This is a genomic window from Alloalcanivorax balearicus MACL04 (assembly GCF_025532145.1).
In the GTDB taxonomy this organism is placed as follows: Bacteria; Pseudomonadota; Gammaproteobacteria; order Pseudomonadales; family Alcanivoracaceae; genus Alloalcanivorax; species Alloalcanivorax balearicus.
On the sequence record NZ_ARXS01000022.1, the window covers coordinates 1 to 57,671 of the forward strand.

At 61.8% G+C, this 57,671-nt stretch carries 48 protein-coding genes (1 of these 48 running past the window's edge); 25 read left to right on the forward strand and 23 right to left on the reverse strand.

Annotated features, from left to right (window positions below; all coding sequences use genetic code 11):
• Positions 1-125 precede the first annotated feature (125 nt).
• The gene (locus MA04_RS16320; protein ID WP_262461602.1) at positions 126-872 is read right to left on the reverse strand and encodes a spermine/spermidine synthase domain-containing protein; all 747 of its coding nucleotides are present in this window, start codon (positions 870-872) and stop codon (positions 126-128) included.
• Complete coding sequence (locus MA04_RS16325; RefSeq protein ID WP_262461603.1) at positions 873-3,854, reverse strand: DUF748 domain-containing protein; 2,982 nt, start codon at positions 3,852-3,854, stop codon at positions 873-875.
• Between the two features lie 187 nt (positions 3,855-4,041).
• Here MA04_RS16325 and MA04_RS16330 point away from each other — a divergent pair, with 187 nt between their 5' ends.
• Positions 4,042-4,518: a hotdog fold domain-containing protein gene (locus MA04_RS16330; protein ID WP_022996466.1), complete on the forward strand. Its 477-nt coding sequence runs from the start codon at positions 4,042-4,044 to the stop codon at positions 4,516-4,518.
• A 5-nt stretch (positions 4,519-4,523) separates the two neighbouring features.
• Here the strand turns inward: MA04_RS16330 and MA04_RS16335 are convergent, their stop codons facing one another.
• The 5 genes from MA04_RS16335 to MA04_RS16355 all read right to left on the reverse strand — a co-directional run bounded on the left by MA04_RS16335 (position 4,524) and on the right by MA04_RS16355 (position 8,999).
• Entirely contained in the window at positions 4,524-5,165 is a 642-nt protein-coding gene (locus MA04_RS16335; protein ID WP_262461605.1) for an alpha/beta family hydrolase, read from the reverse strand.
• A gap of 18 nt (positions 5,166-5,183) precedes the next feature.
• Positions 5,184-5,945: an SDR family NAD(P)-dependent oxidoreductase gene (locus tag MA04_RS16340; RefSeq protein ID WP_163125957.1), complete on the reverse strand. Its 762-nt coding sequence runs from the start codon at positions 5,943-5,945 to the stop codon at positions 5,184-5,186.
• 117 nt (positions 5,946-6,062) lie between these two features.
• Complete coding sequence (locus MA04_RS16345; RefSeq protein WP_163125959.1) at positions 6,063-7,109, reverse strand: PA0069 family radical SAM protein; 1,047 nt, start codon at positions 7,107-7,109, stop codon at positions 6,063-6,065.
• A gap of 101 nt (positions 7,110-7,210) precedes the next feature.
• Complete coding sequence (locus tag MA04_RS16350; RefSeq protein ID WP_163125961.1) at positions 7,211-7,522, reverse strand: DUF2288 domain-containing protein; 312 nt, start codon at positions 7,520-7,522, stop codon at positions 7,211-7,213.
• Positions 7,523-7,586: 64 nt separating this feature from the next.
• Positions 7,587-8,999 (reverse strand): alkaline phosphatase D family protein, encoded by a 1,413-nt coding sequence (locus MA04_RS16355; protein ID WP_262461608.1) that lies wholly within the window; start codon positions 8,997-8,999, stop codon positions 7,587-7,589.
• Between the two features lie 144 nt (positions 9,000-9,143).
• On the opposite strand from MA04_RS16355, the gene MA04_RS16360 reads away from it, so the two are divergent.
• The gene (locus tag MA04_RS16360) at positions 9,144-11,897 is read left to right on the forward strand and encodes a hybrid sensor histidine kinase/response regulator (RefSeq protein WP_262461611.1); all 2,754 of its coding nucleotides are present in this window, start codon (positions 9,144-9,146) and stop codon (positions 11,895-11,897) included.
• A 121-nt stretch (positions 11,898-12,018) separates the two neighbouring features.
• Positions 12,019-14,052 (forward strand): methionine--tRNA ligase, encoded by a 2,034-nt coding sequence (metG, locus tag MA04_RS16365; RefSeq protein ID WP_262461613.1) that lies wholly within the window; start codon positions 12,019-12,021, stop codon positions 14,050-14,052.
• Positions 14,053-14,416: 364 nt separating this feature from the next.
• Here the strand turns inward: metG and MA04_RS16370 are convergent, their stop codons facing one another.
• The gene (locus MA04_RS16370) at positions 14,417-14,875 is read right to left on the reverse strand and encodes a Spy/CpxP family protein refolding chaperone (protein ID WP_163125965.1); all 459 of its coding nucleotides are present in this window, start codon (positions 14,873-14,875) and stop codon (positions 14,417-14,419) included.
• A gap of 190 nt (positions 14,876-15,065) precedes the next feature.
• On the opposite strand from MA04_RS16370, the gene MA04_RS16375 reads away from it, so the two are divergent.
• The 8 genes from MA04_RS16375 to MA04_RS16410 all read left to right on the forward strand — a co-directional run bounded on the left by MA04_RS16375 (position 15,066) and on the right by MA04_RS16410 (position 24,150).
• Positions 15,066-16,973 (forward strand): alkaline phosphatase D family protein, encoded by a 1,908-nt coding sequence (locus tag MA04_RS16375; RefSeq protein ID WP_262461615.1) that lies wholly within the window; start codon positions 15,066-15,068, stop codon positions 16,971-16,973.
• Between the two features lie 210 nt (positions 16,974-17,183).
• A complete protein-coding gene (rsxA, locus tag MA04_RS16380) occupies positions 17,184-17,768 on the forward strand; it encodes an electron transport complex subunit RsxA (RefSeq protein ID WP_022996454.1) in 585 nt (194 codons plus the stop codon).
• A 43-nt stretch (positions 17,769-17,811) separates the two neighbouring features.
• Entirely contained in the window at positions 17,812-18,396 is a 585-nt protein-coding gene (rsxB, locus tag MA04_RS16385; protein ID WP_014995295.1) for an electron transport complex subunit RsxB, read from the forward strand.
• Positions 18,396-21,038, forward strand: coding sequence for an electron transport complex subunit RsxC (rsxC, locus tag MA04_RS16390; RefSeq protein WP_262461617.1), 2,643 nt, complete (start codon positions 18,396-18,398; stop codon positions 21,036-21,038). Before rsxB ends, rsxC begins: the two co-directional genes overlap by 1 nt.
• 31 nt (positions 21,039-21,069) lie before the next feature.
• Positions 21,070-22,095 carry an electron transport complex subunit RsxD gene (rsxD, locus tag MA04_RS16395; RefSeq protein ID WP_262461618.1) on the forward strand — a complete coding sequence of 342 codons (1,026 nt, stop codon included), beginning with the start codon at positions 21,070-21,072 and terminating at the stop codon, positions 22,093-22,095.
• Positions 22,092-22,739 (forward strand): electron transport complex subunit RsxG, encoded by a 648-nt coding sequence (rsxG, locus tag MA04_RS16400; protein ID WP_163125973.1) that lies wholly within the window; start codon positions 22,092-22,094, stop codon positions 22,737-22,739. Before rsxD ends, rsxG begins: the two co-directional genes overlap by 4 nt.
• Positions 22,732-23,445, forward strand: coding sequence for an electron transport complex subunit E (locus tag MA04_RS16405; protein WP_163125975.1), 714 nt, complete (start codon positions 22,732-22,734; stop codon positions 23,443-23,445). The genes rsxG and MA04_RS16405 overlap by 8 nt, the downstream gene beginning before the upstream one ends.
• 174 nt (positions 23,446-23,619) lie before the next feature.
• Positions 23,620-24,150, forward strand: coding sequence for a glycine zipper 2TM domain-containing protein (locus MA04_RS16410; protein ID WP_262461619.1), 531 nt, complete (start codon positions 23,620-23,622; stop codon positions 24,148-24,150).
• A gap of 244 nt (positions 24,151-24,394) precedes the next feature.
• Here the strand turns inward: MA04_RS16410 and gltS are convergent, their stop codons facing one another.
• The gene (gene gltS / locus MA04_RS16415; RefSeq protein WP_262461620.1) at positions 24,395-25,570 is read right to left on the reverse strand and encodes a sodium/glutamate symporter; all 1,176 of its coding nucleotides are present in this window, start codon (positions 25,568-25,570) and stop codon (positions 24,395-24,397) included.
• A 135-nt stretch (positions 25,571-25,705) separates the two neighbouring features.
• Here gltS and nth point away from each other — a divergent pair, with 135 nt between their 5' ends.
• The gene (gene nth / locus MA04_RS16420) at positions 25,706-26,344 is read left to right on the forward strand and encodes an endonuclease III (RefSeq protein ID WP_163125981.1); all 639 of its coding nucleotides are present in this window, start codon (positions 25,706-25,708) and stop codon (positions 26,342-26,344) included.
• 185 nt (positions 26,345-26,529) lie between these two features.
• Here nth and MA04_RS16425 read toward each other — a convergent pair whose 3' ends face one another.
• From MA04_RS16425 to gyrA, 12 genes are all read right to left on the reverse strand, one after another.
• Positions 26,530-26,844 (reverse strand): ComEA family DNA-binding protein, encoded by a 315-nt coding sequence (locus tag MA04_RS16425; protein ID WP_014995303.1) that lies wholly within the window; start codon positions 26,842-26,844, stop codon positions 26,530-26,532.
• Between the two features lie 94 nt (positions 26,845-26,938).
• Complete coding sequence (gene pyrF / locus MA04_RS16430) at positions 26,939-27,634, reverse strand: orotidine-5'-phosphate decarboxylase (RefSeq protein ID WP_163125983.1); 696 nt, start codon at positions 27,632-27,634, stop codon at positions 26,939-26,941.
• Positions 27,631-28,809: a lipopolysaccharide assembly protein LapB gene (gene lapB / locus MA04_RS16435; protein WP_163125985.1), complete on the reverse strand. Its 1,179-nt coding sequence runs from the start codon at positions 28,807-28,809 to the stop codon at positions 27,631-27,633. The genes pyrF and lapB overlap by 4 nt, the downstream gene beginning before the upstream one ends.
• Positions 28,806-29,045 (reverse strand): lipopolysaccharide assembly protein LapA domain-containing protein, encoded by a 240-nt coding sequence (locus MA04_RS16440; protein WP_022996443.1) that lies wholly within the window; start codon positions 29,043-29,045, stop codon positions 28,806-28,808. The genes lapB and MA04_RS16440 overlap by 4 nt, the downstream gene beginning before the upstream one ends.
• Positions 29,046-29,071: 26 nt before the next feature.
• A complete protein-coding gene (gene ihfB / locus MA04_RS16445) occupies positions 29,072-29,458 on the reverse strand; it encodes an integration host factor subunit beta (RefSeq protein WP_163125987.1) in 387 nt (128 codons plus the stop codon).
• A 68-nt stretch (positions 29,459-29,526) separates the two neighbouring features.
• Complete coding sequence (gene rpsA, locus MA04_RS16450; RefSeq protein ID WP_163125989.1) at positions 29,527-31,206, reverse strand: 30S ribosomal protein S1; 1,680 nt, start codon at positions 31,204-31,206, stop codon at positions 29,527-29,529.
• A gap of 198 nt (positions 31,207-31,404) precedes the next feature.
• Entirely contained in the window at positions 31,405-32,076 is a 672-nt protein-coding gene (gene cmk, locus MA04_RS16455) for a (d)CMP kinase (protein WP_163125991.1), read from the reverse strand.
• On the reverse strand, positions 32,073-34,316 hold the full coding sequence (locus MA04_RS16460; RefSeq protein WP_262461625.1) for a bifunctional prephenate dehydrogenase/3-phosphoshikimate 1-carboxyvinyltransferase: 2,244 nt from the start codon (positions 34,314-34,316) through the stop codon (positions 32,073-32,075). Before MA04_RS16460 ends, cmk begins: the two co-directional genes overlap by 4 nt.
• Positions 34,316-35,428, reverse strand: a complete 1,113-nt coding sequence (gene hisC / locus MA04_RS16465) for a histidinol-phosphate transaminase (protein WP_262461627.1) — start codon at positions 35,426-35,428, stop codon at positions 34,316-34,318. Before hisC ends, MA04_RS16460 begins: the two co-directional genes overlap by 1 nt.
• A 39-nt stretch (positions 35,429-35,467) precedes the next feature.
• Positions 35,468-36,550, reverse strand: coding sequence for a prephenate dehydratase (pheA, locus tag MA04_RS16470; RefSeq protein WP_262461628.1), 1,083 nt, complete (start codon positions 36,548-36,550; stop codon positions 35,468-35,470).
• Between the two features lie 184 nt (positions 36,551-36,734).
• On the reverse strand, positions 36,735-37,814 hold the full coding sequence (gene serC, locus MA04_RS16475; protein WP_262461629.1) for a 3-phosphoserine/phosphohydroxythreonine transaminase: 1,080 nt from the start codon (positions 37,812-37,814) through the stop codon (positions 36,735-36,737).
• 76 nt (positions 37,815-37,890) lie between these two features.
• Complete coding sequence (gyrA, locus tag MA04_RS16480; protein WP_262461630.1) at positions 37,891-40,590, reverse strand: DNA gyrase subunit A; 2,700 nt, start codon at positions 40,588-40,590, stop codon at positions 37,891-37,893.
• 235 nt (positions 40,591-40,825) lie between these two features.
• On the opposite strand from gyrA, the gene MA04_RS16485 reads away from it, so the two are divergent.
• The 6 genes from MA04_RS16485 (at position 40,826) to MA04_RS16510 (ending at position 46,779) form a co-directional block, all read left to right on the forward strand.
• Positions 40,826-42,154 carry a TRZ/ATZ family hydrolase gene (locus MA04_RS16485; RefSeq protein ID WP_262461631.1) on the forward strand — a complete coding sequence of 443 codons (1,329 nt, stop codon included), beginning with the start codon at positions 40,826-40,828 and terminating at the stop codon, positions 42,152-42,154.
• Positions 42,151-42,864 (forward strand): bifunctional 2-polyprenyl-6-hydroxyphenol methylase/3-demethylubiquinol 3-O-methyltransferase UbiG, encoded by a 714-nt coding sequence (gene ubiG, locus MA04_RS16490; RefSeq protein WP_262461633.1) that lies wholly within the window; start codon positions 42,151-42,153, stop codon positions 42,862-42,864. Before MA04_RS16485 ends, ubiG begins: the two co-directional genes overlap by 4 nt.
• A gap of 29 nt (positions 42,865-42,893) precedes the next feature.
• Positions 42,894-43,574, forward strand: a complete 681-nt coding sequence (locus MA04_RS16495; RefSeq protein WP_163126007.1) for an HAD-IA family hydrolase — start codon at positions 42,894-42,896, stop codon at positions 43,572-43,574.
• A complete protein-coding gene (locus MA04_RS16500; protein ID WP_163126009.1) occupies positions 43,571-44,347 on the forward strand; it encodes a YciK family oxidoreductase in 777 nt (258 codons plus the stop codon). The genes MA04_RS16495 and MA04_RS16500 overlap by 4 nt, the downstream gene beginning before the upstream one ends.
• A gap of 181 nt (positions 44,348-44,528) precedes the next feature.
• On the forward strand, positions 44,529-45,710 hold the full coding sequence (locus tag MA04_RS16505; RefSeq protein WP_163126011.1) for a putative solute-binding protein: 1,182 nt from the start codon (positions 44,529-44,531) through the stop codon (positions 45,708-45,710).
• Between the two features lie 22 nt (positions 45,711-45,732).
• On the forward strand, positions 45,733-46,779 hold the full coding sequence (locus tag MA04_RS16510) for a putative solute-binding protein (RefSeq protein ID WP_262461636.1): 1,047 nt from the start codon (positions 45,733-45,735) through the stop codon (positions 46,777-46,779).
• Positions 46,780-46,786: 7 nt separating this feature from the next.
• On the opposite strand, the gene MA04_RS16515 is transcribed toward MA04_RS16510, so the two are convergent.
• On the reverse strand, positions 46,787-48,145 hold the full coding sequence (locus MA04_RS16515; RefSeq protein ID WP_205475416.1) for an ABC1 kinase family protein: 1,359 nt from the start codon (positions 48,143-48,145) through the stop codon (positions 46,787-46,789).
• Between the two features lie 426 nt (positions 48,146-48,571).
• Between MA04_RS16515 and MA04_RS16520 the strand changes: the two genes are divergently transcribed.
• The 7 genes from MA04_RS16520 to MA04_RS16550 all read left to right on the forward strand — a co-directional run bounded on the left by MA04_RS16520 (position 48,572) and on the right by MA04_RS16550 (position 57,032).
• Positions 48,572-49,597: a hypothetical protein gene (locus tag MA04_RS16520; protein WP_163126015.1), complete on the forward strand. Its 1,026-nt coding sequence runs from the start codon at positions 48,572-48,574 to the stop codon at positions 49,595-49,597.
• Between the two features lie 72 nt (positions 49,598-49,669).
• Positions 49,670-50,683 (forward strand): putative solute-binding protein, encoded by a 1,014-nt coding sequence (locus MA04_RS16525; RefSeq protein ID WP_163126017.1) that lies wholly within the window; start codon positions 49,670-49,672, stop codon positions 50,681-50,683.
• 164 nt (positions 50,684-50,847) lie between these two features.
• On the forward strand, positions 50,848-53,193 hold the full coding sequence (locus tag MA04_RS16530) for a TRAP transporter large permease subunit (protein WP_163126019.1): 2,346 nt from the start codon (positions 50,848-50,850) through the stop codon (positions 53,191-53,193).
• Between the two features lie 136 nt (positions 53,194-53,329).
• Entirely contained in the window at positions 53,330-55,702 is a 2,373-nt protein-coding gene (locus tag MA04_RS16535) for a TRAP transporter large permease subunit (protein ID WP_163126022.1), read from the forward strand.
• Between the two features lie 85 nt (positions 55,703-55,787).
• Positions 55,788-55,946 carry a hypothetical protein gene (locus tag MA04_RS16540; RefSeq protein ID WP_014995326.1) on the forward strand — a complete coding sequence of 53 codons (159 nt, stop codon included), beginning with the start codon at positions 55,788-55,790 and terminating at the stop codon, positions 55,944-55,946.
• Between the two features lie 5 nt (positions 55,947-55,951).
• The gene (locus MA04_RS16545) at positions 55,952-56,296 is read left to right on the forward strand and encodes a PilZ domain-containing protein (RefSeq protein WP_163126024.1); all 345 of its coding nucleotides are present in this window, start codon (positions 55,952-55,954) and stop codon (positions 56,294-56,296) included.
• Positions 56,289-57,032: a class I SAM-dependent methyltransferase gene (locus tag MA04_RS16550; RefSeq protein WP_163126026.1), complete on the forward strand. Its 744-nt coding sequence runs from the start codon at positions 56,289-56,291 to the stop codon at positions 57,030-57,032. Before MA04_RS16545 ends, MA04_RS16550 begins: the two co-directional genes overlap by 8 nt.
• 266 nt (positions 57,033-57,298) lie before the next feature.
• Here the strand turns inward: MA04_RS16550 and MA04_RS16555 are convergent, their stop codons facing one another.
• Positions 57,299-57,671, reverse strand: the 3' portion of a protein-coding gene (locus tag MA04_RS16555) for an HIT family protein (RefSeq protein WP_022996422.1). Its footprint extends 98 nt past the window's final position; the window shows 373 of its 471 coding nt (coding positions 99-471); the start codon falls outside the window, past its right edge; the stop codon is at positions 57,299-57,301.

The following is a 57,671-nucleotide window of genomic DNA, read 5'->3' on the forward strand; positions in this document are numbered from 1 at the left end:
CAGAGGGCGAGTCCATACATAGGAGCTTGCCTGCAAGCGAATTGTGTTTTCGATCCCCAAGAGATTCGCTTGCAGGCAAGCTCCTACAGCGGCTTCGTAGTCTGCTCCGTGGGGAGCTGCACAGGCTAGTTCAGCTGGCGGATATGGTAGTTAAGGCGTCCGTCGCGCACGAATGAAGCCAACGCCGGATGCTCCTGCACCCGGCGCCGCAAGTGAACGCTGCGCGCCGGCAATCGGGAAAACGCCACGACCGCGTTGTGGCAATCACCGCAAGACAGGCGAAAACGGCTGGCCCAACCGGCCATGGCGGTGGAACCGGCCGCGTGGCTGTCGCGAAATTCGCGATAATCACCGAAGTTCATCACCAATACGCCATGCTCGGAGACATGCCGGCTCAAGCTGTCGCACCAGTCGCGATCCGCCGCCACCGCCCGCGTTACCGATTCATCCCTGGGCGCGAACAGGTCCTCGATGATCAAATCGAACGGCGGCCCCTTATAATCACGCAGCCACTGCACCGCATCACCTTCCACGGTTTCCATATCATCATCGATCACCTGAAACACTTCCCGCGCCACGGTCAGATGCAATGGGTCCATTTCCACCGCCACCAGACACTCCGGCTTCAGTAACCGGCGCAGCGGCGGAATCAGCGTGCCGCCTCCCAATCCCAATACCAGCACCCGGCGCAATCGCTCCGGTTCCCCTAATAAAGCCGGCAGCCACAACAGATCCCAGACGCTGCCGGTGACCAGGCGACGGGGGTGGAATTCGGAGTGCTGCACCCCATTGGCGTACAGCTCCAAAGTCGTTCGCCGGCGACGCACCTGATAACACACCCCGTCGTGCTGCTGCTCCCAGATCAGACTCATTTAATCGTTGCCCAGGCCAAGTTGAATGCCAGCCAGTTTACCGTCCATGGCCGGTTCGCCGAGACGGACACGGCCCGCATCCAGCCCATGCTGCTCCACCAGTTCGTTGCGCGCGTTCTCCGCCCGCTGGGTCGCCAATGTCCGCAGCGTCTGTGCGCTGACGTCCTTGGCGGCGGCTTCCACCAGCCGGTCCCAGGCCAGCTGGGCGCGGCGGGCATCGGCCTGGTCGTCGCGGCCTTCCACGCCCAACTCAGCGCTGTCGGTATTGAATCGTTTTTCGAATTCCTTGACGATGCGCTTGCCCCAGCGATTATCGGCCAGCGCCGCCTGCTCCCCCGGCCAGTCGCCACGGAACATGCCTTCACTCAACTGCTCACCCAGGGCCTGGCGAGCAAAGGCGGCCCGGTCCTCGTCATTGGTTTGTCCGCTGAGGGCCACCGACAGGCCCGGCCTTTTGCTGAGCACCTCATTCAAGGTGGCCAGATTCTGCCGGGTCTCCGCACCGGGCATGGCTTCACCGGCGGGAAACGCGATCTGCTCCAGATCCTTGCCGCCGGCCAGACTGGACAACAGCGAGAATGGCGCGGTGGCGGCTTTCACCAAGACGTTCTTGATCACCGTGAATACCAGTCCGGCAACACTGAAACTGGGATCATTCATATCTCCGGACACATTCAACGGGAGATTGATCATGCCCGAAGAATCACGCAACACCGACAAACCCAGCCGAACCGGCGCATTCACCGCGTCGTCGCTCTGCACCCGGTCACCCAGGAAAAAGCGGTCGGCGGCCACCGTGGAGCGGCTTTCCAACTGATTGTTTTCGATCTTCACCGTGGAGTTCACGCTCAGCAGGCCACGGCGCACCGCGTAGCCGAGAAAGCGCCCGGTATAAGGTGTCAGCCCTTCCATGCCATAGCTTTGGAAATCCATTTTCAGGTCCAGGAACAACGGATCCGGTGACACCGTGCCTTCCGCTTTCAAAGGCGCGTTGCCGTTCACCTTGCCATTCAAGGTGATCGCGGCACGGCCCCCGCCGGTGTCGAAATTGCGCACCGTGCTGTTCCATTGTTCCAAGGAAATGGCGAACGGTTTCGACAGCGACGCATCGTTGTGCGCCAGCTTCGAATTCTTCACACGGACCTGTTTAAGACCAACCCGCCAGGCTGGCCCGCCGGTGTCACCGCCACCACCGCCAGTATCGAGCCGCGACACCAGGTCCCGGCCCTGGGCGTCCACGCGATTGACCAGATCCAAACCGCTGATATCGATATTGGCCACCGTGGCGCGATGCTCGGCGGTGTTGACCGACACACCGCTGGCCTGCATCGCCGCCAGTTTGGCGAAGCTCTGGCCATTGCCTTCGAGCAGATCAAGGTTGTTCAATCCAGCGCCGCCGGACACGGTCACCACCGGTTCTTCGCCGGACACATCCACTTGCACGTCCGCACTGGCCTGGCCGCTGCGTATGGTGATCGGCACGGCCTGTTTCACCCAGGGCGCGAACGCCGGAAGCGGGATAGCGTCCGCTTTGATCGCCACGGAGACGTTCAGCGGCGACAGACTGCCTTCACCGCTGTGATTGAGCTGGCCACTCTCCGCCAGCAGCGCGTCGCCCTGCCAATGCCAGCTGATCTGGTCGCCCACGGTCACATCGGTGACGGTCAGATTGGTGTTGGTGAGCGCCACTGGCGTGGCTGGATTCACGGTTTTGTCCAGCAATGTCAGTTGCGCTTGTTCCAACGCCACCGTTTGCAAGGTTACCCGCCAGGGTGCACCGGCATTGTCTTCGGTGATTTCATCGTCCTCTTCGGACGCGTTACGCGGCAGGAACAGGGTGGCCAGATCAAGCCCCTCCTGATCCAGCTCCGCTTTCACCACCGCGTCACTGATGCGCACTTCCGGCACCATCACCTCACGAGCCACCGTATCCAGGCTTACACCGTTGACGGCGATGCGTGGCAGGGTCAGATTGGCCTCTTCCTGGCCGGCACGGCGGATCACCAGGTTATCCAGTTCCAAAGAACCGTTGCTCACCGTCAGTCCCTGCCCCTGTTCCGCCGAGAACCGGTAATCCGCGCTCAACGCCAGATGGCCGGACGGAATGCGGAAATCGAACTGGGAGCGCAACAACTGAGCAAAGGACACCAGATCCACCTGGGTCATACTCAGTTGCCCATCGGTGCTCAACGGCAGGAGATTAAAGCGACCGCTCCATTCCAGCGTGCCACCATCCGGCCCCTCGATATTCAGGGCATAGCGATTGTCTTCCTGCTCCGGCGTCCGGGTAGTGAGATCCTCGACCTTGAATTCCACCGGCAGCGTCAGCGTCACCGGTTCCTCGCCGGTGGCGTCGATGAAGCGCACCTGGCCGGCGGTCAATTGCAGCACATCCACTGTCAGCGCCGGCACCGGGGATTCCTGTTGTTGCGCCCCGTCAGCCTCGCCGGCCGGTGTTTCTTCCGCTACCGGCTGTTCCTGTGGCTCTTGAGGTTCCTGTTGCTCCTGCTCTGGCGCGACGTCTTGCTGCTCCGGTTCGCTGTCGCTGTCCGCATCGGCGGCCGGTTGTGAAAGTCTGGCGAGAATATCGTCGATACTCAGCTCGCCGCCCTTGCCCCGCCACAGCCCCGCGTCCAGCCCATCCAGGCTGATTTCCCTGACCCACGGGCGCCAATGGAACAGCGAAGACCAGAACTGGGCATTGACGAACAAACGCTGAAACCCCAGCAGAGTGTCGGTGCGGTCGTCGGCGATATCGAACCCTTCCACGGTTGCCGATAAGACAAAGGGATTGAGACTGACCTTTTCCACCGTTACCGTCCGACCCAGCAACGAGGACAATTCCTCCTCCGCTTTGCCGCGCAGCCAGCCGGGCAGAATCAGTCCCACCACCACCAGATACAACACGTAGAGGAAAAGGCAGATCACCACCGTACGCCGGCCCCAGCCCTGGCGGCGCCACCACTGTAATGGGGTGTCCATGTCAGTCTCCTGTTCCTTGCGTCCGTGAGAGCACTATTACTGTCCCGAGATAGCCTTTGTCGATACCGCCTGCCAAACCCAGGCCCGGCTCAATTATCGACGACGAGACCGCCGCCGAGGTTTCCACGGCCATTGTGCCGGGAATCAGCGCCGGCACAATCGGGGCCTTCCTTTCTGGAGAGCCCCCATGAGCGACAATTATCTGCTTAGTCTGTACCGCAAAACCCGCCGGATTCCCAAGGGGCGGGAATTGTTTTCCCTGATTTTCAGCCGCAAGGCGCCTTATTTCGGCACCGTCCGGCCCCTGATCGCCGAATTGCGTCCCAACTACTGCGAAGTTCACATCAAAAAACGCAAGGCAGTGGAGAATCACATCGGCACGGTTCATGTCATCGCCATTTGTAATGCCCTGGAAGCCGCCATGGGCGCCATGGCCGAGGCGTCCATTCCCAAACACCTGCGCTGGATTCCCAAGGGCATGGACGTGCGCTACACCGCCAAGGCCAGCAGCGACATCGTCGCCACCGCCGAAGTGGACGCCGATGCCTGGGAAAACGGCCCGGACCTGCCGGTCACTGTCACCGCCCGGCGCGACGATGGCACCGTGGTGGTGGCCGGTACCATTCACCTCTGGGTTACCGAAAAACCGGCCCGGGACGCCTGACTTCACTAGTGCGCATCGATGAACTCAACGATACGGTCCGCCGCCTCACGCAGGTTGTCCTGATGGCTTACCGGCGCCGATTTGCGCGGCTTCAGGTCATGGTCCCCATCGGGCAGCCAGGTCACCGTCACCCGGCTGCCCAGAGCATAACCGGCCACTTCCGGCGGCTTGCCGAACGGATCCCGCTCTCCCTGACAGATCAGCGTCGGCCGCGACAACGACGGCAGGTGTTCGGTGCGGGTACGTTCCGGTTTCCCCGGCGGATGGAACGGGTAGCCCAGGGCCACCACGCCGGCCCAGGGCTGCTTGTCCGCTCCGGAGTCCGCCGCCACCAGCGTCGCCATGCGGCCACCCATGGATTTGCCGCCAATCCATAGTGGCAATCCGGTGCTGCTTTCCTTGAGCACCTGGCCGACAACAGCGTCAAACCGGGCCAGCAGCCTCGCGGCCCGGTCCGGCGGTGCCTTGATGCCTTCGCGGCGCCTCCGGTCCATATAATCGAATTCAAAGCGGGCCACCTCAATACCCCGCTCCGCCAGCAGTTCCGCCATGCCCGTCATGAACGGACTGTCCATCGGCGCCCCGGCGCCATGGGCCAGCACCAGGGTAGCTTTTGGCCGCTCCGGCCGATTCCACAACAACGACAATGATCGGTCTCCTCACCATCAGGCCTGTAACCAGGCGGCAATACGGCGGTTCACCAGGCGTGGGGAGAATTTGCCAAGCCAGACCAGCAACCGGTTACGCCAGCCGGTCACCACGATGGCTCGCCGCCGGTGTTCCAGAGCCTGACGCACCACATCGCGGGGCTGCATGGTACCGGCCCTGAACAGCCTGGTCCCGCTCATGTTGGCCTGCTCGGCGAATTCGGTACGGGTGGCACCGGGACAAAGCGCACTGACCTCGATGCCCTGCCCTCGCAATTCCTCATGCAGGGCTTCACTGAAGGACAGCACGAACGCCTTGGTGGCGTAGTAGACGGCCATGTTCGGCCCGGCCTGAAAGGCCGCGGTGGAGGCCACGTTGATGATGAACGCATCGCGGGCGGTGCTCAGTTGCGGTAACACCTGCCAGGTCAGCGCCACCAGAGCGTTGACGTTCACCTGGATCATGCTCATCTGCCGTGGCAACGGCAGATCCTTGAACGGCCCCCGGTCACCAAAACCGGCGTTATTGATCAGCCCCACCAGACGAATCGCGCGGGTATCCAGGTCGTGTATCAGGCGCGCCACCGCATCGGGGCTGGCCAGATCGCATTCCAGCGCCACCACCTCAATATTGAACGAAGCCGCCAATTCCTCGCCCAACCGTTGCAGGGCCGGCAAACGCCGCGCCGCCAGTACCAGGTTGTACCCTTCCGCCGCCAATTGCCGGGCGAAAGCATCGCCAATACCGGCACTGGCGCCGGTGATCAGTACTGCTTCCATACCCCGCTCCGTCGATGGTTCAGATGCTCTCAGTTAACGCTTTTTTCACTGCATATTTAAGTGTCGATTCGTAAAAGCCTGTTCAAAATGGCGAAGACAGCGGACATCGGAGAAATCCTAATCCCCCCACAGGCTCATCTGGCCTTCCAAACCCGGTGGTCGAAAACCGGAGACATCCAGCTCGAAACCTTCCCGGGGCGCCAGGCCGTGGCGCTGGCAGGCGTTGCGGAACCGCTGGGACAACAACGATGCCCAGGGCCCCTTGCCCTGATGGCGATGGAACCAACGGCTATCATAGGCGGCGCCGCCATGCAGCTCCCGCAGCGTCGCCATCACCCGTCCGGCGCGATCCGGATAATGCTCCTGCAACCATTGCTCCCACAGAGCGCCCAGCTCATGGGGCAGACGCAACACCACATAACCGGCGCTGCGGGCACCGGCGGCAGCCACCTGCTCGACGATATCTTCCAGCTCGTGATCATTGATGAACGGAATCAACGGCGCCACCAGTACCGTCACCGGCACACCGGCCCGGGCCAGTTCCCGCACCACCCGTACCCGCTCGCGGCCGGCGGTGGCACGTGGCTCCAGCTGATTCTTCAGCACATTGTCCAGGGTGGTCACCGATACCGCCACGCTGGCTCGCCCGTTCCGCGCCATCGGCGCGATCAGGTCCAGGTCCCGCAGCACCAGAGCGCTTTTGGTGATCAGACTGAACGGGTGGGCGCAATCGGACAACACTTGCAGGATCTCACGGGTAATGCGCCGCTCCCGTTCCACCGGCTGATAGGGATCGGTGGCGGTGCCGATCACCAGCGGACGGCAACGGTAGCCCGGCTTGCGCAGCGCATCACGCAACACCTCGGCGGCGTTGTCCTTACAGAAAATCTCGCTTTCAAAATCCTGCCCCGGCGACAGATCCACATAGGCGTGATTGGGGCGGGCGAAACAGTAAATGCAGCCATGCTCGCAGCCCCGATAGGGATTGATACTGCTGTCAAAGTGCAGATCCGGGCTGCGATTATGGGTAATAACGGAACGGGCGATTTCCCGGTGGTAGCGAGTGGGCCGCGCCGCCGGAGGCTCGTCCCGTTCTATCCGGGTTACCGCGAAGCGGCCCGGGCATTCGCTCAGGGTACCCCTATTACCGGCTTGGTTGGCCATGATCCACCCTCAAAACACTGTTCTTTTGAACAGTATTATCAGGACAGATCAGAGCCGACGCAAGCGCTTTGGACGGCGGCGTAGAGATCGTGAACAGGCTCTTAGTGCAGTGGTATCGGCTGGACCAGCACCCAGGGCTTCACCACCAGGGTCCATAGCTCCTGATCGGTCTCGAACCAGTCCTTCGCCTGCTCATCCTGGACCAGATCCACTTCGCCGCTATGTCGCCAGGCGGCGATTTGTGCCACCCGATCCTCGGCGAACGCCGCCGCCACATCGATCAGGTCCAGATTGCCGGCCACCGCCACCACCAGGCCCCGGGCGAAGAACGGTTGCAGTTCGGACCAGCGTATCGGAGCGGTTTCCTGATTCAGTTTTTCTCGCAATACCTGGCCGGGGGAAGGCTCGGTCATGACGGCTCCGGTCGAAAAAAGGGGCGCCATTATGGCCCAGGTGACGAGCGGGGAAAAACCGCCGTCACCATTGGATTTCGCGGCCCACCTGCGGCAGCGGCTCGCCATGCCGGTCGTAGGCGGTCAGCGAAGCCCCATTGTCATCAAGCACAATCCGCGAGAACGCGTCACGGCTATGCACTTCGCCGGGCACCGACACCTTGCCCATCGATAACCGGCTCAAACCGCGCAGGCTGTGCTGATCACGGATCATCGGCCGGTACCAGCGAAACGCCATCAGCGCGGTGGGCCAGAACAGCCCGGAGCAGATCCAGGCGTGCACCGGCGCGCGACCACGGGCATCCAGGCGTGCGTAAAGCGAGGCATGCACATCGCCGCTGAGCACCAGTACACGCCGACAGCCGGCATCACGGATACCCTCCAGCAGCCGCTGACGCTGGGCCCGGAACCCTTCCCAGGCGTCGTTGCCGCGAAACGGCCAGCGCTGTTCCGGGAACAGCGGCACCGAGGACACCAGGCATTTGATTCGGTCAGGTTCGGTATTGAGCCACTCCAGCACCGCTTGTTCCTGCGCCTTGGAGGTAATCCGCTTCTGCCATGGCCAGCGGCTCAGCACTCGCTCGGTGCGCAGGTCCATCATGAAGAAGTCCGCGCAGCCCCAGCGGAAGCGGTACCAGAGCGCATCCGGATCCCGGTCCAGCCGGGTGCCGGCGTCGTTCAGCGGCACCGCCGGCGAATGCGAGGCCTGATAGATCTGATAGGCCTTGATCGCCGCCGGATACTTACTGGTCCAGAGATCGGCGTCCGCCCGCGCCGGCCAGTTATTCTCGATCTCATGGTCATCAAGAATCATGTGCTGGTTGTAGCGGGCCATCAGCCGCTTGATATTGGGCTGACCAAAACTCTGCCGGTACAGGTCGAAGTAATGCTGTTGGGTGGACGCCGCCGCCAACCGCCAGGTGGCATCGGCATAGACCTGATCGCCGCCAAACATGACGAAATCAGTGGGCTCGTGCTCGGCGACACCGGCCATGGTGGCGAATACCCGATCGGCCCGGGCATCTTCCACCTCACGGTCGGGCCCGACGAAGCGGTAGCAACAGGAGCCGAACAGGAACCGCGCCGGTGCTTTTTCATCCAGCGGCGAGGTACGGAAGGTCCCGTCATCGGCCCCATCCCATTGCAATGCCGTATCGGCCACGGCACTGTCACTGACCCAGCCGGCCTGGAACTGGTAACGGCATCCCGGCTCCAGTTCCGAGAGCACCACCACGCCGCTGCTGTCGAAATTGCCGTTGATGCGAAAATGCTTCGGTCCGCGCCAGTGGTGTTCCCCTTCGCGACGCCAGCGAATTCGCCCTAATGCCCTTTTTTCCCCGGCCACCAGCGACGCGGTCGGCATCACCCCCAAAATACGCACCCGCCGTGGCGCTACCGCTCCCACCACGGGTCCCACCGAAAACGAGTGGACTTTCACATTCCCCCCTACTTTGGCTTTCTATTTCACGGTGGCAAGGCCGCCATACTTAATTAATACTATCCGCATGGATCGCCTCATCGGGTTACAACGATTTTGATCAAGGACGCACCGAACCGTTCAATCTGGCTCGCACTTTCGGGCTTGCTCATCTTACTGCTGTCGGTAAGCGCGCACGCCGTGGAAGCGGTGGTCATCAACCACGGCGACGATGACCTCTCGCCCTATTCCCACCTCGGCTATTTCTGCGCCCCGGCCAATCAAGTACCCGACCGCAACACCCTGACCCGTGATCTGCAACGCTGGCCGTGGCAACCGGCCGGTGAGCACGCCCCCAATCTCGGCTTCACCCGGGACCATTGCTGGTTCCGGCTGGCGGTGGAGAACCGCGATCCGGCGCGCACCGACTGGCGCGTGGAAATCCCCTACGGCCTGCTGGGGCGGATACAAGTGTACGTGCTGGACGGGCAAAATGCGCAACTCTCGGAGTATCGGGCCGGGATCGATCTGCCCTTCAAGGCGCGCCCGGACCACCACGCCCTGCCGGCATTCCCGTTAACCCTGCCCGCCGGCGAGCCGCGCACCGTACTGATGCTGGTGGATTCCGCCCACAGCATTCAACTGCCCATGCAGTTGCTCAGTTCCGAACGTTTTCATCAGCAGTTGCAGCACAGGACGCTGCTGCAAGGCCTGTTCTTCGGCGGCATGCTGGTGATGATTCTCTACAATCTGGTGCTGTTCTTCACCATCCGCGAGCGGGTTTATCTGCTGTACGTTTGCTGGTCCCTGGTGGTGACCCTGTTCATGGCCACGTTACACGGATTCAGCCAGCAATATCTGTGGCCGGGTTCCGCTTTGATCAGTCAGTACTCGGTGCATTACCTGCTGCCGCTGATCGTCATCATGCCGTCGTTGTTCAGCCTTAATTTCCTCAGTCTGGCGGAGCGGGCACCGCCGCTGGCCCAGTTGCTCAGGGGGCTGGTGACGATGGGAGTGGTTCTGCTGCTAGCGGCCCCCTTCATCAGCCGCGATACGCTCATCCCGATCTGCGTGCTGGCGATCCTGGTCATGGATGTCAGCATCATGGCGGTGGCGGTGGCCCGGGCTCTGGCCGGGGATCCCGACGCTCGTATTTTCACTCTGGCCTGGACCTGCTTCATGATCGGCGCCGCCACCATGGCGTTGAACAAGTACGGCGTACTGCCACGAACCACACTCACCGAGAATCTGGCGCAAATCGGCGTGTTCCTGGACGTGGTGCTGTTGTCCCTGGCGCTGGCCCGGCGTATCACCCGGCTCAAGGAGGCCCACGCCCATTCCGTACGCGACAAGGCGGTGGCCGAGATGGAAGCGTTCAAGGCCGGCGCCCGCAACCAGGCCAAGAGCGAGTTCCTGGCCACCATGAGCCACGAAATCCGCACCCCCATGAACGGCATCATCGGCATGACCGACTTGCTGCGGCGTACTGATCTGACTCACCAGCAGGGTCAGTATGTGGACACCATTTACCAGTCCACCCAATCACTGGTGACGGTCATCAATGACATTCTCGATTACTCCCGTATCGAGTCCGGCAAGCTGGAACTGGAGCTTCAGGAAGTGGACCTGGAGGCCCTGGTGGACGATTGCGTGCGACTGTTTACCGCCCGCGCCAACGAAAAACGGCTGCCCTTGTACACCTACATCGACTCGCGGGTACCGCAGTACATCCAGGCCGACCCGATCCGCCTCAAACAGATTCTCACCAATCTGCTCAGTAACGCCTTCAAATTCACCGATCGCGGCCAGGTGGCACTGCACCTGACCGTGCGTCAGTCACCCGACGACCAGGGCTATTGCGTGCTGATGATGGAGGTGGTGGACACCGGCATCGGCCTGGACGAGGCGCAACAGCGTAATCTGTTCCAAGTGTTCAACCAGAGCCCCCACGGCGCCCGCCACAAGGCCCAGGGGGCCGGACTCGGGCTGACCATCTGCAAACGGCTGGTGCAGTTGATGGGCGGCGAGATCGGCGTATCCAGCTCGCTGGGGCGCGGTGCCACCTTCTGGTTGACCCTGCCCACCCGGGTTCAGCGCGGTCCACGGCAGGACCGGCCTCTGGCCGGCCGCAAGGTCATGCTGCTCAATCAGGACGCGGCCCTGTCGTTGAGCCTGTCCCAGTTGCTCACCCGCTGGGGCCTGCAAGTGTATGAGAACAGCGATGCCCGCGAAGCCCTGAACACCCGCCCGGCGGACCTTGAGGTGGATCTTCTGATCGCGGCGGAGGACAACCTGCAGCTGTGCGACGACCTGCTGGCCGTGCGACGCGCCTTCGGCAATCCGCCCCTGATGATCCTGCAGACTATTGGCGCCCAGTTGGAAGGCGAACTGCCGGAAGACATGTTGCTGCTGGAAACACCGGTATCGTCCCGGGGCCTGAAAAACACCCTGGGCCAGTTGCTGCGGCAGCAGCAACCGCCTCCTCCCGAGGCAGGCCCGCGCCCCACTGTCAGCGGCTCACCGCTGGCCCGGCTGAATGTCATGGTGGTGGAAGACAACGCGGTGAACCAGTTGGTGATCGATTCCATCCTGCGGTCACTGGGCATTCACGCCACCCTCCTCGACCACGGCGGTCAGGCGCTGGAACACGCGATGCGGACGCCGGGGGGCTGGGACGTGATCTTCATGGACTGCGAAATGCCGGTCATGGACGGCTATCAGGCCACCCGCGAAATCCGCCAATTCGAGGCGGACCGGGAAGTGGACCCGAGCTGGATCATCGCGCTGTCCGCCCACGCCACCAACGACTACGTGCAGAAAGCACGGGAAGCCGGCGTGGACGACTACCTCAGCAAACCCGTCTCCCGCGACCAGGTGATGGAGGCGCTGCAACGCAACCGGGCCATCGCCAATCTGTGAGCCCAGCAATCGCGGCTCGTGAGTCGCGATTGGCCGGCTGCCCCGGTTCGAATCAGGCGTGAAAATAACCGCCATGGCCAGTATCATAGCCGGTCCGATTCCGTCCACGATGTAGTCTTTCATGAGCGACCAAACCCGTAAGATCCTGGTTACCAGCGCCCTGCCCTACGCCAATGGCCCGATTCACCTGGGCCATCTGCTGGAATACATTCAGACCGACATCTGGGTGCGCTTCCAGAAACTGCGTGGCGTCAATTGCCTTTATGTCTGCGCCGACGACGCTCACGGCACCGCCATCATGCTCAAGGCGCAGGAAAACGGCATCACGCCGGAGCAGCAGATCGCCCAGGTGAAAGCCGATCACGAACGGGATTTCGCCGACTTTCTGATCCGCTTCGATAACTACTACAGCACCCACAGCCCGGAGAACAAAGCGCTCTCCGAAATGGTGTTCCAGCGCAACAAAGACGCCGGCTACATCGTCGAGAAGACCATCACCCAGCTTTACGACCCGGAAAAGGGCATGTTCCTGGCGGACCGCTTCGTCCGCGGCACCTGCCCGAAATGCAAATCCCCGGATCAGTACGGCGACAACTGCGAGGTGTGCGGCGCCACCTACTCGCCAGCGGAGCTGATCAATCCCTATTCCGCCATCAGCGGCGCCACTCCGGTGGAAAAAGACGTCACTCAGTTATTCTTCGACCTGCCTCAGTTCGAACCGTTGCTGCGCGAATGGACCCGCTCCGGCTCCCTCCAGGAAGGCGTGGCCAACAAGCTTCAGGAATGGATGGAAGACCTGCAGCCCTGGGACATCTCCCGGGAGGCTCCCTATTTCGGCTTCGAAATTCCCGGCTATCCGGGCAAGTTCTTCTATGTCTGGCTGGACGCACCGATCGGTTACATGGCCAGCTTCCAGAACCTTTGCCAGCGCGAGGGGCTGGATTTCGATGAATACTGGCAGCCGGACTCCAAGACCGAGCTGTATCATTTCATCGGCAAGGACATCATCAACTTCCATGGCCTGTTCTGGCCGGCGATGCTGGATGGCGCCGGGCTACGCAAACCCACCGCCATCTTCAGCCATGGCTTTGTCACCGTGAACGGCGCCAAGATGTCCAAATCCCGCGGCACCTTCATCAAGGCACGCACCTATCTGGAGCATCTGAACCCGGAGTACCTGCGCTATTATTTCGCCGCCAAACTCAACAACCGGGTGGACGACTTCGATCTCAACCTGACCGACTTCGCCCAGCGCGTGAACACCGACCTGGTCGGCAAGGTGGTGAACATCGCCAGCCGCACCGGTAACTTCGTCAAGAAATTCGGCGGTACTCTGAGTGCCCAGATGGATAATCCATTACTGGTGCGAGAAGCCCAGGAAGCGGCCCCTCGCATCGCCGAATTCTATGAACAACGGGAGTTCGGCAAGGCCATGCGCGAGATCATGGCGCTGGCCGATCACGCCAACGGCTACATCGCCGACAAGGCCCCCTGGACCCTGGCCAAGGAAGAGGGTCGGGAACAGGAAGTCCTGGCTGTGTGTACCACTGCCCTGAACGTGTTCCGCCTGCTGACGCTGTATCTGAAACCGGTATTGCCGGGTCTGGCGGAGCGGGCTGAGCAATTCCTGGCGGTCGAGCCGATGACCTGGGCGGATGCCGACAAGCTGCTGCTGGAGCACCCGATCAACAAGTTCACCCCGTTGATGGCGCGAGTGGATATGGCCCATATCGAAGCCATGCTGGAAGCGTCCAAGGATTCCACGCCGGCGGCGGCAACGAAAAAGGAAGACGACAAAGCGGCCAGGGCGGCGGAGCAAAGTGATGGTCACATTGATATCAGTGATTTCAGCAAAGTGCAGCTGCGCGTCGCCAGGGTGATCGAAGCGTCCCACGTGGAAGGTGCCGATAAACTGTTGTGTCTGCGGCTGGACGTCGGCGCACTCGGCGAGCGCACCGTATTTTCCGGTATCAAAGCCAAATACAGCCCGGAACAATTGGACGGCCGGTTGCTGGTACTGGTAGCCAATCTGGCGCCACGCAAGATGAAATTCGGTGTTTCCGAAGGCATGATTCTGGCCGCCGGCCCCGGTGGCGAGGATATCTTCCTGCTGTCCCCGGACAGCGGCGCCGAACCCGGCATGGAAGTGGGCTGAACAAAACGGTCATGGACGGTGGCTAAAAAAGGTTCATCGCGAAATAACGGGAATGTGGGCCTCCATCGGGGAGGCGGGCTCCACAACGGCGGCCGCCGGCACAGAAGGGGCTACGAAGCCGCTGTGGGAGCTTTAGCGGCCGCCGAATTTGTGTCTCCAAGGCCAGAAGAGCACCATGCTTTCCGGTCACCTCGAAGCGGAGCCGCGTTACGCCTTTGCGGGACCCTGCTTCACGGCGTTCCCGCAAAGACGTGACGCGGCTCCGCTGTCCATGACGGAGGGCAATTCCAGTTCCCGACAAACCGCGATGAACCAAAAAAAAGCGGGCCTAAAGGCCCGCTTTTTTCGCCAGACAACCTCGCGTTTAGCGTTGTTGCTGCTGTTGTTGTTGCTGCATCTGCTGCATACGCTGTTGCATCTGACGCTGCTGTTCCTCCATTTTCTTCTGCAGCTCGGCGCGTTGCTCTTCGGTCATCACCGATTCCACCTGAGCTTGCAGCAGTACTGTTTTACCGGTGATCTCGCCCATCACTTCGCCCAGTTTCTTCGCCGTGCGAGTAATATTGCGCTCGCTGTAACCGGGCTTCACTTCGCCTTGCAGCTTTTCCTGAAGGCTGCGAGCTTCCGTCTGGAGCTTGCGGACCTCAGCATCGGTGGACTGAATCAGACCACGGATTTCCTTCTGCTGATCGTCGGTCAGATTGACCAGACTGGCCAGCTGAGCCACTTCATCCGGCTGCCCAGCCTGCTGCGCCTGAGCGGCCAGCGGCAAGCTCAGAGTCAAAGCGGTCAGGGCCACGCCGAGCAATCGAAAAAGTTTCATAACATCTCCATTGAAATTCATCTTCAGGTCCGATACGCCGTGTACCCTATCTCATTCCCCCGGGAAAAACGCGATGCGGTATGGAAAACACGACACTTTTTACGCTTGTTCAACATCAGCTGCCCGCCGCCGGGACGGGCGCTATCCGTGATTCTCGCGCCTTCGCTACCCTGCATGAGAAGGAGGGTTGATGTCCAGTACCCCGGATCTCCCGCCGGTCCTGGCCGGACCGATTCTGAGACGATTGGAAGAACGACGCCTGGTACTGTGGCTGGTCGCTTCCCACGATCTGGATTTGCATCTGCACCTGTTCGAAGCGGATCCGCAGGGCGCACAACCGGACCGGCAATGGCCTCTGAACGCCGACAACTGCCGCAGGCTGCCGGTCGGCGCCGCGGCGGTATTGCACCTGATCGATCTGCCACTGACCTCTTCATTGCCCGAGGGGCAAGAAGTCGGCTACGACCTGATCATCAACGGCCAAGGGGCGGTAGCGGACTGGGCGCCCCATTTGCTGCACGCCGGCCAGCGCCGCCCCAGCCTGGTATGGCGGCGGCGTCTTACCAATCTGTTGCACGGCTCCTGCCGCAAGCCCCACCAGCCCGGGCCGGACGGGCTGGCGCGGGCGGATCAGGTGGTGGCGGACTCGCTCGGTGATGCCGAAGCGCGCCCTAACCTGCTGCTGCTCACCGGCGACCAGATCTATGCCGATGACGTGGCCATGCCGATGCTGGCCACCGTCCATGCCCTGATTGCCCGGCTCGGGCTGGTCGATGAAACCCTGGAAGGTGCCCGCGTTGGAGACAGCCAGGCGCTTTACCAACACCAGGACGGCTTCCACCGGCAACGCCTGCTGCCGGCGGTGGAAAGTGGCCGCGCCCTGCGCAAACGCTTTTTCGGTGGCGTGCGCAAGCCGATCTTCACCACCGCCAGCGCCGATCGCCACCTGGTCACGTTCGCCGAAGTGATCGCCATGTATCTGCTGGCCTGGTCACCGATCCCCTGGAATCTGGCCGAGCCGCGCCCTCCTCTCCTGGACGCCACCGACCAGGAACAGTATCAGCGCGAAGCGCGGGCCTTGGCCGCGTTCCGGGAGCAGATGCCAGCGGTGGCCAGGGCCCTGGCGCATCTACCGACGTTGATGATCTTCGACGATCACGATGTCACCGACGATTGGAATCTGACCGCCGACTGGGAGTTGACCGCCTACGGCCAGCCCTTTTCACGCCGCATCATCGGCAACGCCCTGATCGCCTACCTGCTCTGTCAGGGCTGGGGTAACGCGCCGGACCGGGTGGCGCCTCTGATCGATGACGCCGCCGCGTTGCTCAGCGACGGCACCGGTGCTCTGGTTATGGCGTCCCAGGACGCACTGATCACCCGCCTGCTGCGTTTTGAAGGCTGGCATTATCAATGGCCGGGCACGCCCAAACTGATCGTGCTGGACACCCGCACCCGCCGCTGGCGCAGCGAGCGCCGCCCTACCCGCCCTTCCGGGCTGTTGGATTGGGAGGCGCTCTCCGAACTGCAACAAGCCTTGCTCGGCGAGGAAGCGGTGGTGGTGGTTTCACCGGCCCCAATGTTCGGCGTGAAATTGATCGAGACCGTGCAGCGGCTGTTCACTCTGATCGGCAAGCCGTTGATGGTGGACGCCGAAAACTGGATGGCGCACCCGGGGGCCGCCCGGGTTCTGCTGAATATCTTCCGGCACTCCCGCACCCCGGCCAACTACGTGATCCTGTCCGGGGATGTGCACTATTCCTTCGTCTACCGGATCCGCATCCGTCACCGCGACGGCGGCCCGCGCATCTGGCAGATCACCGACAGCGGCCTGCGCAACCGTTTCCCGGAGCGGCTGCTGGAATGGTTCGACCGGCTCAACCGCTGGCTTTATGCCCCCTGGTCGCCACTCAACGCTTTCACCAAACGCCGCCGGCTGGCGGTGACGCCCTACCGGCCCGATCCCCATGAAGCCGGCCGGCGCCTGCTGAACCGTGCGGGCATTGGCCGGGTCTGGCTGGATGCCGACGGCGCTCCGGCGCGAATCCGGCATCTGGGCGCCGATGGCCGCGATGCCGAATTCGAGCCGGATGACTGAGTGCCGCTTGATCCACAACAAACCCGGAGGCAGGTCATCACCGCATAATCCAGCCTGAGAGGCGGTTTCTTATAACGAAACCGACGGGTAGGGTAAACAAAACCGTCTTGTTCGGCATATTTCCCTGTCCCATACTATGCCGCCTTCATAAACTGGTGAGAAAACAGGCCCGCGGCGCCTTGGCGTCGAGCGGCCGGACGGGCCCCTGTAATGACCGACTACCTGCTCATTCTTGTCAGCGCGGTGCTGGTGAATAACTTCGTGCTGGTCCAGTTCCTGGGCCTGTGCCCGTTCATGGGTGTCTCCAATAAAGTGGAGACCGCCATCGGCATGTCCCTGGCCACCACTTTCGTGTTGACGCTGTCGTCGGTGCTCGCCTATCTCACCTGGGCTTATATCCTCCAGCCGCTGTCGCTGGAATACCTCCGTACCATCAGCTTCATCCTGGTGATCGCGGTGGCGGTGCAATTCACCGAAATGTTCGTCAAGAAAGCCAGCCCGCTGCTGTATCGGGTGCTGGGGGTGTTCCTGCCGCTGATCACTTCCAACTGCGCGGTGCTTGGCGTGGCGCTGCTGAACGTGCGCCAGGAAGACGCCACCTTCATGACCTCGCTGACCTATGGGTTCGGCGCCGCCCTCGGTTTTTCCCTGGTGCTGATACTGTTCGCCGCCATGCGTGAGCGGATCGCCGCCGCCGACGTGCCGGAAGCGTTTCGCGGACCCAGTATCGGCCTGATCACCGCCGGTCTGATGTCACTGGCGTTCATGGGGTTTTCCGGGCTGGTGAAGATATGAAGACGCCAGACGCCAAGTGCGCGGCTCATTCGGAGGCGCGATCATGACCACGATCCTGATTGCCATCGCCGCGCTGCTGGCTCTGGCCGCCGTGTTCGGCGCCGCGCTGGGCTTCGCCTCGGAGAAATTCAAGGTCGAGGGTGATCCCATCGTCGATCAGATCGACGCCCTGTTGCCGCAAACCCAATGCGGCCAATGCGGCCATCCCGGCTGCCGTCCCTATGCCGAAGCCATCGCCAACGGCGAGGAACACAACCGCTGCCCGCCCGGCGGCGAGGTAACGGTGGAAGCGCTGGCCGAACTGCTTGGCCGCGAAGTGCTGCCGCTGGACGACGATGGCAGCGAGGATGCCACGGTGAAGAAAGTGGCCTATATCCGCGAGGACGAGTGCATCGGCTGCACCAAGTGCATCCAGGCCTGTCCGGTGGACGCCATCGTTGGCGCCGCCAAACTGATGCACACGGTGATCGTCGATGAGTGCACCGGCTGCGATCTGTGCGTGGAACCCTGCCCGGTGGACTGCATCGACATGGTGCCGGTGGCCCCAACCCTCGGAACCTGGACCTGGCAGCGGCCGGCCGGCGCTGGCCAAAGCCCCGAACAACGCATCGACGTGGTGAATCTGTGATGTTGGCGAGACTGTTCCGGGGCGGCACCCGCGAAATTTTCGACTTCCCCGGCGGCATTCATCCGCCGGAGCACAAAAGCGAATCCAACACCACGCCGATCCTCCCCGGCCCGCTTCCTTCGCAACTGATATTGCCGTTGAACATGCATATCGGCGCCCCCGCCCGGCCCTTGGTCCAGGTTGGTGACAAGGTGCTCAAGGGACAGCATCTGGCCGAAGGCAACGGCGCCGTCAGCGCCCCGGTCCATGCGCCGACTTCCGGCACCGTCGTTGCCATCGGACCGCGTCCGATCCAGCACCCCTCCGGCATGGACGCCCCATGTCTGGTATTGGAACCGGACGGCGAGGACCGCTGGGGAGACCGGGCGCCGCTGGATGACCCTTTCGCGCTGAGCCCCGGTGAATTGCTGGAGCGCATCGCCGAGGCCGGCATCGTCGGCCTTGGCGGCGCCGGTTTCCCCACCTCGGTGAAGGTGTCACTGGGCGATCATCAGCGCGTGCGTGAACTGATCATCAACGGGGTCGAGTGCGAACCCTTCATTACCGCCGACGACCGTCTGATGCGCGAAAGAGCGGCGGACATCGTCCAGGGTATCCAGGTACTGCAGTATTTGCTGAATCCGGAACGGACCCTGCTCGGCATCGAGGACAATAAACCGGAAGCCGCCGCCGCTTTGCGCGCTGCCGCCGTCGGCGCCGATATCGACGTCCGCGTGGTGCCCACCAAGTACCCCTCCGGCGGCGAAAAACAGCTGATACAGCTGCTCACCGGCAAGGAAGTCGGCAGCGGCGGCCTGCCGATCCAGGTCGGCGTGGTGTGCCAGAACGTGGGCACCGCCTACGCTCTGAAGCGGGCCTTGTTCGACGGCGAACCGCTGATCAGCCGCATCACCACGGTGACCGGGGACGCGGTGGCACGGCCCGGCAACTATGAGATTCTGCTCGGCACCCCGGTGGCGGAATTACTGCAGCACGCCGGTGTCGACCAGACCCGGCTGCAACGGCTGGTGCTGGGTGGCCCGATGATGGGCTTCACTCTGCATAATCCGGCGATCCCGCTGGTGAAAACCAGCAACTGCCTGATCGCCGCATCCACCGATCTGTTACCGGAGCCGGAGCCGGAGCAGGCCTGTATCCGCTGCGGCGCCTGCGCCGATGCCTGCCCCGCCAGCCTGTTACCCCAACAGCTGTACTGGTACGCCAAGAACGACGACCTGGAGCGGGCTCAACAGCAGAACCTGATGGACTGTATCGAGTGCGGCGCCTGCGCCTATGTCTGCCCCAGCCATATTCCGCTGGTGCAGTATTACCGCTACGCCAAAGGCGAGATCCGTATCCAGGCGGCGGAACGGGCCAAGGCGGACCGGGCCCGTGAGCGGTTCGAGGCCCGGCAGGCACGGGTGGAAAAGGAGCAGGCCGAGAAAGAGGCACGCCGCCGCGCGCGCCAGCAGGCCAACCGCGCCCCCGCACCCGCCGGTGACAACGCCACCGCCCTCAAGCAAACCTCTCTGGACGCCTCCAAGGCCTATAAAGCGGCGGTCAAGGCCGCCAAGGAAGCGGAAACCCGGGATGATCCGGATCTGGCCCGCTATCAGGCCGAAGTGGAGAAACGGAAAACCGCCGCGGATAGGGCCAAAGCGGCGGTGCGTGATGCCGGCAAGGCCGCGCCGCCGTCCACCGACGCCCACCCCAAGGCCGAGGCGGACCTCAAGAAGCAGGTCGCTGACGCCTCCGCCGCTTACAAGAGCGCTCTGCGCGAAGCCAAGGCCGCGCTGGCGGAAGAGCGGGAGGATGCCGCCACGCTGCAAAGCCGGGCGGAAACCCTGAAAGCAGAGGCGGACCGGCTCAAGGCCACCCTGCGTGATGCCCGTGCCGGTCAGCCCGCCAGCGCCCCCACGGCCGCCCCGGATCCGGTGGAGGAACTGAAGAAGGCAGTGGCCGAAGCCTCGTCCGCCTACAAGGCCGCGGTGAAAGCAACCAAGGAAGCAGAACAAAACGAAGCCGATGACGTGGCCCGGTTGCGTGCCGAAGCCGACCGCCTGAAAGCCAAGGCGGACGAACTCAAGCAACAACTGCGGGACGCCAAGGCCGCGGCGCCCGCCACGCCGAAAACAGCGCCGCCGCCCCCAGCCGCCGCTGCTTCGCCAACACCAACCGAACCAGCCAGCGGCGGCGGTCAGGAATCCGAAAGTGACGAAGAAGCGGCGAAACGGCAAAAACGCCTGAATGCCTTGAAAACCGCCTACAAGATGGCGCACAAGCAATACAAGGAAGCCCATTCCGCCCTTGACCGGGCCCGCCGAGACGGCGCCGTGGACCTGGCCGCGATGGAAGCCCGGGTGGAGAAGCTCAAGGCCAAAGCCGATCATACCCGCGATGCTTTGGACGCCCTGATGGACGAAACCAAGGCGTCACTGCTTGCCCATACCGGCAAGGATCTGAAAACCCTCAAGCTGGACGCCGCCCGCGCGGAAACAGCGCTGCGGGACAAGAGCGACGAGTTGAAACGCCTGCGCGATACCGCCGACGAAGACACTCTGAAACGGCTGACCTCGGAACTGGGCACCCTGGAACACGACGCTCATCTGGCGCGGCGGGCCCTGAAACAGGCCCTGGAAGAACACGGACTGGCGGAAGAATGAACCCTATCGGAACACCAGGAGCGCAACGCACATGGCGCTGATCAACGCCTCCTCGCCCCACGCGCGCGGCCCCGTCGACACCGGCATGGTGATGCGCCAGGTGATCTACGCCACCCTGCCCGGCCTGGCGATCCTGACGCTTTTGTTCGGCATCGGCACTTTGCTGAACGTGATCTGGGCGATACTGGTGGCGCTACTCTGTGAAGCGGCCATGCTGCGTGCTCGCGGCCGTCCCGTTGCTTTGTACTTGCGTGATGGCAGTGCCGTGGTCACCGCCGTGCTGCTGGCTCTGGCATTGCCCCCCACCGCGCCCTGGTGGCTAACGTTTATCGGCGTGGCGTTCGCCATTATCGTCGCCAAGCAGTTGTACGGTGGCCTGGGTATGAACCCGTTCAACCCGGCCATGGTCGGCTACGTGCTGTTGCTGATCTCCTTCCCGGTGGCGATGACCAACTGGGTCGGCGGCGCTCCCTACCGCACCCCCTATGTTCTGGAAAGCGTGCTCCAGTTCCTCGGGCATGGCCCGCTTGACGGTCTTTCCGGGGCAACCCCTCTGGACACCTTTCGAACCTTCGCCGGCAACGCCGATGCGCTGGATCGTATGATTGTTCTGCATGGTCGCTGGGCCGGGCTCGGCTGGGAATGGGTCAATCTGGCGTTTCTGCTCGGCGGGGTATACCTGCTGTTCCGCCGCGTGATCGGCTGGCACATTCCACTGGCTTTTCTCGCCGGCCTCGCCGTGCCGGCACTGATCGCCTGGCAAATCGACCCGTTGCGCTATGCCGATCCGCTGTTTCATCTGTTTTCCGGTGGCACCATGCTTGGCGCCTTTTTTATCGCCACCGATCCGGTCAGTGCCGCCACCAGTTCACGCGGGCGTCTGATTTACGGCGTGCTGATCGGAATACTGATCTGGGTGATCCGCACCTATGGCGGCTATCCGGACGCGGTGGCGTTCTCGGTGTTGCTGTTGAACCTGGCGGCACCTTTCATTGACTACTACACCCGGCCGCGCACTTATGGCCACGAACGCGCCAAGCGGGGAGCCGGCTCATGATTGGCCAGGCAATTACCCGCAACGCGGTGATTCTCGGTGTGTTCGCCATCGGCACCGCCGCCACTCTGGCACTGACCAACCAAGCCACCCGGCAGCGGGTGGAGTGCAACCGGCAAACCGCCCTGGCGGACGCTCTGGCCCAGGTGATGCCGCCGGCCAGACACGACAATCCGCTACTGGACGACAGCATCACTGTCACCGACCCTTTGTTGGGTCATGGCGAGCATCATCTCTACCGCGCCCGTCTTGGCGGCGAGGCCAGCGGCGCGGTACTGGAAGCGGTGGCCCCGGACGGCTACGGTGGTGATATCCGTTTGATCGTCGGCGTCGATCGCGACGGCACCGTACTCGGCGTGCGAGTGGTACCGCCGCATAATGAAACCCCGGGGCTGGGCGATAATATCGAAATTCGCAAATCCGACTGGATTCTCGGATTCAATGGCACGTCTCTGGAACAGCCCTCCACTTCAGGTTGGGCGGTGACGAAGGACGGCGGCCGGTTTGACAGTTTCACCGGTGCCACCATCACCCCCCGGGCGGTGGTGAGCGCCGTGCATGGCGCCCTGCGCTACTATCAGGCGCACGGAGATGAGGTGTTCGAGGCGCCGGCCCAAGCGCAGACAACGGAGAGCTGTAATGGCTGACGTGGATTACGGCAAGATCACCCGCGATGGACTGTGGAATAACAATCCGGCCACCGTGCAGATTCTCGGCCTGTGCCCGCTGCTGGCGGTAACCGGTTCGGTGGTCAATGCCCTTGGTCTGGGTCTGGCCACGCTGGTGGTACTGATGGGGTCCAACGCCGCTGTGTCGCTGATCCGCCACTACGTCACCGACGCCGTACGGTTGCCCGCCTTTGTCATGATCATCGCCGCCATGGTGACGGTGATCGAAATGCTGATGCAGGCGTTCACCTTCGAGCTGTACCAGATTCTGGGGATCTTTATTCCTCTGATCGTGACCAACTGCACCGTGCTCGGACGCGCCGACGCTTTCGCCAGCAAGCACGCACTGCTGCCGGCGATGACCGACGGTTTCATGATGGGCCTGGGTTTTCTCATCGTGCTGGTGATTCTTGGCGCGCTGCGCGAAGTGGTCGGCGCCGGCACCCTGTTCGCCAATATGCAACTGCTGCTCGGCCCCTGGGCGGAACAGCTGCGCATCGAGATCATCCCCAACTACGGCGGTTTCCTGCTCGCGATCCTGCCCCCGGGAGCCTTCCTGGGACTGGGCTTGATCATCGCCGGCAAGAACGTCATCGACAAACGGATGAAAGCCGCCAAACAGCGCCGCGAAGCCCCCTCTTCCTCCGGCAGCCGGCGCGTCCGCACCACTGGTAAAGTCAGTTGATCGGAACCGGCGGATCACGCCGGTTTCACATCTTTCTCGCCCGCAAATCCGCTCTGATAGCCAAAAAATTGGTGTGCCGCCAGTCGCGATTTTACTACTGTTATACAACGGCCCGGTCAAAATCCACGATAATGAGACCATACAACGGCAAACTTTAATAAAAGGAGACCCCCCATGAAGAGTGCAGCCCTTGTCGCTTTGACCGTCGTGGGTACCGTTGCCGTGGCCGGGATCGGATATGGCGCCTACCAGGCAATGGCCCCGCAACAGTCCGGCTATGCCGAGGTGACGAACGTGGAACCCATCGTCAAGAAATGGCAGGAACCCCGCGAGGTCTGTCAGGACGTGGCGGTACAACGTCAGGCTCCGGTGAAGGATCAGCATCGTATTACCGGTAGCGCCATTGGCGCCGTGGTTGGCGGCGTGATCGGCCATCAGTTCGGTGGCGGCAGCGGCAAGGACGCGGCCACGGCGGGTGGCGCCATCGTCGGCGGTATCGCCGGCAACCAGGCGCAGAAGAAAATGCAGCAGAACAACACCGTCACCACCACCGAGCGGCGTTGCAACACGGTAATGGACAACAAGAGCTCCGTGGAGGGTTACGAGGTCACTTACATGTTCGATGGTAAGGAAGACACCATCAAAATGGACAACAAACCGGGTGACCGGCTGCGTATTGAGGACGGCCACGTCATCACCCAGTAAAGACGCAAAACCGAAAAGCGCTCATAGCAAAAAGGCCGCTGGAAAGGAATCCAGCGGCCTTTTTGCAGTTGACAGTTGATAGTGGACAGTTGACAGCGAAAAAATAAAAACAGGAATATTGCAAACACCTGAGCGAACCTCATTCGCTTGCAAGCAAGCTTCCCACAGCGGCTAAAGATCAGGCTGTTTCGTCTTTTCTTTGTTTTTCGCTGTCAACTGTCCACTATCAACTGTCAACTGCTTTTCACCCTCCAAGTACAGAAACAAATCCCTGAATGATGGTGGCGTTGACGATATCGACGATGAAGCCGCCCACCACCGGAATAATGATGAAGGCCAACGGCGAGGGACCGTGATGCTGCGTCACCGCCTGGATATTCGCCACTGCGGTAGGCGTGGCGCCCATGGCGAAACCGCAATGGCCGGCGCACAGCACCGCGGAATCGTAGTTCCGGCCCATCACTCTGAACGTGACAAAAACAATAAAACTGACCGCCAACGCCACCTGAACCAGCAGCATGGCCAGCATCGGCAGTGCCAGATCGACCAATTGCAATAACTGCAAACTCATCAGCGTGATGGCGAGAAACACGCTCAGCGAGGTATTGCCCACCATCTCGATGGTAGCGTCATTCACCGGCCACAGCCGGCGGGCCAGGTTACCCAGCAGAATGCAGACGAACAGCACCCAGACGAAGGTCGGCAGGCGCACCCAGTGCTGGGAGTAGTGTTCCGCCACGGAACCCACCACCACACCGATGGACAACAGCATGAGAATACGCACCACACTGGCGGCGGCAATGGGACGGGGCTTTTCCGCACCATCGTATTCACCGTCCTCGCGGCCAGCGGGGACCTGCAGCCGATAGCGCCGGATCAGCATCATTGCCAACGGCCCACCCAGTAGCGCCCCGAATACCAGACCAAAAGTAGCGGATGCCGCGGCCAGTTCGCTGGCGCCACCAATACCAAAGTCGTTGCTGAAGACCTCGCCCCAGGCGATACCCGTGCCATGGCCGCCGGTCATGGTGATCGAGCCTCCCAGCAGGCCGTAAAACGGTGACAGCCCCAGCAGTTTGGCCATAAGGACACCGACCACGTCCTGCAGAAACACCAGGATGATCACCAGAATCGCGAACACCACCATCGGCCAGCCGCCCTGGCGCAGCAAACGAAAATCCGCGGCCAGCCCCACCGCGCCGAAGAAAAACAGCATGGCGGGACCTTTCAGCGCATCGTCGAAGGTCAGCGATACACCCGCCAGCTGCAGACCGGTGACCAGCAGCGTGGCGAGCAGCCCGCCCACCACCGGTTCCGGCATATTGAGGTCGGACAGGATACGGAATCGATGAACCAATAGCTGCCCCACTACCAGTACAATGAGGGCCACCATCAGGGTTTCCATGGCGGAAAACTGCATACTCACTCCCTTTTTCTTCGCCCTCTTACCGGGGGTCCGGGCAATCTGCTTTTGACGCGGGGATGTCCGGTTCGTTCCGACATGGCGATAGCGCACTGATTCGCTATACTGCGGCGATCTGATTCAGGAGCAGGCATGAATCGCGAGAAACGCACGGAAATTTTCCGCCGTCTGCGGGCACAGCGCCCCCATCCCACCACGGAGCTGAACTACGACACCCCTTTCGAGTTACTGGTGGCGGTAGTGCTGTCCGCCCAGGCCACCGACGTCGGCGTCAACAAGGCCACCGATCGCTTGTTTCCGGTGGCCAATACGCCGGAAGCGATTCTGGCATTGGGCGTGGACGGTTTGAAGGAATATATCAAAACCATCGGGCTGTTTAATTCCAAAGCCAATAACGTCATCAAACTGTGCGAGCAGCTGCTCGCCTTTCATGGTGGCGAAGTGCCGCGTGATCGCGCCGCCCTGGAGGCGCTGCCCGGCGTCGGTCGCAAGACCGCCAACGTGGTGCTCAACACCGCCTTCGGTGAGCCCACCATCGCCGTGGACACGCATATTTTCCGGGTGTCCAATCGCACCCGCATCGCGCCGGGGAAAAACGTCAACGAGGTGGAACAGCGCCTGCTCCGGGTTGTCCCGGAGGAATTCAAACGCGACTGTCACCACTGGCTGATTCTGCACGGGCGCTACACCTGCGTGGCTCGCAAGCCTAAGTGCGGTGAGTGCATTATCGCCGATCTTTGCGAGTTTCCGCGGAGTCAGCGGCCGGCGTAAGATCCATCCGTATCCTGGTGCCAGCCCGCCCAATACGGAGGCATATCTAGCGCGTATTCGCTGCCAAGGCAGCTTCCCACAGCGGCTCCGTAGTCCTCCCCTGTGGGAAGCTGCCTTGGCAGCGAATACGGCCAAATAACCAGCTACGGCCATGGCTCCCGGGCAAGCCGGGAGCCCGGTTTTACTTACAACGTCAGCCGGTCGCGGATCGCCTGCAAGGTTTTCTCACCAATACCCTTGATCGCCAGCAACTGCTCCACATCCTGAAATGGCCCTTCCTGTTCCCGCCAGGCAATGATCGCCTCGGCGGTTTTCGGACCGACGCCCTTGAGCAATTGCAGCTCCGCCGACGTGGCCTGATTCAGGTTGACGGTCTGTTCCACCACCGCCGAAGCCGTGGCGCTGTCCAGTGCCGGATCCTCCGCCGCCTGGGCAGTCTGGGTCCAGACCGCTGATCCCAGCAGCGCCGCCACCAAACACAATGCACGATAGAGTTTCATTCCCTTCTCCTTAAGGTTTGTTGTTGGAGAAGACACTCTAAACGGGACGCGCGGAGCAGGCTGTCCGCCATTTCAGACAGTTTGCGTCAGTGTTTCAGGACAGACTCTGTAGGATTTCGTCCACCACCGCCGTCGGCTCCGCCGCCTGCGTGATGGGGCGGCCGATCACCATGTAGGACACGCCCTGCTCGCGAGCCTGGCGTGGGGTCATGATGCGGCGCTGATCGTCGCTGGCGCTGCCCTCGGGACGAATGCCCGGCGTCACCAGCAGGAAGTTCTCACCACGGGCGCGACGCAGCATCGGCGCTTCCAGAGCGGAACAGACCACGCCATCCAGACCGCTATCCTCGGTCAATCGCGCCAGTGCCATCACCTGCTCCTCGGCGGCACGGGCGATGCCCACTTCGCGCAGATCGTCCCCGGTCTGGCTGGTCAATACCGTCACCGCGGTAAGCAAGGGCCGGCGGGCGGCGCCTTCCAGCGCTTCCCGGGCGGCGCTCATCATGCGCTTGCCACCACTGGCGTGCACATTGACCATCCACACCCCCAGTTCGGCGGCAGCGCGCACGGCGCCGGCCACGGTATTGGGGATGTCGTGATACTTGAGGTCCAGAAACACTTCAAAGCCCTGGTCCTGTAACGCTCTAACCACATCGGGACCGGCCCGGGTGAACAGCTCCTTGCCCACTTTTACCCGCACCCGGGCGGGGTCCAGCCGCGCCGCCATGGCCAGGGCCTCCTCGGCACGGGGGTAATCCAGAGCGACGATAATGGGACTGCTGGGGGTCACGATTTGGCGTCTCCTTCGGATCGCGGTTTGATGGTGCCCCAACGGCGGCAACTCGGGCAGCGCCATTGCAGCAGCGGCGTGGTAAAGCCGCAACGACGGCATTGATAGATGGTGCGGTCGCTCATCAGCCTTTGCGTCAATTGCTTGAGCAACTCCAGCTGTTCACGGGCTTCGCTTTGATCGGCCACCTGCAGATTCATGTCGATCAGGCGATCCAGACCGCGAACGGAAGGGTTGGCCTGCATGTACTCGGCGATGAATTTGGCCGCTTCGCGATCGCCATAGCGTTCCTTGAGCTGACCGGACAGCACCAGCACCCGGGCCGTGCTGGGGTGCTCGGCGCTGTAGTCGGCAAGCATGCGGATGAAGTCTTCTTCCTGTTCCAGTTGCTCATAGCACTGACGCAGATCATCCAGGTATTCATCGAAGAAATCGCGGTCCTGGTCCCAGATGCGGCGGAAGGCGGCGATCGCCGCTTCCCAGTTCTGCTCACGCATTTCCAAGCGCCCCAGATCGACACTGGCGCGTACGCACTCCTTATCGAAGCCCAGCGCGCGGCGCAATGTGCGACGGGCCGGCACCAGTTCGCTACGGGCCACCTGCCCTTCCGCCTCCTCGCAGCAATACTGGGCCAGAATCGGCGCGATCTTGGCGTCGCTCTTGATCAGCCTCTCACCCATGGCAATGGCATTGGGCCAGTCACGCTCCTGTTCGTAGAGCTTCATCAACTGGCGCGTTACCTGCTCACGCTGCTCGCAATCCTGGTCGAGCATTTCCAGCAGCACTTCCTCGGCGCGGTCGAACAGCCCGCCGGCGAAATAATCCTCGGCCAGCTCCAGTTGGATTTGCTCCTGGGTGGGCCGCGGCAAATCGCCGCTTTCCAGCAGATGGGAGTGGATCAGGGTGGCACGGTCGAACTCGCCTCTTTTGCGAAACAGGCGCGCCATGCTGAGATGGGTTTCCAGGGTCTGGGGGCTGACTTCCAGGCTGCTGAGCAGGGCTTCCACAGCCTTGTCCGGCTCCTCGTTGAGGAGGAAGTTGAGCCCGGCTACGTATTCCTGGGACAGCGACGCCATGCGCCGCCGTTGCCGCCGCTTGCCTTCACGCCGACCCAGGAAGAACCCCATGGCGATGGCGAAGAAAAACAGCGGTATCAGCCATAGCGGTTCGCTCATGAACGGCTTCCAAACAACCCACGCAGTCCTTTAAAGCCCAGCCCGGTGAGCAGTCCCGCCAGCAGGCCCACGGCAAGCAGGCCCACGGCGAGCACGCCAAGGCTGACCTGCCAGCGCCATCCCTGGATCAACATATCCAGAGTCACCATTTGAGTGTTGGCGGTAACAAAGAAGAATGCGGCCAGGAAAATGGCCAGCAGTACCAGAATCAACAGAGCACGGTAGAGAGTTCGCATGTCGGTCAGGCCCCGGTGTGTCGGTATCAGCTCCGGATGGCCTTGGCGCTGTGGCTGGCATGGTGGCGCCGCTCGCTCCGGTGCTCGTTATGGTCGCCCCCGTCATCGTCCTGCATGGCATGATTGACCCGTTCACGCAGGTCCTTGCCGCATTTGAAGTGGGGAACGTATTTGCCTTGCAACTCCACGCTGGCGCCGGTCTTCGGATTACGGCCCACGCGCGGGGCGCGGAAATGGAGGGAAAAGCTGCCGAAACCCCGAATCTCGATGCGTTCGCCTTCTACCATGGCGTCGGCCATGTAGTCGATCAGGGCTTTGATGGCGAGTTCCACGTCCTTGGTGGAGAGATCATTGCTGGTGTAAGTTCTGGCGATCCGAGCGATGAGTTTGGACTTGGTTAACGCAGATGCCATTACAACCTACTCCCCTGGGCTCCCTGCCCAGTGGGGCCGGCCTCGTGGCCGGCCCCCGGGAGGAGCCATTATGACTCGTTGCTGTTTTCCATTTGCTGCTTGATCAGGTCACCAATGGTCTTCGGAGCATTGGCTTCCTGGCCCTGCAGGTTGTCCATGGCCTCGCGATCCTGAACCTGATCCTTGGCACGCACGGACACATTGATGGAACGGTTCTTACGGTCGATGTTGGTGATTCGGCCTTCCACCTCGTCACCCACGTTGAGAACCTGGGAAGCGTCGTTAACGCGATCACGGCTGATCTCGCTGGCACGCAGGTAACCTTCCACGTTCTCAGCCAACTCGACAGTGGCGCCTTTGGCGTCCACGGCGGTGACCGTACCCTTAACGATGCTGCCCTTCTCGTTTGCAGCAACATACTGAGCAAACGGATCGTCTGTCAACTGCTTGATTCCAAGGGAAATTCTTTCGCGCTCGGCATCGATGGACAGAACCACGGTTTCCAGCTCGTCACCCTTGTTGAAGTTGCGTACCGCGTCTTCGCCGGCTTCTTCCCAGGAAATGTCGGAAAGGTGCACCAGACCGTCGATACCGCCTTCCAGGCCGATGAAGATGCCGAAGTCAGTGATGGACTTGATCTTGCCGGAAATGCGGTCGCCTTTCTGGTAGTTGGTAGCGAAGGCTTCCCACGGATTGGACAGACACTGCTTGATGCCCAGAGAAATACGACGGCGATCTTCGTCGATATCCAGGATCATCACTTCCACTTCGTCGCCAATCTCTACCACTTTGGACGGGTGGATGTTCTTGTTGGTCCAGTCCATCTCGGAAACGTGAACCAGGCCTTCCACACCTTCCTCGATCTCGGCGAAGCAGCCGTAATCGGTCAGGTTGGTAACGCGCGCCTTGACGCGGGCACCTTCCGGGTACTTCTGCACGATATCGTGCCACGGATCCTCGCCCAGTTGCTTGAGGCCCAGGGAGACACGCATTTTCTCGCGGTCGAACTTGAGTACCTTGACTTCGATTTCCTGGCCCACTTCAACGATTTCGCTGGGATGCTTGATGCGCTTCCAGGCCATGTCGGTGATGTGCAGCAGGCCATCGATACCGCCCAGATCCACGAACGCACCGTAGTCGGTCAGGTTCTTCACGATACCCTTGACCACCATGCCTTCCTGCAGGGATTCCAGCAGGGCTTCGCGCTCGGCGGAGTGTTCCGCTTCCATGACCGCGCGGCGGGAAACCACCACGTTGTTGCGCTTCGGATCCAGCTTGATGACTTTGAAGTCCAGCTCTTTGCCTTCCAGGTGGGTGACATCGCGAACCGGGCGGATATCCACCAGGGAGCCTGGCAGGAACGCGCGGATCGGGCCGATATCCACGGTGAAACCACCTTTCACCTTGCCGGAGATCTGACCTTTGACGATCTCGTCTTTGTCGAAAGCCACTTCCAGTTCGCCCCAGACTTCGGCGCGCTTGGCTTTCTCACGGGACAGGCGGGTGAAGCCCATGCCATCGTCGATGGCGTCGACGGCAACTTCCACCTCATCGCCTTCGGCGATTTCCAGTTCACCGCTCTCACTGATGAACTCGTCGCGGGAGATGATGCCTTCGGATTTCAGGCCGGCGTTGACCACCACCCAGTCGCTGTCGATGGCGACCACGGTGCCGCGGATGATGGAACCACGGGCAACGTCCAGGTCCTTGAGGCTTTCTTCAAAAAGTTCGGCAAAAGATTCAGTCATGAAAAAACGTCTCACGATACACGCGCCAGCCAGCAGACGCGGGTTATTGATAAAGCGATCACCACCCCAAGCTGGTTTACTGTAAGAGGCTGGCGTTCGTTATGCAGCAACGGCTCCAGCCGCACCGCTACAATCAGGGCGCGTCCGAAGCCGTTTCTAGAGCCGGTTCGGGCTCTGAAAACCAATTGTGCCTGATCGTCAGATCAGTGAGCGGGTCGCCGCCTCATCGAGGATACGCGCGACCACCTGATCCACAGTCAGGTCCGTGGAGTCCAGTTCCAGGGCATCCTCCGCCGGTTTCAGCGGTGCCACGGAACGCTTCATATCCCGCTCATCACGAGTACGAATATCCTCCACAAGGGCCGCGAGGGTAGCATCAAACCCCTTTTCTTTCAACTGATTGAAGCGCCGCCGGGCGCGCTCCTCGGCGCTGGCGGTCAAATAGATCTTCAGCGGGGCGTCGCGAAACACCACCGTGCCCATGTCACGGCCGTCCGCCACCAAACCCGGTGCCTGGGCGAACGCCCGCTGACGCGCGAACAGGGCATCACGAACCGGCTGCAATACCGCCACCTGGCTGGCCAGTTCTCCCACGCTTTCCTGGCGGATCTCCTCGCTGACATCGGTTTCCTCGAGCACCACGCGGGTGTCCCCGCCCCGCTCCACGAACCGTACCGGCAGATTTTCCGCCAGGTCCACCAGCGCGAGTTTGTTATCCAGGGCCACCCCCTGGTGTTGCGCATGCAGCCCCAGCACCCGGTACAGGGCGCCGGAATCAAGCAGATGCCAGCCGAGCGCGGACGCCACCCGCCGCGCCACGGTGCCCTTGCCGGAGGAAACCGGTCCGTCAATGGCGATAATCGGAATCATTGAACCTCCAGGCCCAGCCCCAGCGACCGCATCAGGTCGGCAAACCCGGGGAAGCTGGTGGCCACAGTGGCGCAATGTCGAATGGTAATCGGTGCCGTGGCGCGCAACCCGGCAATGGCGAAGCTCATGGCGATTCGATGATCATCGTGGGATTCCACCTCGGCACCGCCCAGGACGCCGCCGGTGATGCGGATGCCATCCTCGAACACCTCCAGATCCACGCCCAGGGCGCTCAGACCATCGGCCATCACCTGGATGCGGTCGGACTCCTTCACCCGCAGCTCCTCGGCGCCGTGCAGCACGGTATCCCCTTCGGCACAGGCGGCGGCGACAAAGATCGCCGGAAATTCATCGATGGCCAGCGGCACCAGCTCGGCGGGAATCTCGATGCCCTTGAGCGACGCGCTTCTGACCCGCAGATCCGCCACCGGCTCGCCACCGCTGTCACGCTGATTCTCCAGGGTGATATCGGCGCCCATCAAACGCAGAATATCAATCACCCCGGTACGGGTCGGGTTGATGCCGACATGGGGCAGCAGCACGTCACTGTCCGCCGCGATGGAAGCGCCCACCAGCAGGAAAGCGGAGGAAGAAATGTCCGCCGGAACCTCCAGATGACAGGCGCGCAGAACGCCGCCACCGGTGACCGCGCGTAACGGACCTTCACTGCGCACCGGATAACCGAAACCGGCGAGCATGCGCTCGGTGTGATCGCGGGTCGGCGCCGGTTCCGTCACCGAGGTCTCGCCCTGGGCGTAAAGCCCCGCCAGCAACAGCGCGGACTTGACCTGGGCGGACGCCATCGGCAAGTCATAATGGAAGCCCTTGAGCGTCTGCCCGCCACGAATCCGCACCGGCGGACGGCCGCCGTCGTCGGTCTGAATGCTTGCGCCCATTTCTCGCAGCGGTTTGGCCACTCTCTCCATCGGCCGCTTGGACAGCGACGCGTCACCGGTGAGGGTCACATCAAACGCCTGGCCGGCGAGCAGCCCGGTGAGCAGGCGCATGGAGGTGCCGGAGTTGCCCATGTAGAGCGGCTTGCCCGGTTCCTTCAGGCCATGCAAGCCGACCCCATGCACGGTGACCTTGCCGTTATGGGGGCCTTCGATCACCACGCCCATGTCACGGAACGCCTGCAAGGTGGCCAGCGCGTCCTCCCCTTCGAGAAAACCCTCCACTTCCGTGATGCCGTCAGCCAGAGCGCCGAGCATGATGGACCGGTGGGAAATGGATTTGTCGCCGGGCACCCGGGCGCGGCCCCGCAGGCGGCCACCGGGCTGAACCACGAAGGTGGGGTCGTGCTGATCGCTCATGCTGCTCTCGTTATCCGAATGGCGCGCCTGCGTATAGGAGGTCCTCGCATTGAGCGCCAGAAAATGGGCCCGTGCCGTATTGGCGCGGGTCATGATACCCATCAGGGCATCGGAGTCACCGGCCGCGATAGCGTCGCGGAAACCGTCGATGCCATCGCGGAATAGTGCCAGGGCATCCAACACCGCCTGCCGGTTCTCCTGAAAGATATCGTGCCACATCACCGGGTCGGAACTGGCGATGCGGGTGAAATCGCGGAATCCCCCGGCGGCGTAGCGGAAGATCTCCGTGGAATCGCCCTGGCGTGCCAGGGTATCGACCAGGGAAAACGCCAGAAGATGGGGCAAATGGCTGGTTTCCGCCAGCACCCGGTCGTGATGTTCCGGCGTCATCTCCAGCACTTCGCTGCCCAGCGCGGTCCACAGTTCGCGCACCGCGCGGGTGGCCGCCGGATCGGTCTGCGCCAGCGGCGTGAGAATCACCCGGTGATCCTGGTAGAGGCCGGCGTCGGCGGCGGCCACGCCGCTGGTTTCCTTGCCGGCGATGGGATGTCCGGGCACGAAGCGGGAAAAATGGTCCCCCAGCGTCCGGCGAGCGGCGGCGATGACACTGCCCTTGACGCTGCCGCCGTCGGTGACGATGGCGCGCTCCGACAGCCCCGGCGCCAGCGCCGCCAGGGAGCGCTCCATTGCTGACACCGGCGTCGAAAGCAACACCAGATCGGCGCCACGCACCGCCAACGCCAGATCCTGGCTGCCTTCATCGATCAGCCCCATGGCCAGACCCTGTTCCAGGGTCCGGGCGGAACGGCTGCCGGCCACCAGCGTGCCCGCCAGGCCCCGCTCCCGCAAAGCGGCGGCGAAAGAGCCGCCGATCAGGCCCAGCCCGATGATTGCCACCCGTCGAAACAGCGGGGCGTCACGGCTCATCAGCGCGCCCCCGCTTTGATGACCTTGTCCAGGGCTTTCAGAAAACGTTCGTTTTCCCGCGCCGTGCCCACCGTGACGCGCAGGTGGTTGGGCAGGCCATAGCCGCCCAGCGGGCGCACGATGACACCTTCACGCAACAGCGCCTCGTACACCGGCAAAGCTTCACCGGCGCAATCCACGGTAATAAAGTTGGCTACCGACGGAATATGCTCCAGCCCGAGCTGGTTCAGCCCTTCCACCAACTGGCCAAGACCGGCGGTGTTCTCGCAACGGGAGTTCTCCAGGTGGTCGACATCGTCCAGCGCCGCCTCGGCGGCGGCCAGGGCGGGAATATTGACGTTGAACGGCTGACGCACCCGGTTGAGGATGTCGGCCACGTCCGGATGCGACACCGCATAACCCACCCGCAGCCCGGCGAGCCCGTGAATCTTGGAAAAGGTGCGGGTAACGATCAGGTTCGGGTAGCGCGCCAGCCGGCGCAGGCCATCCGGGTAATGGGACTCTTCCACATACTCGAAATAGGCTTCGTCCAATACCACCAGTACGTCTTCCGGCACCCGCTCGAGGAAACGATCCAGTGCCACATCATTGAACCAGGTGCCGGTGGGATTGTTCGGGTTGGCCAGGAACACGATGCGGGTGCTCTGGTTGATGGCGTCCGCCATGGCGGCCAGATCGTGGCCATAAAGATGCGCCGGCACCATCACCGGTCTGGCCGAACAGGCCACTGTCACCAGCGGGTAGATGGCAAACGCGTATTCGGCGTAGACCGTCTCTTCGCCGGGCTGCAGATAAGCCCGGGCCACCAGTTCAAGAATATCGTTGGAGCCGTTACCCAGGGTAATCTGATTGCTGTTGACGCCGAGCTTTTCCGCCAGCGCCGTCTTCAGGCTGAAACCGGCGCCGTCGGGATAGAGGTGAACCTGGTCCAGCGCCCGCTTCGCCGCTTCCAGCGCTTTATGGCTGGGCCCCAGAGGGTTTTCGTTACTGGCCAGTTTGATGATGTCGCGAATACCCAGTTCCCGTTCCAGTTCCTCGATCGGTTTACCGGGGGAATAGGGTTGCAGCCGCTGCACGCCGCCGTTGGCCAGTTTGATGTAATCGCAGGTCATGGTGTTTCCTGTTTGTTCAGGCCGGACGTCCGGCCTTTTCTACAATACCGCTTTGGGATAGGAGCCCAGAATACGGATGGTGTTGCCATCCCCTTCCAGTTTTGCCAGTACGTTCTTCAACAACGGATCTTCCTTGTGCCCTTCGCAGTCGATGAAGAACACATAGCTCCAGTTGGCGGTACGTGACGGGCGACTTTCCAGACGGGTCAGGTTGACACCCTGTTCACGGAACGGCAGCAGCATGTCGGAAAGCAGCCCCGGACGGTTCTTGCCGGTGACCAGCATGCTGGTTTTGTCGCGACCAGACGGCGGCGTGTCCTGGCGTCCAATCACCAGGAACCGGGTGGTGTTATCCGGGCGGTCCTCGATATTGCTCTGTACCCGTTCCAGACCATAGAGCTCGGCCGCCATGTCGCCGGCGATGGCCAGGGCGTTCCACTCGTCGCGCAACCGCCGTGCGGCCTCGGCATTGGAACTCACCGGAATACGCTCCACCGTGGGCAGGTGCGCATCCAGCCACTGGCGGCACTGGGCCAGGGTCTGCTGGTGGGAATAGACGCGGGTAACCTTGTCACGGCGGGTATGAGGTCCGGCCAGCAAATGGTGATGGATGCGCAGCTCCACCTCGCCGCAAATTTTCAGGCTGGAGGACATGAAGGTGTCCAGGGTATGGCTGACCATGCCCTCGGTGGAGTTTTCCACCGGCACCACGCCGTAATGGGCGGCCCCGGCCTCCACTTCGCGGAACACTTCGTCGATCGCGCCGAGCGGCACACTTTCCACCGCGTGGCCAAAGTGCTTGATCGCCGCCTGCTGGGTGAAGGTTCCCTCCGGCCCCAGGAACGCCACCCGCATGGGTTGTTCCAGTGCCAGGCAAATACTCATCACCTCGCGGAACAGCCGGGCCATGGCCTCACCGTCGATGGGGCCCTGGTTGCGCTCCTTGATACGCTGCAACACCTGGGCCTCGCGTTCCGGACGATAGAACACCGGGTTGCTGTCCTCGAGGCGCTTCACATCCGCCACCGCGTGGGCCAGTTCGGCCCGACGATTGAGCAACGCCTGGAGCTGCTGATCCAGAGCGTCGATTTGATCCCTCAGGCTGTCCAACGAATCGGTCATTGTCTGTCTCGCTTACACGCTGGCACGCATCACGCTGGCACGCTGGCACGCTGCATGTGAGCGTACGGCTGGGACTGTGCCACTATTGTTTCCTATCGTCTCGCCGGGCACCACCGCGCTCACCGCTTTTGCCAATGCCATCAAACATGGCGTGCAAGCGTGTCAGCGTTTCGCGCACCGGCGCTTATCCGTGTCGCTTCTCGAAATCCGCCATGAACGCCACCAGGGCCTCCACCGCGGCCTCGGGCACGGCGTTATAGATGCTGGCACGCATGCCGCCCACGCTGCGGTGGCCCTTCAGATTATGCAGACCGGCGGCGCCCGCCTCGGCCAGGAAGTCCTTGTCCAGATCACTGTTGGCCAGCACGAACGGCACGTTCATCCAGCTACGATTGGCCTTCTCCACCGGGTTGCTGTAGAAACCGCTGGCATCGATGAAGTCGTACAGACGCTTCGCCTTGCGCTCATTGATCGTGGCCATGGCGGTCAGGCCGCCCTGGTCCTTGAGCCACTGGAACACCAGACCGGCCAGATACCAGGCGAAGGTCGGCGGCGTGTTATACATGGAGTCGTTGTCGGCGTGGATCTGATAGTTCAACATCGCCGGCACGCTGGCGCCCGCGCGTCCCAGCAAATCGCGGCGCACGATCACCAGGGTGATGCCGGCCGGACCGATATTCTTTTGCGCACCGGCATAGATCAGGCCGAACCGGTTCACGTCCAGGGGCCGGGACAGGATAGTGGAACTCATGTCCGCCACCAGCGGCTTGTCCACCTCGGGAATGAAATCAAACTCCAGGCCGCCGATGGTTTCGTTCGGACAGTAATGCAGGTAATCGGCATCGGCGGACAAGGTCCAGTCCGCCTGCGGCGGCACATAGCTGAAGTTGCGATCCTCGCTGCTGGCCGCCACGTTGATGTCTCCGTAACGACGCGCTTCCTTGATTGCTTTGCTCGACCACTGACCGGTGTTGACATAGTCCGCCTTGCCGTTGCCCCCCATCAGGTTCAGCGGCACCATGGCGAACTGAGTGCTGGCGCCGCCGTGCAGGAACAACACGGCATAGTCGTCGGAGATACCCAGCAAATCCCGCAGATCCTGCTCCGCACGCTGGGCCAGTTCCACCACCACCTGATCCCGGTGGCTCATTTCCATCACCGACATACCGGTGCCGCGAAAATCCAGCAACTCTTCCTGGGCTTGACGCAACACCGCTTCCGGCAACGCCGCCGGACCAGCGCAAAAGTTGAAAGCGCGGGACATTCAGTTTCTCCGTATCGATAAAACGGCCCGGTCGAACCGGGCCGGAATGGTCATGCCGGGAGCAGGAAACGGAACCTTAGTTTTCTGCGTTTCCGTCTTCTTCCGGGTTCTCTTCCAGGTCGTCGACAACCTCCTCCGCACCTTCCAGCTCGGGAATGGTGGCCAGACCGGACAGTGCCTCACCGTCACCAAGACGGATCAAGCGCACGCCCTGGGTGTTACGGCTCAGATGACTGACCTCATCGACCCGGGTACGCACCAGCGTGCCCTGGTTGGAGATCAGCATGATGTCCTCTTCGCCGAACACCTGGGCGGCGCCGACCAGAGAACCGTTGCGCTCATTGACCACCATGCCGATCACGCCCTGGGTGCCGCGCCCCTTGGTCGGAAACTCGCTCAGATCGGTACGCTTGCCGTAGCCGTGTTCGGACGCGGTCAGCAGTTGGCCGCCTTCCTGCGGCACGATCAGCGCGATCACTTCCTCGCCGTCGGCGACTTTCATACCGCGCACGCCCCGTGCGGTGCGGCCCATGACACGGACCTTGGATTCCTGGAAGCGCACCACTTTGCCGTTGCCGGCCACCAGCACCACATCCTCGGCGCCCTGGGTAATCGCCACATTCACCAGGTGCTCGCCTTCCTGCAGTTTGACCGCGATCAGACCATTGCTGCGCGGCCGGGCGAATTTAGCCAGTTCGGTCCGTTTCACCACGCCGTTGGAAATGGCCATGAAGATGAACGGACCGGGAGTGGTATCCTCTACTTCCACACCCTCGGCGTCTTCGATGACATCGACGCCGTCCGTCTCGGTCTCGTCCTCGTCATCGGTATTGCCCTGCTGACGCACCATTTCCGCGTCCAGGCGCAGGATGGCGGTGATTCGCTCTTCCTTCTGCAGTGCCGGGATCAGATTGATGATCGGCTTACCACGGGAGTTGCGCCCGCCCTGCGGCAATTCGAACACCCGCAGCCAGTACACCTTGCCGATGCTGGTGAAACACAGCAGCGTATCGTGGGTGCCGGCTACCAGCAGCTGCTCGACGTAGTCCTCATCCTTCACCGTGGTCGCCGCCTTGCCGCGGCCGCCGCGACGCTGCGCGGCATAGGTGTCGATGGGCTGGACCTTGGCGTAACCGCCGTGGCTGAGCGTGACCACCACGGTTTCCTCGGCGATCAGATCTTCCATGCTCAGGTCGGAGCGGGAAGTCTGAATCTCGGAACGGCGCTCGTCGGCGTACTCGTCACGTATCGCTTGCAGTTCCTCGCGAATCACCTCGAGCAGGCGCTCCGGGTCGGCCAGAATCAGGCTCAACTCACGGATCTGCTCCAGCAGCTCCTGGTAGTCGGTGACCAGCTTTTCCCGTTCCAGGCCGGTCAGTTTCTGCAGGCGCAGATCGAGGATCGCCTGGGCCTGTTCCGGAGACAGGTAGTAAAGCCCGTCACGCAGGCCGAACTGCTCGTCCAGATTGTCCGGACGGGCAATGTCCTCGCCGCCGGCGCGTTCCAGCATGGTCAGCACATCGCCGGGCGCCCAGCCCTTGGCCAGCAGCTTTTCCCTGGCCTCGGCGCCGCTCGGCGACGCCTTGATCAGTTCGATCACCGGGTCGATGTTGGCCAGAGCCACCGCCAGGCCTTCCAGCAAATGCGCCTTTTCCCGTGCCTTGCGCAATTCATAGACGGTGCGGCGGGTGACCACTTCACGGCGATGCCGCAGGAAAGCGTCCAGCAACTGGCGCAGGTTGAGCGTCTTCGGCTGGCCGTCTTCCAACGCCACTATGTTGATGCCGAACACCGACTCCATCTGCGTCTGCTGATAGAGATTGTTGAGCACCACGTCACCGTTCTCGCCACGGCGCAGCTCAATGTAGATGCGCATACCCTCTTTGTCGGACTCGTCGCGCAGCTCGGTGATGCCTTCGATTTTTTTGTCTTTGACCAGCTCGGCGATCTTCTCGATCAGCCGCGCCTTGTTCACCTGGTACGGCAGCTCGGTGACGATGATCGCTTCCTTGCCGCTCTTGTCCGCCTCTTCCACGGTGGCGCGGGCGCGCACGTAGATACGGCCCCGGCCGGTACGGTACGCTTGCACGATGCCGGCGCGGCCATTGATGATACCCGCGGTGGGGAAGTCCGGGCCCTGGATGTATCGCATCAGGTCGTCCGGGGTCAGGCTGTCATCGTCGATCAGTGCCAGACAGCCGTCGATCACCTCGCCCAGATTATGTGGCGGAATGTTGGTGGCCATGCCCACGGCGATACCGGAAGAGCCGTTGACCAGCAGGTTCGGCACCCGCGTGGGCATCACTTCCGGGATACGCTCGGTGCCGTCGTAGTTGTCGACGAAATCCACCGTTTCCTTGTCCAGATCGGCCTGCAGCTCGTGGGCGATCTTGGCCATGCGCACCTCGGTGTAACGCATGGCCGCGGCGGAGTCGCCGTCGATGGAACCGAAGTTGCCCTGCCCGTCCACCAGCATGTAGCGCAGCGAGAACGGCTGGGCCATACGCACGATGGTGTCGTATACGGCGGAGTCACCATGGGGGTGGTACTTACCGATGACGTCGCCCACCACCCGGGCGGACTTCAGGTACGGCCGGTTCCAATGGTTGTTGAGCTCGTGCATGGCGAACAGCACACGCCGGTGCACCGGTTTCAGGCCGTCGCGCACGTCGGGCAAAGCGCGTCCGACGATCACGCTCATGGCGTAATCCAGGTACGACTGTCTCAGTTCGTCCTCGATATTGACGGGTGTAACTTCTTTTGCGAGGTCCGTCATGGCGTTCCTTTTGTATCCTTGGTGGCGTGGGTGACGCTCCCGGAAAAGTCAACGATGATAGCACAGCTTGAGAAGCTCTGAATAAGTATTCCGGCTGGCTCTAAGAGCCTGCTTGAGTGGGATCGCGCGCCCGGGACAGGCTATACTCGCCGCCACGATACTCTCCATCGCACAATAGCCACCACAATGGCCACCGCCGTCCGGCGGCGGCCCCGGTTGAAGCAAGGAGCCTTGAATGAGCGACAATCAGGCCGACCTGATCCTGCACGCCCGCTGGGTGGCGCCGGTGGCGCCGGACGCCACGGTACTGGAACAGCACGCCGTGGTGGTGCGCGGCGATACCATCGTTGATCTGCTGCCCAGCGCGCTGGCGGACCAGCAATGGCAGGCCACGGAGGTCCGCCGGCTGGACCGGCATCTGCTGATCCCGGGTCTGGTCAACGCTCACACCCACGCCGCCATGAACCTGTTTCGCGGCCTCGCCGACGACCTTCCGCTGATGACCTGGCTGGAAAAACACATCTGGCCGGCGGAGGGACGCTGGGTCAGTGACCCGTTCGTTTACGAGGGCACCCGGCTGGCGGCGGCGGAAATGATTCGCGCCGGCACCACCTGCTTCGCCGACATGTATTTCTTTCCCGACGCGGTGGCCCGGGCCACGCTGGAAAGCGGCCTGCGAGCGGCTATTTTTTGTCCGCTGATGGACTTCCCCACGCCGATGGGGTCCGGGCCGGAGGACTATTTACGGCTGGCCACCGACGCTGTCGATCAGTGGCGCCATGAGCCGCGGCTGTCCCTGGGATTTGGTCCGCACGCCCCTTACACGGTATCCGACGGCCCGCTGGAACAGGCTCTGACCCTGGCCGAGGAACTGGACCTGCAAATCATGATGCATGTGCACGAAACCGCCGGCGAAATCCAGCAGGCGGTGGAGCACAACGGTGACCGGCCCCTGGCTCGGCTGCGCCGGCTGGGCCTGCTGACGCCGAGGCTGATGGCCGTGCACATGACCCAGTTACTGGACGAGGAAATCCAGTGGCTGACCGAAACCGGCACTCATGTGGTGCATTGCCCGGAGTCCAACCTGAAACTGGCCAGCGGCTTCTCGCCGCTGTACAAACTGCGCCAGGCCGGCGTCAATGTCGCTCTGGGCACCGACGGCGCCGCCAGCAACAACGACCTGGATATGATCGGTGAAATGCGCAGCGCCGCCCTCCTGGCCAAGGGCGTCAGCCTGCGCGCGGACGCCCTGCCCGCCGCCGAGATTCTGGAAATGGCCACCCTGGGCGGCGCCCGCGCCCTGGGACAGGAGGGCAGGATCGGTTCCCTGCAGGCGGGCAAGCAGGCCGATCTGGTGGCGGTGGATCTGGCCCGCCTGGAAACCCAGCCGGTTTACGACCCGGTGGCCCAACTGGTCTATGCCGCCAGTCGCGATCAGGTCACCGATGTCTGGGTCGCCGGCCGCGCCCTGTTGAAAGAGCGGAACCTGCTCACCCTCAACGAGGCCCAACTGGTGCACAATGCTCAACAATGGCAACGGAAAATCGCCGGAGAAAGCCAATGAACGAAGTAACCCACCGCAATGTGGACAACAGTGAAGTCGCCAAATTCAACGCCCTGGCGGAGCGCTGGTGGGATCCCAACTCCGAATTCCGGCCATTGCACGACATCAATCCGCTGCGCCTGAACTACATCGATGAGCGGGTGGACCTGCCCGGCAAAAGGGTGATCGACATCGGCTGCGGCGGCGGCCTGCTCTCCGAGGGCATGGCCCGGCGTGGCGCCACCGTCACCGGCATCGACATGGGCGAGGCACCGCTGGCCGTGGCACGGCTGCACGCTGAACAGAGTGGCGTGGAGGTGGAGTATCTGCAGACTCCGGCGGAAGACATCGCCGCTGAGCGGGCCGGTCAGTACGACGTGGTCACCTGTCTGGAAATGCTGGAACACGTCCCGGATCCGTCTTCCGTGATCCGCGCCTGCGCCGCGCTGGTCAAGCCCGGCGGTCAGGTGTTCTTCAGCACCATCAACCGCAATCCGAAATCGTTTCTGTTCGCCATCGTTGGCGCCGAATACGTGCTGCGCCTGCTGCCACGCGGCACCCATGAGTACGCCAAACTGATCCGTCCTTCGGAACTGGCGGGCTGGTCCCGCGACGCCGGCCTGGATGTACGCGACACCACCGGCATGACCTACAACCCGGTCACCCAGGTGTACAAACTGAACCGGGATGTATCAGTCAACTATCTGATGCACGCGGTGAAAGCGGTCTGACACCCGGCGTCGAATACTAGCGAGGCTCCATGAAATCTCTGCAGGCCGTTTACTTCGATCTGGACGGCACCCTGATCGACACCGCGCCGGACTTTTACAGCGTGCTCAATCACTTGTTGGCGGAGCATGGTCGACCGGCGGTGAGCTATGCGGCGGTGCGCGCCAATGTTTCCAATGGCGCCCGGGCGCTGACCGAACTGGGCTTTGGCCTGGGTCCGGAAGACGCCGCCTTCGACGATTACCTGAACCAGTTACTCAACGCCTACGCCGGCCATCTGGCGGTGGACACCCGGCTGTTCGAGGGCATGGCCGATACCCTGGACTGGCTCGACCAGCATGGCCTGCCCTGGGGCATCGTCACCAACAAACCGGAGCGCTTCACCTTGCCGGTGCTCGAGGGCCTGGGTCTGGCGACCCGGGTTGGCGCGGTGATCTGTCCGGATCACGTGCGCCAGCGCAAACCGGATCCGGAAGGTTTGCTGATGGCAGCCGGACGCGATGGTGTTAACCCCGCCGCCTGCCTTTACGTCGGCGATCATCTGCGCGACATTCAGGCTGGTAAAAACGCCGGCATGGCCACCGCGGTGGCCGCGTTCGGCTACATCGACGCCGACGACGACCCTCACGGCTGGCAGGCGGACCATCTGCTGGAACAGGGCGACGACCTGCTACCCTTACTGAAAACCCTGACAAGCGAGAGTCTGGCATGAACGATCTGCAGTCCCTGAATAGCCAAGCGGTGACGTATCAATGTCCGGATAACGCCTTCAAGGACCGCATCATCCTGGTGACCGGCGCCGGCGACGGCATTGGCCGGGCCGTATCCCTGGGGCTGGCCCGGCACGGCGCCACCGTGATTCTGCTCGGCCGCACCCAGTCCAAACTGGAAGCGGTGTACGACGAAATTAAAGCCGCCGGCGGCCCGGAACCGGCGCTGGCGCCGGTCAACATGACGGTGGCGCGCCCCAGTGATTATCTGGAGCTGGCCAGCCTGTTCGAGAAAGAGTTCGGGCGCCTGGACGGCGTGCTCCACAACGCCTCACAGCTTGGCGACATCACCCCCATGGACGGCTACAGCGCCGACACCTGGGACTCGGTCATGCAGGTGAACGTCAACGCCGCCTTCTATCTGACACAGGCCCTGCTGCCGTTACTGCGCAACAGCGATGACGCCCGCATCCTGTTCACTTCGTCCAGCGTCGGTCGGCGCGGGCGCGCCTACTGGGGAGCCTATTCGGTGTCCAAAGCGGCCACCGAGAATCTGGCCCAGGTGCTCGCGGAGGAGCTGGAAAATACCTCGAAGATCCGTGTCAACACGGTCAACCCCGGCGCCACCCGCACCGCCATGCGCGCCAACGCCTACCCCGGCGAAGATCCGATGACGCTGAAAACACCGGAAGAGCTGTTGCCGGTCTACCTTTACCTGCTGGGCCCGGACAGCAGCAACGTGAACGGCGTTTCTCTGGACGCGCAGCCGAAATAACGTATCGCGGCCCACCGGCCGCGCCCCTTCCCATATGCAACATCCCCTTGGCTATAGCGACAAAGCCAGACGTCGTCATGGTGCCCGGCAACCGGAACAACTGTGCTATTACTTTTTGTCCGGGCCCGAGAACGCGGCCTTCGTATCATAGCGCCCACGCCAACAACAAAAAGGGACCTTTATGAAAGCCTTATTGATAAGGGCCGCCACGCTCCTCGTCCTGCTCGCTGGTGCCGTTACCGTCAGCGCCGAAGACCTGCGCCTGTCGCCGGAACAAAAAGCGAAGATGGAAAAGCTGCTGCCCGGGGTCACCATCAGTGATTCGCTGGTATCGGAACTGGCCAGCGTCTTTTATTCGCGGGACATGCCGGTGCGGGTACGGCTCAAGGCGATCAGCAAGTTGGTGGGCATCGATCAAATGCCGCCGGGCACCGCGCTCAAGCGCAAAATCTGTATCTGGGACATCGCCGGCCGCAATGGACCGATCTTTCACGCCGCCATGGAACAGCGGGCTCTGGCGCTGGAATATGGCATCAATCTGGAAATGATCCCGTTCACCAATGAGTCGATCATGGTGGATGAATTGAAAGCCGGCCGCTGTGACGCGGCGCTGATGACTGGCTTTCGCGCCCGCGATTTCAATGTCTACACCGGCACCATCGATTCCATCGGCGGGGTGCCGGACAATGACCACATGCGCACCCTGCTGGAAGTGCTCGCCCATCCCAGCCAGGCGGACAAAATGGTGCATGGCGACTACGTGATCATGGGCGTGTACCCCGGCGGTGCCGCCCATATCTTCGTCAACGACAAACAGATCAGTTCCCTGGCCAAGGCCGCCGGCAAGAAAGTGGTGGTGCTGGACTACGACAAGACCCAGGCGGAGATGGTCGCCGGTATCGGCGCCACGCCGGTGCCCTCGGATATCGTCAGTGCGCCGAACAAATTCAACAACGGCGTGGTGGACATTCTGGCGGCACCGCTGATCGCCTACGAGCTTCTGGAGCTGTACAAAGGGATGACGCCGGATGGCGGCATCGTCGACTTTCCGCTGGCGCAGATCAGCATGCAGCTGGTGGGCCGGCTGGACAAATTCCCCAACGAGATCGCCCAACTGGTGCGCGAAGCGTCCTTCGAAGCCTACGACCGCATCCGCGCTAGGGTAAAAATAGAGGAAGATCGGGTGCCGGATCGCTGGTGGATCCATATTCCGGACAAGGAGCGCCGCGTTTACGAAAGCATGATGCAGGACGCCCGCAATGTGTTGCGCAAACAAGGCTACTACGACGGTCGCATGCTCGACATGCAGAAGCGGATCCGCTGCAAATACGCGCCGTCTCGCGGTGAGTGCTCCAATTCCTAGGCACCAGTCGGAGACGCGAACCATGATCCATGGCTGGAGATATACCACTGCGCTCTTGCTGGCACTGTTGGGCCCCGCCGTCCCGGCCATGGCCGAACCCGCGCCCGGCGCCGTCACCAAGGCGTTCCAGGAGCGCCGCCATCTGACCATCTGCATCTGGGATCTGGTCGGCCGCAACGGGCCGATTTTCTCCGTGGCCCAGGATCAGAAAGCCCGTTTCCTGGAGTATGGCCTGGACATCGATCTCGAGCCCTATACCAATGAACGGGTCATGGTGGAGGCGCTCAAGGCGCGCCAGTGCGACGCGGCCCTGATGACCGGCATGCGCGCGCGGCTCTTCAACAAGTACACCGGCACCATCGATTCCATCGGCGGCGTGCCCAGTGAAGAACATATGCGCATCCTGCTGGAGGTGCTGGCCAACCCGAAATCGGCGTCGCGCATGGTGGAAGGCGACTACGTGATCCTCGGCATCGCTCCCGCCGGCGCCGCCTATATTTTCGTCAACGACAAACGCATCAATACCCTGGCCAAGGCCGCCGGCAAAAAAGTGGCGGTACTGGATTACGACCCGACGCAGGCGGAGATGGTTGCCCAGGTGGGAGCATCACCGGTGCCATCGGATCTGGTCAGCGCACCCAACAAGTTCAACAACGGCGTGGTGGATGTGCTGGCGGCACCGCTGGCCGCCTATCAGATCATGGAGCTGTACAAGGGCATGACGCCGGACGGCGGCATCATCAATTACCCGCTGGCGCAGATCAGCCTGCAGTTGGTGGGCCACAAGGACCGCTTCCCGGCGGATATGGCACAGATCTCCCGGGAGCTGTTCTTCGAGGGGTACCAGAAGATGATGGATCGTGTGCATCTGGAATCCCGCCAGGTGCAGGACCATTGGTGGGTGCCGATTCCGGCCCGGGACAAGCAGGACTATGAGGTGATGATGCGCGATGCCCGCGTGCAGTTGCGCGAGCAGGGCTACTACGACGGCGACATGCTCAACTTGCAACAACGGATCCGTTGCAAGTTGGACGCACGCCGCGCCGAGTGCGCCAATCCGGTGGAGTGAACCGGCTCTAGGAATCTTCCGTGGGTATCTGCTCCAGAGCGCCAAACATATCCACGCGCTGATCATTGAACAGATCGAGTTCCGGCGCCAACGCCTGCACATAGCGGTCGAAATAGAGAAACTGCTTGAGCAGCAGAGCGAACTCCCGCGGGAACCGGATACCGTGATCCTCGCCAATGCGCACCAGATCCATCAGCAAACGATTGACCTCACGATCATTGCGATCGGCCTGCACCAGCGATGACGGATCCACCCGGGTGAGACGATCCTGTAAAGCGGTGATATCCCGCGCCAGCGCGTCCACGTCCACTTCTTCCCGGGTCATGCCCACCATCACCATGGACCGGGCCATGGTCTGGACGTCGCCATTGCCAATCGCCTCAAGGAAACTGGACATGCCCTCCCAGGCTTCACGGCGAATGCGCCCGACCATGCCAAAGTCGATGAAGCCGACACGGCCGTCTTCCAGCACCATCAGGTTACCGGCGTGCAAGTCGGCGTGGAAGAAATCGCACAGCATGAGACTGGAGAACCAGGTATTCAGCGCGGTGATCAGCACCCCGGCGGGGTCGTCGGTATACTCACGCAAGGCGCCGAGATCAGTGATCGGCATGCCGTGCAGCCGTTCCATGGTCAATACCCTGGTGGTGGTGTGGGAACGGATCGGCCGGGGCGCCACCACCGCACGATTACCGGTCTGCGCCAGGAAGTCATTGAATTGCTCCAGGTTACGGGCTTCCTGCAGGAAATCGCACTCCTCCATCATCCCCGCCTGCAGCTCCTCGATGACCCCGGACAACGCCGAACGGCTCAGCCCCGGCGCCAGTGATTCGATCACCCGGGCGGAGAAATAGAGAAAGTTGAAATCGGTAAGCAGCACATTGCGTACTCCGGGACGCTGCACCTTGATCACCACCTCGGCACCGTTGTGCAGGCGCGCCGCGTGCACCTGGGCAATGGAAGCGCTGGCCAGCGGACGCGGATCCACCCATTCGAAATGCTGCTCCAGGCTGCCACCCAGTTCCTCTTCCACCATCCCGCGAATATAGTGGAAAGACAGCGGCGGGGTCCGATCCAGGCATTTCTGGAACGCCTCCACGTACTCTTCCGGAAACAGTGACGGTGAACTGGCGATGAACTGCCCCAGCTTGATGTACGTCGCGCCCAGGGATTCAAAAGTAGCGCGCAACCGTTCCGGCAGGGCGTCACGATCACCAAGCGCCCAACCCAGCCCCTGACGGCCCACCACACCGAGAGTCTCAATGATGCGCAGGGCGCCTCGGGCGGTGTTCCTCGCCAGCGCCAGGCCGGAGCGCTCACGCAGCAGATCGGCGCGAGCGCCGGTAACCGAAGAAGGCTGTGTCATCACGTCTGTGTCCCTGTTTAAAAATGAATCGCCCTGGGTCGGTAAACTACCGGAAAAGGGTAACCATAAAAACCACGACGGTTTTTACCTCGAGGTTAATTATGACCAGCCGGTCTTTCTGTCCCCTTTTTTTTACCTGGTTCACGAGTGTCCACTCAAAGATCCAGAGGTTAAAGGGTAACCGTCTGATTTTATTACCAAGATCCCGGAAGGCCCAGCGTTTAGGTAAACTTCATTGGCTGTTCCGACAGGAGAGCGCCGACGTACGGTCATTTCCCCTGGTCCCGTGCAAATCCATGATCCCCTTGCTGGCGTCCATATGTAATGGCTTACATGCATTTTTGTAATTGGCGCTTGTGTCAACGGGCGTGCGTTGTGTACCGTCAAATTTTCCACGTCGAGAACAATAAAAAGGAGCTAAAAGGAATGCGTTCTCTAATAACCAAAGTGCTGCGACCCGCGCGTGTACTGATTGCCGGCGGCGCCCTACTCGCGCTGCAGGGCTGTGGCATGATCTATAAAACCACCGGGGATATTCTGGTCAGCTTTGGCCAGGCGGAATTACTGCCCTATATGCTGGCCTACGACGATGTCCGCATGGGCTGCATCATGGGTGAAGCCCAGACGCCTCTCCTGATGTCCTTCGAAACCGTGGGTTCCCATCCCGGCCGCCTGGGCGTGATGACCTTCGTCACCTCGGCGGTGTGCGCCGAACAGCTTGCCCTGGAGTCCGAACTGCGCTACCTGCGTGCCATGAAGGAAGGCCGGGTCGCCGAAGCCCAGGATGCCCGCATCGAGCAAAAACGCTGGTCCGCCCTGGCCGCCGAGCGCCTGCTCACTGCCTACCAGCGCCTGGAAGTGGAATACGGCAAGCAGAACGAAGGCGAGTGCCCCAAACTGAATCGCAAACTGGATCAACTGGTCTGGCTGGTGGGTAACATTGCCGGCGCCCAGGCGCTGGTGGCCGACGGTGCCGCCGACGGCGTGGTCGGTGTACCGCGCGATATCGTTGGCAAAGTCGCCCGTAACGCCTCCTGCCTGAGCAACGAGAACTGGTGGGGCGCGCCGGAAGGCCTGCGTGCCACGATCTGGAACCTGCTGCCGCAGTTGGCTCCGGAAGGCGCCCAACCCTGGCCGAAGCTGGAACAATCCGCCGAAATGGGCTTCGAAAAAGGCGTGCGTCTGGGCAGCGCTTTCCTGGCGCTGAGCGCTTACAGCAAGGGCGACAACGATCGTCTGCGCAAAGCGATTCGCGATTTCGCCGCCAACGACGAAAACCTGGACCCGGACTACGCCATGATCGACGCCATCGCCGGTGTCCTGATACAGGGCCTGTCCGATCGCATGTGGACCGAAGCCACCGGCAAGCGGACTCCGGTGAACGGCCTGGGCACCTTCTGGGATGACCAGCCCTCCTCGGGTTCCAAAGTTGACATCGACGATCTGCTGTAACGGGACCGGAGGGCCTTTCCCCGCTGGAAGGCTCTCCTCCCGATAATCAAAAAAACCAGGAGAGACGATCTCATGCGCTACAAGAAAGCGTTAACCGCCGTGATGGCGACCGTACTGGGCCTGGCCGCCGCCGGCGCCAATGCCGCCGAGAAACGGACCTTGTGTGTCTTTGACATCATCGGTGCCAGTGGCGACGTCTACAACGTGATGAAGGACTACCGTACCGCCGCCGCCGGTTGGGGAGCCGACATCGACCTCAAGCCCTACACCGACGAGAAGATCACCGCCGAGGCCCTCAAGGCCGGGCAGTGCGACGGCGCGGTGCTGACCGGTCTGCGGGTACGCCAGTTCAACCACTACTCCGGCAGCATGGAAGCGATCGGCGCGATTCCGGATTACGAGCATCTGCGCACCGTGATCCAGGTGCTGTCCAGCGACACCCCGTCCATCAACGAAAAAATGACCTCCGGGCCCTACACCATTGGCGGCCTGATGCCGATGGGCGCGGCTTATCTTTTCGTCAAGGACAGGGCCATTAACAACGTCAACGCTTTGTCCGGCAAGTCCATCTCGGTAATGGAATACGACCCCGCCCAGGCGCAAATGGCCGCCAAGGTGGGCATGTCTCCGGTACTGTCGGACATCACCAACTTCGCCGGCCGCTTCAACAACAACTCCGTGGATATCTGCTTCGCTCCGGTGGTGGCTTATTCCGCGCTCGAACTGTACAAGGGGCTGCAACCCGACGGTGGCATCATCCGCTATACGCTGGGCCAGCTCACCAATCAGATCGTGCTGCGCAAGGACCGCTTCTCCGAGGATTTCGTCAAGCAGTCCCGCAAATTCATGTTCGGCCAGTTTGACCGCGCCATGACCATCATCAACAACGCGGAAAACGAGGTGGACAAGAAGTGGTGGATCGAGCTGCCCGAGGAAGACAAGCGTGGCTATGACGAGATGCTGCGTGAGGCTCGTATCGAGATGACCCAGGACGGTATTTACAGCAAGGACCTGACCAACCTTCTGCTGAAGGTACGTTGCAAGTACGACCCTTCCCGCGCGGAATGCGCCAACCCTCAAGAGTAACAGCTGAAACCGCGGGGCCGGCATCCGGCCCCGTTCTCCATTCCCTCCACCACTTCCGGCGCTTCGGCCATACCGGCGCGAAGGGGTGAAGTATATGCTCGCTCGAAAAGGTCGTTTTCATACGCGGCGATCTCATTGCTGGCATAACAAAAACCGGGTGAAAAATGGATAAACCAACCTTTACCGTGGCGAACCGTTCCATCAAGGAATGGGTATCCTCCCTGCCGACCCTGATCATCCTTCTGCTGACGATTTTTCTTTCTTCCGGTGAAATTATTCACTCCCAGTTATTGAAGATAGGTGAAAATACCTGGGAGAGTTATTTCCTGCTGCGTGGCGCCGGCATGGTGCAACAGCCAACCTGTAACCCGGACCCGAACATCGATCAGCTCACCCGGGAAACGGTACGCAAGCGCCAACAGGAAAGCGCTGATGATCCGCTGGCGGACGTGCTCGGCACCTCGGAGGTCAACGAGGACGCGATCCGTCAGTCTCTGGAGCGCTCCAGGGAAAACTGCCGGACTCGCTGGGAGCGCTTCCAGACCATAGAGGAAAGGGTTACACCCGGTGTCATCGCCTTCCGCACCGTCGAGGGCGGCGTGGCGAAAATCGTCTCCACGCTTGGCGACTACAAACGCCTTTTATTGTGTTTGCTGGTACTAATCTGCGCCGCCACTGCCACACTGGGCCGGCACCATATCGCTCTGCGGCCGCAACGGACGGTAAAGGACTATCTTGTTTCCACCACGGCACAGTTGATAGCCAATGCGCTGCTGCTTTCCTCCGCTTTCGTTTATCGCATGGAGGAAGTCGCCGCCATGGAGTCCGGCGTGCGCGTCGGCCATTTCTATTTGCACCAATTCTGGATCGCCGGCTTTGCCATTCTCACCGCCTCTTCCCTGTATCAGTTGATACGCCGCCCCAGGGATCTGGAATCCGGTGGCTCCTGGGGCAAGGCCCTGCTCACCATTCCGCTTTACACGTTCATGGCTCTGACCGCGTCGGCGCAGTTCCTCAGCCAGGGTTATTACCACGGCATCGCCGTGTACCTGGGCATGATGATGGAGATGTCCACGCTGTTCCTGAACCTGGCGCTGTACATCTGGATCGGCATGATGCTCAAGCAGACCAAGCTGGCCCATCTGGTGTTCGATGTACTGCGACCATGGAAAATGTCACCGGAACTGATGGCCTTCGTGGTGCTGGCCGTGGCGGCCATCCCCACCGCTTACACCGGCGCTTCCGGTATCTTCGTGATCGCCGCCGGGGCCACTATCTATAACGAGCTGATCCGCGCCGGCGCGCGCAAACAACTGGCCCTGGCCGCCACCGCCATGTCCGGCTCCATGGGGGTGGTACTGCGCCCCTGTCTGCTGGTGGTAATCATCGCCGCGCTGAACAAGAGCGTGACCACCGCCGAGCTGTTCAATTCCGGTATCAAGATCTTCATTCTCAGCCTGGTGCTGTTCTTTATATACAGTCAATTCGCGCGCACCTCCCCGGCCCGCATCGCGCCGTTCTCCGAGGCTCTGCCGCACAGTCTGAAACGTCTGATACCGCTGCTGCCCTACGGCATCGTGGTCGGCACCGTGCTGGTGTTCTTCAGCGACGTTCTTAACCGTCATCTGGATGAGTTCTCCGCCCCGATCATTTTGCCGGTGATGCTGCTGGCCGTGCTGTTCTACGAAAAACTCAGCCGCCATTTTCTGCACCTGTTCGCATTGGCGCTAATCCCCATGCTGGCGATGTCCTTCATGGACACCTGGAACGGCTATCAGGCCTTGCAGAGCGGCGAAATCCCCACCGGCTGGACCACCGTGACACTGCAAAATCATCTTTGGGGACTGTTCTGGCGCAATGTGATTCTCGGTGGCTTTATCGTCGTTCACTACCTGGTGGCGCCCCGCATGAAAGGCAATGGCGATACCGACCCTCACTACGCTCCAGAGGAAGGCGTCTCGGAAAAACTGGAAGGCTCTCTGCGCTTCTCCACCAATGAGACCACCACCCACATCGGCGCACTGTTGATGCTGATGGCACTGTCCGTGAGCACCGGCGGTATCATCGAACGCTCCGGTCTGATGGAAATGCTACCCGAAGCGTTCTCCTCGATCTGGATCGCGATGACCATTCTGGTAGTGACCATGGTAGTCATCGGTATGATCATGGATCCCTATGGCGCGGTGATTCTGGTGAACGCGACCATCGCTCAGGTGGCGTTCAACAACGGTATTGATCCGTTGCACTTCTGGATGATTACGCTGGTGGCGTTCGAATTGGGTTATCTGACCCCGCCGGTGGCCCTCAACCATCTGCTGACCCGGCAGGTGGTGGGTGACGACGAGGTGGAAAGCGCCAAACTTCACAGCGGCTCCTTCTTCCGCCGCTACGAGAAGTTCCTGCTGCCCATCGCGGTGATGCTGACGGCGCTGCTGGCGGTAAGCTATCTGCCGCTGATGTCCGAGGGGCTGCACCAATGGCTGTTCCACAAGATACAGGTGGCCATGTAATCACCCGGTGTAAATAAACACCGTAACCACAGGAAGGGGCTCTCGCGGGCCCCTTTTGTGTTAAACGCCAAGAGACAAAAAGACGGAACGCAACACCGATAAAAACAATCCATACCAATAAGAAGGAGAAGGGGCGATGGAAGAAAGAGCCATGGGGGAAACCGTGAAGAGAGACAGCGGGCACTGGCTTCAGCGGTCGCCGGCGGAATGGTTTTCTTCATTACCAACCCTGTTGGTACTGTTGCTGGCACTGTTTCTCTCATCCGGAGAGATCATCCATTCACAGTTGCTCAAGATCGGGGAAAACACCTGGGAAAGTTATTTCCTGCTGCGTGGCGCCGGTCTCATGGAGGAACCGACCTGCAATCCCGATCCGGATATCAACCGGCTGACCCGGGAAACCCTGCAAAGGCGGAAGGCCGAAGCCGCCAACGATCCACTTGCCGGCGTGCTGGGCACACCCAGCGTCAACGAAGACGCCATCCGTCAGTCACTGCAGCGGTCACGGGAGAACTGCCGGGGAAAATGGGACCGCTACCAGATCATTCAGGAAAGGGTCACCCCTTCGGTGGTGATGTTTCGCAATGTGGAAGGCGGCGTGGCCTGGGTGGTGTCCTCACTGGGCGATTACAAACGTCTGTTGCTTTGCCTGCTGTTGATGATCTGCGCCACCCGCACCACGCTGGGCCGGCATCATATCGCCCTGCGCCCGCAGCGTACGGTAAAGGACCATATTGTTTCCACCAGCGCGCAGCTGGCCGCCAATGCCCTGCTGCTGCTTTCGGCCACCGTCTACCGCGTCGAGGAAGCGGCGGCAATGGAATCCGGCGTACGGGTCGGTCACTTCTACTTGCATCAGTTCTGGATCGCCGGCTTCGCCGTGCTGACCGCGGCGTCGCTGTATCAGTTGATCCGCTTTCCCAAGGGACTGGAATCCGGCGGCTCCTGGGGTAAGGCCCTGCTGACCATTCCGCTTTACACCTTCATGTGTCTGTCGGCGTCCTCCCAGTTCATCAGCCAGGGCTACTACCACGGCATCGCCGTGTACCTGGGAATCATGATGGAAATGTCCACCATGTTTCTGAATCTGGCGCTGTACATCTGGATCGGCATGATGCTGAGACAGACCCGGCTGACCCATTTGGTGTTCGACGTGCTGCGGCCCTGGCGCATGTCACCGGAACTGATGGCCTTCGTGGTACTGGCGGTCACCGCCGTGCCCACCGCCTACACCGGCGCCTCCGGTATCTTCGTGATCGCCGCCGGGGCCACCGTCTACAATGAGATGATCCGGGCCGGCGCCCGTAAACAGCTGGCCCTGGCCACCACCGCCATGTCCGGTTCCATGGGTGTGGTGTTGCGTCCCTGCCTGCTGGTGGTGATTATCGCCGCGCTTAACAAAAACGTCACCACCACCGAACTGTTCAGTTCCGGCCTCAAGGTATTCATGCTCAGCCTGCTGCTGTTCTTCATTTACAGTCAGTTCGCGCGCACCTCGCCGGCCCGCATCGCGCCGTTCTCCGAAGCCGTTCCCGCCAGTCTCAAACGTCTGGTGCCACTGCTGCCTTACGCCATTGTTGTCGGCGCTGTACTGGTACTGTTCAGCGACGTTCTGGACCGTCAACTGGATGAGTTTTCCGCGCCCATCATCCTGCCGGTGATGTTGCTGGCCGTGCTGTTCTACGAAAAACTCAGCCATCACCTGCTGCATCTGTTCGCCCTGTTCCTGGTGCCCATGATCGCACTGTCCTTCAACGATCTCTGGCAGGGCTACCAGGCCCTTCAAAGCGGCGAGTTGCCCACCGGCTGGACCCACATTACGCTGCAAAATCATCTGTGGGGCCTGTTTTCGCGCAACCTGTTCCTGGCCGGATTTCTACTGGTGCACTATCTGATCGCACCGCGCATGGCGAAAAGCGAGGCGGTGGATCCGCACTACGCCCCCGAGGAAGGGGTCTCCGAAAAGCTGGAAGGGTCCCTGCGTTTCGCCACCAATGACACCACCACCCACATCGGCGCCATGCTGATGCTGATGGCCCTGTCGGTGGGCACCGGCGGGCTGATCGAACGCTCCGGGCTGGTGGAAATGCTGCCGGAATCCTTCTCCTCGATCTGGATCGCCACCAGTATTCTGGTGGTGACGATGGTGATTCTCGGCATGATCATGGAGCCCTTCGGCGCCGTGGTACTGGTCAACGCCACCGTCGCCCAGGTCGCCTTCAACAACGGCATTGACCCGCTGCATTTCTGGATGATCACCCTGGTGGCGTTCGAGTTGGGTTATCTGACTCCGCCGGTGGCAGTGAACCATCTGCTCACCCGCCAGGTGGTGGGCGACGATGAGGTGGAGAGCGCCAAGCTTCGCCACGGCTCATTCTTCCGCCGCTACGAGAAGTATCTGCTGCCGATCGCGGTGATGTTCACCGCGCTGCTGCTGGTGAGCTATCTGCCGCTACTGTCGGAAGGCCTGCATCAGTGGCTGTTCCAGAAAATCCAGATCGCCATGTGACCACTCGCTTCCGCTATCGGCCTTGCTTCATCGCGCCGATAGCGGATAATCAGGCCCCCTGATACGAAAAAAGCAGGTCCGGCTTATGAATGACAAGACCCGCGAAGAACAGTACCGGCGCCGCCCCACGGAGCCGTTGCCGAAAAGCGTTCGTCCCGCCTTATTCTTGTTGCTCTTTCTGGTCGCCGTAACCCTGTGCATCGCCGGTGCCGCCGCCCTGGTGGACCGTCTCATCTATGGGTGAAGCCGATGAAGCACGTAAAGGAACAACGTCGTCATTCGCGCCACCGCGCTCCGAACGGCCTGAACATGCGTCTGCGCCAGGATCCACCGACGGAGGACGACGATCTCACGCTGACATGCCGGGATATATCCCGTGCCGGTCTGGGCGTGGAACTGCCCTATTCGATCCGGCCCGACACCGACGTGGAGTTGTGGCTGCAGCTACCCAACCAGGGCGGAGCCTTGCACTTGTTCGGTACCATTGCCTGGTGTGCCGAGGGCACGCAACGCTGGTCCGCGGGCATTGCCCTTGATCTGGAGCGAACCGACGGCGCCCTCTGGGCGGCCCGGTTCGACGATCCCGATGTCTGACCGTCCCTCGTTGTTTCAACGGGGCGGGCAGTACCATCTGCACCGGCCGGACTACCCGGAAAACCTGTTCCGCTGGCTCGGCGATCAGTGTTTCGAGCATCAGCGGGCGCTGGACCTGGGCTGCGGCACCGGCCAGGCGTGCCGCTCCCTGGAAGGCCATTTCCAACAGGTCATCGGCGCCGACCTCAGCCTCGCTCAACTGCGGGGCGCTCCGGCCAGCGCCAGCCGCTATCTGGCCGCCCGCGCCGACGCCCTGCCCTTCGCCGATGGCAGCTTCGACCTGATCACCGTGGCCCAGGCACTGCACTGGTTTCCATTGCCGATGTTCTTCAAGGAAGCGGAACGGGTGCTGCGCGAGGATGCACTGCTGGCCATCATCAGCTATGGCTTGTGCCAGGTGGAGGGGCTGCCGGATCTGATCGACGATTTCCACGACCGGGTCCTGGCGCCCTGGTGGCCGGCGGCGCGCTGGAGCGTGGTCAGCGGCTATCGCAACGTGACGCTGCCATGGCCGGAGCACAAGGCGCCGGAGAGCCTGGGTATCGAACGCCATTGGCACTGGCGTGATCTGGCCGCCTATCTCGACACCTGGTCGGCTTTGGCGAAAGCACGCCGCTTCGGCAAGGATCCGTTGCGGGATTTCCTGCCGCAATTGGAGCAAGCGTGGGGAGAAAAGACGCGTAAGGTACGCTGGCCGTTAAGAGTCCGCGCCTGTCGCCGGCCCAGGGAGTATTGAGCCAAATAAGAATCGCGGTCCGGGACCCACGGGTGTCGCATAATTCGCAGGCACGCTTACACGCAACACGCTGGCACGCCAAATCCCAAGCCTGCCGCAGCGTCAGAGACATGGCGTCAGAGGTCGCTACAACGGGTTATAGAGGTCTTCGCAGGAGCGGCTGAGTCGCGATTGGCGTGTTAGCGTGCCAGCGTGTTGCGTGTAAGCGGGCTGCCCCAAAACTGTGGGACAGCAATGATCCACGAACCGTGATGTCCTGATCGCGTTCAGTACCTGGAGCTTTCAGTACCTGGGAAATGCTCAGCCAGCAGCCCGGCAAGGCGATCCAGGCGGTGGCGCCGTTTCGACAGGCCGAACACATTCATCATGCGGGTCCCCCAGGTCAGCGCCGTGGCCAGGGTATCGCCGCCACGGCGGGGGATCACGTGGAGATGGACATGGGGCACGTGCTGATTGGCTTCGCGGCCATCATTGACCACCACGTTGTGAGCTTTGACATCCAGCCCCGCCCGCTTCTGAGCACGGATAGTGCGCCGCGCCAGCTCAAAAAGGTGGGCCGCCAGATCCGGCTCCAGTTCTTCCAGTAGCGCATGGTGCGCCACCGGAATCACCAGGCAATGGGCTTCGCGTACCGGGAAC

Excerpts from the sequence above, each read along its gene's own strand:
- MA04_RS16320 (WP_262461602.1), bottom strand. The coding sequence starts at position 872 with ATGAGTCTGATCTGGGAGCAGCAGCACGACGGGGTGTGTTATCAGGTG.
- MA04_RS16325 (WP_262461603.1), bottom strand. The coding sequence starts at position 3,854 with ATGGACACCCCATTACAGTGGTGGCGCCGCCAGGGCTGGGGCCGGCGT.
- MA04_RS16330 (WP_022996466.1), top strand. The coding sequence starts at position 4,042 with ATGAGCGACAATTATCTGCTTAGTCTGTACCGCAAAACCCGCCGGATT.
- MA04_RS16340 (WP_163125957.1), bottom strand. The coding sequence starts at position 5,945 with ATGGAAGCAGTACTGATCACCGGCGCCAGTGCCGGTATTGGCGATGCT.
- MA04_RS16345 (WP_163125959.1), bottom strand. The coding sequence starts at position 7,109 with ATGGCCAACCAAGCCGGTAATAGGGGTACCCTGAGCGAATGCCCGGGC.
- MA04_RS16350 (WP_163125961.1), bottom strand. The coding sequence starts at position 7,522 with ATGACCGAGCCTTCCCCCGGCCAGGTATTGCGAGAAAAACTGAATCAG.
- metG (WP_262461613.1), top strand. The coding sequence starts at position 12,019 with ATGAGCGACCAAACCCGTAAGATCCTGGTTACCAGCGCCCTGCCCTAC.
- MA04_RS16370 (WP_163125965.1), bottom strand. The coding sequence starts at position 14,875 with ATGAAACTTTTTCGATTGCTCGGCGTGGCCCTGACCGCTTTGACTCTG.
- MA04_RS16375 (WP_262461615.1), top strand. The coding sequence starts at position 15,066 with ATGTCCAGTACCCCGGATCTCCCGCCGGTCCTGGCCGGACCGATTCTG.
- rsxA (WP_022996454.1), top strand. The coding sequence starts at position 17,184 with ATGACCGACTACCTGCTCATTCTTGTCAGCGCGGTGCTGGTGAATAAC.
- rsxB (WP_014995295.1), top strand. The coding sequence starts at position 17,812 with ATGACCACGATCCTGATTGCCATCGCCGCGCTGCTGGCTCTGGCCGCC.
- rsxC (WP_262461617.1), top strand. The coding sequence starts at position 18,396 with ATGTTGGCGAGACTGTTCCGGGGCGGCACCCGCGAAATTTTCGACTTC.
- rsxD (WP_262461618.1), top strand. The coding sequence starts at position 21,070 with ATGGCGCTGATCAACGCCTCCTCGCCCCACGCGCGCGGCCCCGTCGAC.
- rsxG (WP_163125973.1), top strand. The coding sequence starts at position 22,092 with ATGATTGGCCAGGCAATTACCCGCAACGCGGTGATTCTCGGTGTGTTC.
- MA04_RS16405 (WP_163125975.1), top strand. The coding sequence starts at position 22,732 with ATGGCTGACGTGGATTACGGCAAGATCACCCGCGATGGACTGTGGAAT.
- MA04_RS16410 (WP_262461619.1), top strand. The coding sequence starts at position 23,620 with ATGAAGAGTGCAGCCCTTGTCGCTTTGACCGTCGTGGGTACCGTTGCC.
- gltS (WP_262461620.1), bottom strand. The coding sequence starts at position 25,570 with ATGCAGTTTTCCGCCATGGAAACCCTGATGGTGGCCCTCATTGTACTG.
- nth (WP_163125981.1), top strand. The coding sequence starts at position 25,706 with ATGAATCGCGAGAAACGCACGGAAATTTTCCGCCGTCTGCGGGCACAG.
- MA04_RS16425 (WP_014995303.1), bottom strand. The coding sequence starts at position 26,844 with ATGAAACTCTATCGTGCATTGTGTTTGGTGGCGGCGCTGCTGGGATCA.
- lapB (WP_163125985.1), bottom strand. The coding sequence starts at position 28,809 with ATGAGCGAACCGCTATGGCTGATACCGCTGTTTTTCTTCGCCATCGCC.
- MA04_RS16440 (WP_022996443.1), bottom strand. The coding sequence starts at position 29,045 with ATGCGAACTCTCTACCGTGCTCTGTTGATTCTGGTACTGCTGGCCATT.
- ihfB (WP_163125987.1), bottom strand. The coding sequence starts at position 29,458 with ATGGCATCTGCGTTAACCAAGTCCAAACTCATCGCTCGGATCGCCAGA.
- rpsA (WP_163125989.1), bottom strand. The coding sequence starts at position 31,206 with ATGACTGAATCTTTTGCCGAACTTTTTGAAGAAAGCCTCAAGGACCTG.
- cmk (WP_163125991.1), bottom strand. The coding sequence starts at position 32,076 with ATGATTCCGATTATCGCCATTGACGGACCGGTTTCCTCCGGCAAGGGC.
- MA04_RS16460 (WP_262461625.1), bottom strand. The coding sequence starts at position 34,316 with ATGAGCCGTGACGCCCCGCTGTTTCGACGGGTGGCAATCATCGGGCTG.
- hisC (WP_262461627.1), bottom strand. The coding sequence starts at position 35,428 with ATGACCTGCGATTACATCAAACTGGCCAACGGCGGCGTGCAGCGGCTG.
- pheA (WP_262461628.1), bottom strand. The coding sequence starts at position 36,550 with ATGACCGATTCGTTGGACAGCCTGAGGGATCAAATCGACGCTCTGGAT.
- serC (WP_262461629.1), bottom strand. The coding sequence starts at position 37,814 with ATGTCCCGCGCTTTCAACTTTTGCGCTGGTCCGGCGGCGTTGCCGGAA.
- gyrA (WP_262461630.1), bottom strand. The coding sequence starts at position 40,590 with ATGACGGACCTCGCAAAAGAAGTTACACCCGTCAATATCGAGGACGAA.
- MA04_RS16485 (WP_262461631.1), top strand. The coding sequence starts at position 40,826 with ATGAGCGACAATCAGGCCGACCTGATCCTGCACGCCCGCTGGGTGGCG.
- ubiG (WP_262461633.1), top strand. The coding sequence starts at position 42,151 with ATGAACGAAGTAACCCACCGCAATGTGGACAACAGTGAAGTCGCCAAA.
- MA04_RS16495 (WP_163126007.1), top strand. The coding sequence starts at position 42,894 with ATGAAATCTCTGCAGGCCGTTTACTTCGATCTGGACGGCACCCTGATC.
- MA04_RS16500 (WP_163126009.1), top strand. The coding sequence starts at position 43,571 with ATGAACGATCTGCAGTCCCTGAATAGCCAAGCGGTGACGTATCAATGT.
- MA04_RS16505 (WP_163126011.1), top strand. The coding sequence starts at position 44,529 with ATGAAAGCCTTATTGATAAGGGCCGCCACGCTCCTCGTCCTGCTCGCT.
- MA04_RS16510 (WP_262461636.1), top strand. The coding sequence starts at position 45,733 with ATGATCCATGGCTGGAGATATACCACTGCGCTCTTGCTGGCACTGTTG.
- MA04_RS16515 (WP_205475416.1), bottom strand. The coding sequence starts at position 48,145 with ATGACACAGCCTTCTTCGGTTACCGGCGCTCGCGCCGATCTGCTGCGT.
- MA04_RS16520 (WP_163126015.1), top strand. The coding sequence starts at position 48,572 with ATGCGTTCTCTAATAACCAAAGTGCTGCGACCCGCGCGTGTACTGATT.
- MA04_RS16525 (WP_163126017.1), top strand. The coding sequence starts at position 49,670 with ATGCGCTACAAGAAAGCGTTAACCGCCGTGATGGCGACCGTACTGGGC.
- MA04_RS16530 (WP_163126019.1), top strand. The coding sequence starts at position 50,848 with ATGGATAAACCAACCTTTACCGTGGCGAACCGTTCCATCAAGGAATGG.
- MA04_RS16535 (WP_163126022.1), top strand. The coding sequence starts at position 53,330 with ATGGAAGAAAGAGCCATGGGGGAAACCGTGAAGAGAGACAGCGGGCAC.
- MA04_RS16540 (WP_014995326.1), top strand. The coding sequence starts at position 55,788 with ATGAATGACAAGACCCGCGAAGAACAGTACCGGCGCCGCCCCACGGAG.
- MA04_RS16545 (WP_163126024.1), top strand. The coding sequence starts at position 55,952 with ATGAAGCACGTAAAGGAACAACGTCGTCATTCGCGCCACCGCGCTCCG.
- MA04_RS16550 (WP_163126026.1), top strand. The coding sequence starts at position 56,289 with ATGTCTGACCGTCCCTCGTTGTTTCAACGGGGCGGGCAGTACCATCTG.